The sequence below is a fragment of the uncultured Roseivirga sp. genome (genome assembly GCF_963973945.1).
Classification (GTDB): Bacteria; Bacteroidota; Bacteroidia; order Cytophagales; family Cyclobacteriaceae; genus Roseivirga.
Window position 1 is genome coordinate 57,672 of record NZ_CAXBBV010000007.1, and the last position, 57,671, is coordinate 115,342.

At 39.7% G+C, this 57,671-nt stretch carries 56 protein-coding genes (2 of these 56 cut by a window edge); 30 read left to right on the forward strand and 26 right to left on the reverse strand.

The window, feature by feature from the left end:
• Together AAC026_RS12555 and AAC026_RS12560 are read left to right on the forward strand one after the other, a co-directional pair.
• On the forward strand, positions 1 to 284 hold the end of the coding sequence (locus AAC026_RS12555) for a methylmalonyl-CoA mutase family protein (RefSeq protein WP_339698582.1). Its footprint begins 3,097 nt before the window's first position; 284 of the gene's 3,381 nt are visible here — the last part of the coding sequence; the start codon falls outside the window, past its left edge; it ends in the stop codon at positions 282 to 284.
• A 61-nt stretch (positions 285 to 345) separates the two neighbouring features.
• Entirely contained in the window at positions 346 to 2,754 is a 2,409-nt protein-coding gene (locus tag AAC026_RS12560) for a hypothetical protein (RefSeq protein WP_339698585.1), read from the forward strand.
• 150 nt (positions 2,755 to 2,904) lie between these two features.
• Here the strand turns inward: AAC026_RS12560 and AAC026_RS12565 are convergent, their stop codons facing one another.
• Positions 2,905 to 3,525 carry a hypothetical protein gene (locus AAC026_RS12565; protein WP_339698588.1) on the reverse strand — a complete coding sequence of 207 codons (621 nt, stop codon included), beginning with the start codon at positions 3,523 to 3,525 and terminating at the stop codon, positions 2,905 to 2,907.
• 208 nt (positions 3,526 to 3,733) lie between these two features.
• Here AAC026_RS12565 and AAC026_RS12570 point away from each other — a divergent pair, with 208 nt between their 5' ends.
• On the forward strand, positions 3,734 to 4,282 hold the full coding sequence (locus AAC026_RS12570; RefSeq protein WP_339698591.1) for a transposase: 549 nt from the start codon (positions 3,734 to 3,736) through the stop codon (positions 4,280 to 4,282).
• 60 nt (positions 4,283 to 4,342) lie between these two features.
• On the opposite strand, the gene AAC026_RS12575 is transcribed toward AAC026_RS12570, so the two are convergent.
• From AAC026_RS12575 to AAC026_RS12600, 6 genes are all read right to left on the reverse strand, one after another.
• Positions 4,343 to 5,209, reverse strand: a complete 867-nt coding sequence (locus AAC026_RS12575) for a hypothetical protein (RefSeq protein WP_339698594.1) — start codon at positions 5,207 to 5,209, stop codon at positions 4,343 to 4,345.
• A 311-nt stretch (positions 5,210 to 5,520) separates the two neighbouring features.
• Positions 5,521 to 6,513 (reverse strand): Fic family protein, encoded by a 993-nt coding sequence (locus AAC026_RS12580; protein WP_339698597.1) that lies wholly within the window; start codon positions 6,511 to 6,513, stop codon positions 5,521 to 5,523.
• A gap of 377 nt (positions 6,514 to 6,890) precedes the next feature.
• Complete coding sequence (locus tag AAC026_RS12585) at positions 6,891 to 7,571, reverse strand: LytTR family DNA-binding domain-containing protein (RefSeq protein WP_339698600.1); 681 nt, start codon at positions 7,569 to 7,571, stop codon at positions 6,891 to 6,893.
• Positions 7,568 to 8,587: a sensor histidine kinase gene (locus AAC026_RS12590; RefSeq protein ID WP_339698603.1), complete on the reverse strand. Its 1,020-nt coding sequence runs from the start codon at positions 8,585 to 8,587 to the stop codon at positions 7,568 to 7,570. The genes AAC026_RS12585 and AAC026_RS12590 overlap by 4 nt, the downstream gene beginning before the upstream one ends.
• Entirely contained in the window at positions 8,584 to 9,456 is an 873-nt protein-coding gene (locus tag AAC026_RS12595) for a hypothetical protein (RefSeq protein WP_339698605.1), read from the reverse strand. Before AAC026_RS12595 ends, AAC026_RS12590 begins: the two co-directional genes overlap by 4 nt.
• Before the next feature lie 107 nt (positions 9,457 to 9,563).
• Positions 9,564 to 10,061, reverse strand: coding sequence for an HAD-IIIA family hydrolase (locus AAC026_RS12600; RefSeq protein ID WP_339698608.1), 498 nt, complete (start codon positions 10,059 to 10,061; stop codon positions 9,564 to 9,566).
• Between the two features lie 167 nt (positions 10,062 to 10,228).
• On the opposite strand from AAC026_RS12600, the gene AAC026_RS12605 reads away from it, so the two are divergent.
• Positions 10,229 to 11,011: a polyprenol monophosphomannose synthase gene (locus AAC026_RS12605; RefSeq protein WP_339698610.1), complete on the forward strand. Its 783-nt coding sequence runs from the start codon at positions 10,229 to 10,231 to the stop codon at positions 11,009 to 11,011.
• Positions 11,012 to 11,028: 17 nt separating this feature from the next.
• Here the strand turns inward: AAC026_RS12605 and AAC026_RS12610 are convergent, their stop codons facing one another.
• A complete protein-coding gene (locus tag AAC026_RS12610; RefSeq protein WP_339698612.1) occupies positions 11,029 to 12,249 on the reverse strand; it encodes an ABC transporter permease in 1,221 nt (406 codons plus the stop codon).
• Between the two features lie 51 nt (positions 12,250 to 12,300).
• Between AAC026_RS12610 and AAC026_RS12615 the strand changes: the two genes are divergently transcribed.
• From AAC026_RS12615 to AAC026_RS12635, 5 genes are all read left to right on the forward strand, one after another.
• Complete coding sequence (locus AAC026_RS12615) at positions 12,301 to 13,467, forward strand: DUF1343 domain-containing protein (protein WP_339698615.1); 1,167 nt, start codon at positions 12,301 to 12,303, stop codon at positions 13,465 to 13,467.
• Positions 13,464 to 14,279, forward strand: a complete 816-nt coding sequence (locus AAC026_RS12620; RefSeq protein WP_339698617.1) for a hypothetical protein — start codon at positions 13,464 to 13,466, stop codon at positions 14,277 to 14,279. Before AAC026_RS12615 ends, AAC026_RS12620 begins: the two co-directional genes overlap by 4 nt.
• Positions 14,276 to 15,193, forward strand: coding sequence for a methionyl-tRNA formyltransferase (gene fmt / locus AAC026_RS12625; protein WP_339698620.1), 918 nt, complete (start codon positions 14,276 to 14,278; stop codon positions 15,191 to 15,193). Before AAC026_RS12620 ends, fmt begins: the two co-directional genes overlap by 4 nt.
• Positions 15,190 to 15,693, forward strand: a complete 504-nt coding sequence (locus AAC026_RS12630; RefSeq protein ID WP_339698623.1) for a dihydrofolate reductase — start codon at positions 15,190 to 15,192, stop codon at positions 15,691 to 15,693. The genes fmt and AAC026_RS12630 overlap by 4 nt, the downstream gene beginning before the upstream one ends.
• A 120-nt stretch (positions 15,694 to 15,813) precedes the next feature.
• Positions 15,814 to 16,602 carry an SDR family oxidoreductase gene (locus tag AAC026_RS12635; protein WP_339698625.1) on the forward strand — a complete coding sequence of 263 codons (789 nt, stop codon included), beginning with the start codon at positions 15,814 to 15,816 and terminating at the stop codon, positions 16,600 to 16,602.
• Between the two features lie 56 nt (positions 16,603 to 16,658).
• Here AAC026_RS12635 and AAC026_RS12640 read toward each other — a convergent pair whose 3' ends face one another.
• Entirely contained in the window at positions 16,659 to 17,003 is a 345-nt protein-coding gene (locus AAC026_RS12640) for a YciI family protein (protein WP_339698627.1), read from the reverse strand.
• A gap of 93 nt (positions 17,004 to 17,096) precedes the next feature.
• Entirely contained in the window at positions 17,097 to 18,569 is a 1,473-nt protein-coding gene (locus AAC026_RS12645; RefSeq protein WP_339698629.1) for a PLP-dependent aminotransferase family protein, read from the reverse strand.
• Positions 18,570 to 18,651: 82 nt separating this feature from the next.
• Here AAC026_RS12645 and AAC026_RS12650 point away from each other — a divergent pair, with 82 nt between their 5' ends.
• From AAC026_RS12650 to AAC026_RS12665, 4 genes are all read left to right on the forward strand, one after another.
• Entirely contained in the window at positions 18,652 to 19,323 is a 672-nt protein-coding gene (locus tag AAC026_RS12650) for a pyridoxamine 5'-phosphate oxidase family protein (RefSeq protein ID WP_339698632.1), read from the forward strand.
• A gap of 25 nt (positions 19,324 to 19,348) precedes the next feature.
• Complete coding sequence (locus AAC026_RS12655; RefSeq protein ID WP_339698635.1) at positions 19,349 to 19,825, forward strand: GNAT family N-acetyltransferase; 477 nt, start codon at positions 19,349 to 19,351, stop codon at positions 19,823 to 19,825.
• Positions 19,826 to 20,156: 331 nt separating this feature from the next.
• Positions 20,157 to 20,879: a hypothetical protein gene (locus AAC026_RS12660; protein WP_339698638.1), complete on the forward strand. Its 723-nt coding sequence runs from the start codon at positions 20,157 to 20,159 to the stop codon at positions 20,877 to 20,879.
• 123 nt (positions 20,880 to 21,002) lie between these two features.
• Positions 21,003 to 22,412, forward strand: a complete 1,410-nt coding sequence (locus tag AAC026_RS12665; RefSeq protein WP_339698641.1) for an amidohydrolase family protein — start codon at positions 21,003 to 21,005, stop codon at positions 22,410 to 22,412.
• A 5-nt stretch (positions 22,413 to 22,417) separates the two neighbouring features.
• Here the strand turns inward: AAC026_RS12665 and AAC026_RS12670 are convergent, their stop codons facing one another.
• The 3 genes from AAC026_RS12670 to AAC026_RS12680 all read right to left on the reverse strand — a co-directional run bounded on the left by AAC026_RS12670 (position 22,418) and on the right by AAC026_RS12680 (position 24,385).
• The gene (locus AAC026_RS12670) at positions 22,418 to 23,221 is read right to left on the reverse strand and encodes an SUMF1/EgtB/PvdO family nonheme iron enzyme (protein ID WP_339698644.1); all 804 of its coding nucleotides are present in this window, start codon (positions 23,219 to 23,221) and stop codon (positions 22,418 to 22,420) included.
• A gap of 82 nt (positions 23,222 to 23,303) precedes the next feature.
• The gene (locus AAC026_RS12675) at positions 23,304 to 23,693 is read right to left on the reverse strand and encodes a VOC family protein (protein ID WP_339698647.1); all 390 of its coding nucleotides are present in this window, start codon (positions 23,691 to 23,693) and stop codon (positions 23,304 to 23,306) included.
• A gap of 158 nt (positions 23,694 to 23,851) precedes the next feature.
• Positions 23,852 to 24,385, reverse strand: a complete 534-nt coding sequence (locus AAC026_RS12680) for a YfiT family bacillithiol transferase (RefSeq protein WP_339698650.1) — start codon at positions 24,383 to 24,385, stop codon at positions 23,852 to 23,854.
• A gap of 91 nt (positions 24,386 to 24,476) precedes the next feature.
• Between AAC026_RS12680 and arsC the strand changes: the two genes are divergently transcribed.
• The gene (gene arsC / locus AAC026_RS12685) at positions 24,477 to 24,818 is read left to right on the forward strand and encodes an arsenate reductase (glutaredoxin) (protein WP_339698653.1); all 342 of its coding nucleotides are present in this window, start codon (positions 24,477 to 24,479) and stop codon (positions 24,816 to 24,818) included.
• 58 nt (positions 24,819 to 24,876) lie between these two features.
• Here the strand turns inward: arsC and AAC026_RS12690 are convergent, their stop codons facing one another.
• From AAC026_RS12690 to AAC026_RS12715, 6 genes are all read right to left on the reverse strand, one after another.
• Positions 24,877 to 25,641: a LytTR family DNA-binding domain-containing protein gene (locus AAC026_RS12690; protein ID WP_339698656.1), complete on the reverse strand. Its 765-nt coding sequence runs from the start codon at positions 25,639 to 25,641 to the stop codon at positions 24,877 to 24,879.
• Positions 25,638 to 26,684 carry a histidine kinase gene (locus AAC026_RS12695; protein ID WP_339698659.1) on the reverse strand — a complete coding sequence of 349 codons (1,047 nt, stop codon included), beginning with the start codon at positions 26,682 to 26,684 and terminating at the stop codon, positions 25,638 to 25,640. The genes AAC026_RS12690 and AAC026_RS12695 overlap by 4 nt, the downstream gene beginning before the upstream one ends.
• Positions 26,685 to 29,312 (reverse strand): outer membrane beta-barrel protein, encoded by a 2,628-nt coding sequence (locus tag AAC026_RS12700; protein WP_339698662.1) that lies wholly within the window; start codon positions 29,310 to 29,312, stop codon positions 26,685 to 26,687.
• A gap of 5 nt (positions 29,313 to 29,317) precedes the next feature.
• A complete protein-coding gene (locus tag AAC026_RS12705) occupies positions 29,318 to 30,079 on the reverse strand; it encodes a GLPGLI family protein (protein ID WP_339698665.1) in 762 nt (253 codons plus the stop codon).
• A gap of 27 nt (positions 30,080 to 30,106) precedes the next feature.
• Positions 30,107 to 30,865: a GLPGLI family protein gene (locus tag AAC026_RS12710; protein ID WP_339698668.1), complete on the reverse strand. Its 759-nt coding sequence runs from the start codon at positions 30,863 to 30,865 to the stop codon at positions 30,107 to 30,109.
• A gap of 268 nt (positions 30,866 to 31,133) precedes the next feature.
• A complete protein-coding gene (locus tag AAC026_RS12715) occupies positions 31,134 to 32,519 on the reverse strand; it encodes an arginine decarboxylase (RefSeq protein ID WP_339698671.1) in 1,386 nt (461 codons plus the stop codon).
• Positions 32,520 to 32,872: 353 nt separating this feature from the next.
• Here AAC026_RS12715 and AAC026_RS12720 point away from each other — a divergent pair, with 353 nt between their 5' ends.
• The 10 genes from AAC026_RS12720 (at position 32,873) to hemN (ending at position 43,629) form a co-directional block, all read left to right on the forward strand.
• Positions 32,873 to 33,847 (forward strand): deoxyhypusine synthase family protein, encoded by a 975-nt coding sequence (locus AAC026_RS12720; RefSeq protein ID WP_339698674.1) that lies wholly within the window; start codon positions 32,873 to 32,875, stop codon positions 33,845 to 33,847.
• Positions 33,848 to 33,863: 16 nt separating this feature from the next.
• Positions 33,864 to 34,814: an arginase gene (locus AAC026_RS12725; RefSeq protein ID WP_339698677.1), complete on the forward strand. Its 951-nt coding sequence runs from the start codon at positions 33,864 to 33,866 to the stop codon at positions 34,812 to 34,814.
• A 2-nt stretch (positions 34,815 to 34,816) separates the two neighbouring features.
• On the forward strand, positions 34,817 to 36,622 hold the full coding sequence (gene argS / locus AAC026_RS12730) for an arginine--tRNA ligase (protein ID WP_339698680.1): 1,806 nt from the start codon (positions 34,817 to 34,819) through the stop codon (positions 36,620 to 36,622).
• 1 nt (position 36,623) lies between these two features.
• Positions 36,624 to 37,136 (forward strand): glutathione peroxidase, encoded by a 513-nt coding sequence (locus tag AAC026_RS12735; protein ID WP_339698683.1) that lies wholly within the window; start codon positions 36,624 to 36,626, stop codon positions 37,134 to 37,136.
• Between the two features lie 6 nt (positions 37,137 to 37,142).
• The gene (locus AAC026_RS12740; RefSeq protein ID WP_339698686.1) at positions 37,143 to 38,036 is read left to right on the forward strand and encodes a 1,4-dihydroxy-2-naphthoate polyprenyltransferase; all 894 of its coding nucleotides are present in this window, start codon (positions 37,143 to 37,145) and stop codon (positions 38,034 to 38,036) included.
• Positions 38,037 to 38,102: 66 nt separating this feature from the next.
• The gene (locus tag AAC026_RS12745; RefSeq protein WP_339609448.1) at positions 38,103 to 38,822 is read left to right on the forward strand and encodes a Crp/Fnr family transcriptional regulator; all 720 of its coding nucleotides are present in this window, start codon (positions 38,103 to 38,105) and stop codon (positions 38,820 to 38,822) included.
• Positions 38,823 to 38,920: 98 nt separating this feature from the next.
• A complete protein-coding gene (locus AAC026_RS12750) occupies positions 38,921 to 39,712 on the forward strand; it encodes a hypothetical protein (protein WP_339698689.1) in 792 nt (263 codons plus the stop codon).
• Positions 39,709 to 42,120 carry a heavy metal translocating P-type ATPase metal-binding domain-containing protein gene (locus tag AAC026_RS12755; RefSeq protein WP_339698691.1) on the forward strand — a complete coding sequence of 804 codons (2,412 nt, stop codon included), beginning with the start codon at positions 39,709 to 39,711 and terminating at the stop codon, positions 42,118 to 42,120. Before AAC026_RS12750 ends, AAC026_RS12755 begins: the two co-directional genes overlap by 4 nt.
• A gap of 2 nt (positions 42,121 to 42,122) precedes the next feature.
• Complete coding sequence (ccoS, locus tag AAC026_RS12760) at positions 42,123 to 42,293, forward strand: cbb3-type cytochrome oxidase assembly protein CcoS (RefSeq protein ID WP_053223764.1); 171 nt, start codon at positions 42,123 to 42,125, stop codon at positions 42,291 to 42,293.
• Positions 42,286 to 43,629, forward strand: coding sequence for an oxygen-independent coproporphyrinogen III oxidase (gene hemN, locus AAC026_RS12765; protein ID WP_339698694.1), 1,344 nt, complete (start codon positions 42,286 to 42,288; stop codon positions 43,627 to 43,629). The genes ccoS and hemN overlap by 8 nt, the downstream gene beginning before the upstream one ends.
• Positions 43,630 to 43,652: 23 nt before the next feature.
• Here hemN and AAC026_RS12770 read toward each other — a convergent pair whose 3' ends face one another.
• Both AAC026_RS12770 and AAC026_RS12775 read right to left on the reverse strand, forming a co-directional pair.
• Positions 43,653 to 45,011, reverse strand: a complete 1,359-nt coding sequence (locus tag AAC026_RS12770) for a Fic family protein (RefSeq protein WP_339698697.1) — start codon at positions 45,009 to 45,011, stop codon at positions 43,653 to 43,655.
• Between the two features lie 95 nt (positions 45,012 to 45,106).
• Positions 45,107 to 45,484: a DUF4260 domain-containing protein gene (locus AAC026_RS12775; protein WP_339698700.1), complete on the reverse strand. Its 378-nt coding sequence runs from the start codon at positions 45,482 to 45,484 to the stop codon at positions 45,107 to 45,109.
• 239 nt (positions 45,485 to 45,723) lie between these two features.
• Between AAC026_RS12775 and ccoN the strand changes: the two genes are divergently transcribed.
• Genes ccoN through AAC026_RS12805 form a run of 6 tightly spaced genes read left to right on the forward strand, consistent with a single transcriptional unit; the run spans position 45,724 to position 51,536 of the window.
• Complete coding sequence (gene ccoN, locus AAC026_RS12780) at positions 45,724 to 47,850, forward strand: cytochrome-c oxidase, cbb3-type subunit I (protein WP_339698703.1); 2,127 nt, start codon at positions 45,724 to 45,726, stop codon at positions 47,848 to 47,850.
• A 3-nt stretch (positions 47,851 to 47,853) separates the two neighbouring features.
• Positions 47,854 to 48,054 (forward strand): cytochrome C oxidase Cbb3, encoded by a 201-nt coding sequence (locus tag AAC026_RS12785; protein WP_339698706.1) that lies wholly within the window; start codon positions 47,854 to 47,856, stop codon positions 48,052 to 48,054.
• 4 nt (positions 48,055 to 48,058) lie between these two features.
• Complete coding sequence (locus AAC026_RS12790) at positions 48,059 to 48,946, forward strand: cbb3-type cytochrome c oxidase N-terminal domain-containing protein (RefSeq protein WP_339698709.1); 888 nt, start codon at positions 48,059 to 48,061, stop codon at positions 48,944 to 48,946.
• A 36-nt stretch (positions 48,947 to 48,982) separates the two neighbouring features.
• Complete coding sequence (gene ccoG, locus AAC026_RS12795; protein ID WP_339698712.1) at positions 48,983 to 50,395, forward strand: cytochrome c oxidase accessory protein CcoG; 1,413 nt, start codon at positions 48,983 to 48,985, stop codon at positions 50,393 to 50,395.
• The gene (locus AAC026_RS12800; RefSeq protein WP_339698715.1) at positions 50,395 to 50,835 is read left to right on the forward strand and encodes a FixH family protein; all 441 of its coding nucleotides are present in this window, start codon (positions 50,395 to 50,397) and stop codon (positions 50,833 to 50,835) included. The genes ccoG and AAC026_RS12800 overlap by 1 nt, the downstream gene beginning before the upstream one ends.
• On the forward strand, positions 50,835 to 51,536 hold the full coding sequence (locus tag AAC026_RS12805; RefSeq protein WP_339698717.1) for a sulfite exporter TauE/SafE family protein: 702 nt from the start codon (positions 50,835 to 50,837) through the stop codon (positions 51,534 to 51,536). The genes AAC026_RS12800 and AAC026_RS12805 overlap by 1 nt, the downstream gene beginning before the upstream one ends.
• Before the next feature lie 106 nt (positions 51,537 to 51,642).
• Here the strand turns inward: AAC026_RS12805 and AAC026_RS12810 are convergent, their stop codons facing one another.
• The 5 genes from AAC026_RS12810 to AAC026_RS12830 form a co-directional block, all read right to left on the reverse strand.
• Positions 51,643 to 52,062, reverse strand: coding sequence for a hypothetical protein (locus AAC026_RS12810; protein ID WP_339698720.1), 420 nt, complete (start codon positions 52,060 to 52,062; stop codon positions 51,643 to 51,645).
• Positions 52,063 to 52,177: 115 nt separating this feature from the next.
• Positions 52,178 to 54,799: an FtsX-like permease family protein gene (locus tag AAC026_RS12815; RefSeq protein ID WP_339698723.1), complete on the reverse strand. Its 2,622-nt coding sequence runs from the start codon at positions 54,797 to 54,799 to the stop codon at positions 52,178 to 52,180.
• Between the two features lie 12 nt (positions 54,800 to 54,811).
• On the reverse strand, positions 54,812 to 55,138 hold the full coding sequence (locus AAC026_RS12820; RefSeq protein ID WP_339698726.1) for a helix-turn-helix transcriptional regulator: 327 nt from the start codon (positions 55,136 to 55,138) through the stop codon (positions 54,812 to 54,814).
• Between the two features lie 63 nt (positions 55,139 to 55,201).
• Positions 55,202 to 56,233: a TlpA disulfide reductase family protein gene (locus tag AAC026_RS12825; RefSeq protein ID WP_339698729.1), complete on the reverse strand. Its 1,032-nt coding sequence runs from the start codon at positions 56,231 to 56,233 to the stop codon at positions 55,202 to 55,204.
• Positions 56,234 to 56,280: 47 nt separating this feature from the next.
• Positions 56,281 to 57,671, reverse strand: partial view of an FtsX-like permease family protein gene (locus AAC026_RS12830; protein ID WP_339698732.1) — the 3' portion only. Its footprint extends 1,219 nt past the window's final position; only the last 1,391 of its 2,610 coding nucleotides appear in the window; its start codon lies off the right edge, out of view; it ends in the stop codon at positions 56,281 to 56,283.

The window sequence follows — 57,671 nt, forward strand, 5'->3', positions numbered from 1 at the left end:
TTGGGGTGAACACCTTCTTAAGTTCTAAAGGCTCACCAACCGTGTTGCCGAAAGAGGTTATCCGTGCTACGCCAGAAGAGAAGGAATACCAAATCAAGATGTTGGGAGAACTTCAAAAAGGAAATGCGAATAAGGCTGAAGAACTGATTAAGAAAATTCAGGCAGCAGCGGTTCAGAATGAGAACATCTTTGAAGAATTGATGGAAGCCAGTAAGTATTGTTCACTAGGGCAAATTACTTCGGCATTGTTTGAAGTAGGAGGGCAGTACAGAAGGAATATGTAATTTCATACCTGTCAGGTTTCCAAAACCTGACAGGTATTTGCTTCTACTTAAAACGTCAATATTGAAAAAGCTCATCAGCCTTTTATTTTTTATTGTTGGGCTTCAAGTATCCCTCAAGGGCGATTTGGCTGCTCAAAACCTTTCAAACGAACAGTCCATTTATCTTCAACTCAATAAATCAGTTTTTGAATTGGGCGAAGATTTGTGGTTTAGCGCTACCGTTTTAAACGCTCAAAGCCTACTTCCTTCCAGTCTTGATTCTTCCTTATTTGTAGAGTTAAGGAGTAAGGCTGAAAATCAAGTTGTTTTTAAAGAGATTTTCGAAATCAGTAATGGCTTTTCAGAAGGCCATCTTTTTCTAGCTGACACGCTGAAACAAGGCGAGTATAGCCTTTTTGCCTTTACTAGAAACTCCTTTTCCGATGAGGTGAAAAAGACCAAAAGCATTTTACTTAAATCAAGAATCACCCCTTCGATATTGGTGGATGTCAATTTCGATAATGCATTAACGTCTGGCTTAAACGCATTATCACCAAAAATTAAAGTGGTGAGAAGATCTGGTGAATTGGTGAAGACAGCGAAGGTTAATGCTGAAATATGGAGTGAAAACAAACGCGTAGCGCGAGTCAAAACCACTACTGATAGTTTAGGGATTGCTGTTCCCATTTTTGGCAAATTAAAAACATTCGAGAATCTAATATTGAAGATTGATGTGGATTCCAATTTGGGCGAGGAACAATTTGAACTTCCTGTTGCACTGCCTTCAAACGCTCAACGGATCCAATTCAACCTAATGCCAGAAGGAGGAAACCTTGTTCAAGGAATTTCTTCGCAAATAGCCTTTAAGGCGGTGCATAAAAACGGAGCACCCGTAGAAATTGATTCGGCCATCGTTATGGATGAAAAGGGTAATGTGGTTACTTCTTTTAAATCGCGTCATAATGGAATGGGCAGCTTTTACTTCTTACCCCTGCCCTCAAAGCAATATTCAGTTTCCATCATCGCCCCTAAAATCGACTCGGTTTTTAGCTTCCCTAAAGTATATGATGCCGGGTTCGTATTGAATGTGTCCAAACAAACGGAAGATGATCTTCTTTTTGCTGTTAAGAAAAGTGAAGGCTTTGAAGGAGACTCTCTGACATTCTCCATAGAGCAGCGAGGGCAGTCGTTCTATGAGTCAAAGATTATCATGTCTGGTGACGGAGTGCCTTTGAAGGTGCCAACAGTGTCACTGCCTAAGGGTATTATTAAAGTCAGTTTATCAAATAGCAAGGGGCAAAAACTGGCGGAGCGGTTGATTTTTGTGAACAATCAAAAAAGGCTGAACATTACCTACGAACTGAATAAGGCCAATTACACCACAAAAGAAAGGATTGACCTTAAACTAAAAGTAATGGATGATCAAGGCGAGCCTGTTCAAACGGTAATTGGGATGTCTGTGGTGGATGAGGTTTTTAAATCCGTTTTTGATGAAGATAATATCGTTTCTTATTTCTTCTTGTCGAATGAAATTAGGGGGCAGGTCCATAACCCTAAAAGCTATTTTTCTGGCGAATCAAAAACCGATAGGGATAATTTGGATTTGCTTATGCTCACCCAAGGCTGGCGTTCATATCGTTGGCCGCGAGTCCTGTCGGAAAATTTAACAGATTCGGACTTAAAAGTGTCGGTGAAAATTAATCCTAATTCGGTATCGAAAAAAGTACTGAAGGCCCTCGATCAACAAAATATACACGTGGTGTCTATGTTTGGCGCTTCAATTTTAGGTACGGACAAAAATGGAGAGTTGATGTTGACGGATAGCATGCTGTATTGGTCAAAAGGAGGGAAGATGTTTTTTAAAACGGATGAGGTTGAAGGCGCGCTTTTAAACTTTCATACACCATTTGATGCCACCGTTAAATGGAGCTGGGATAAACTTGACCAACAAAAGAGAATCTTTGCCTCAACAAAAAACTGGAATATTCTTCCTCAAGTAGAGAATGATGTAAGAAGGCTAGACGATTTTGTAGTCGAATCCAAACAAGACGAATACGGTGTTGCCCATGGTAATGCTCGAAATATAATTGAAGGTAGGAATACCGACTATGTCTGTATGTACAATATCCTCAACTGCACAAACCATGCTACTGGAAGAAAGCCAAGGGATGGCGAACGCATCATGATCAATGGTGTACTCAAAACCTATAGAGCACCTAAAGAAGCAAACTCTACCCGTTACTTTAACGGGTATTATGAGGTGCCAGAAGTCTACGAACCTGACTATGATAAAGTACCTGAAGACAGGGTTTTTACGGATTTCCGAAACTCATTGATTTGGAGGCCAAGTATCCTCACCAATGAAAATGGCGAGGCTGAGATTTCCTTCTTCACTTCAGATATCCGATCTATTTTTAATGTTCATATAGATGCCTATGGTGACAATGGCCAAATGGGCGCCCTAAAGTTTGACATTAAAGTGTTGAAGTAAATATTGAAGCGAAACACCTGTCAGGTTTCCAAAACCTGACAGGTGTTTATAGAACCCACTGTCGCAGGATCTCCGATTTATCTGCCTTTGGCAGGACCTGTGACTCACGATGGTCTTTAGGACTCTGTTCGCATAAAATCAAACCAGAATCTAAACATACTGAGCTTCCATAGGTGTGTCTTCCACCATTTCATTGATTTTCGGCTGAATGATCCAAACACCAATAAAGTAAAACCAGATCATGAAAAACTCTCCTGCAAAATCACTAAAGCTAACTTCTCTCTGTAATTCAACAGTTTTATAGGTCTTAGCTACAAAGTATAGCGAATAGAAAATGCCAAAAATGGAAAGAAAATGAAGTGGAAGCATAATTGTAAGTAAGCCAAAAGGAAAGGCGGAGTTAAGGTCGGGTTCTGCCTCAAAATCACTTAATCCAAATAAAGCCATAAAAACCAATAGTGAAAGGATATAGATAAAAGGAATGAAGAAAAACACCTTGAACTTTTTAACCTTCATTTTTACTGTATTAGGGACTTTTGTTTGCAAACCGATGGCGATTGACCAAAACCAACCGAAAAGTACATACATCACTATTAATGCAACGCAAGGAATTATGATTGCAAAACTTTTCAACGTAGTAGCATCCAAATCATTGGTTGTAGTGGCGTAGTCAAAAAAGAGGGCAAACATAATGATGTACCCTAATATAGGAAGCCCAATAAGCATTGAGAATAATTGCCAGTGCTTCGCTTTGAGAAAAATGTCTGTCATTTTTTAGAAGTTTAGTGCTTTTAGGTGTTTTTAATAAAACAATATAGTCAAGTTTATAATAAAAATAAACACATCAAAGAAAGTGTAATTTTGAAGCAACTGTCGCAGGTTCTCCGAACCTGTGACTCATTATGGTCTTTAGGACTCTGTCCGCATAACCCAAACAGGAAACCATAAGCATGATAAACCTTAATTAGTATATTTAATTATGAGTACGGCCTATCGGTTTTCTGAAAATGACATTCCTCACTTCGTTACTATGACTGTTGTGGAATGGGTAGACTTGTTCAATCGCCAGCGCTACAAGGATATTATAGTCGAAAACCTGAATTTTTGCATCAAGAATAAAGGTTTGATCGTCCATTCCTATGTCATTATGTCGAACCATATTCACTTGATTGTTCGAACGAGAAACGGAGAGAACCTTTCTTCATTAATAAGAGACTTTAAGAGATATTCTGCCAAAGTGATTTATGAGACTTTGAAGCAAGATCAGCGGGAAAGCAGAAAGAACTGGCTGCTGTGGATTATCGAAAGTCAGGGAGAAATGAGTAGTTCGAACACCCATTCCAAGATTTGGATACATGAAAATCACCCAATCCCATTGGATAGAAATAACATGTTTGAAGAAAGGCTAAATTATATTCACCTCAACCCAGTGAGAGCGGGAATCTGCTTCACACCAGAAGACTATGTTTACTCTAGTGCGGGAGCTTATGCTGGAGAAATAGGTTTGGTGAATGTGGAGTTAGTTTGAACGGGACAGAGTCCCTTTTTAATAAGTCGTCACAGGTTCGGAGAACCTGCGACAGATAAGTCAATTAAGGGAATTGATCCAGTTTAATATCTCATACTCACTAACATCACTTGCTAAATACTTTATCTTAGATAATCGCCCCTTCTTGTACTTAAGCGTTGCGATATGTTCATTCAACTCATTGTAGTACGGCCAACTTCCTATTAAGGTATAATGATGGAAAGTGTCTTCGAAGTTATCATTTGAAGAAATAACATATTTACCTTTTGTTAGCACTCGGTTTTTGTCTTGATAAAAGGTTATGAAACCTTCGTTTTCATTGTTGACTGGATGTTTGTCAGTGAAGACTTTGAATCCTTTCTCATTATAAGTTGTGGTGTAATCCATAACCCTATTTGATAGGGAGTCTTTTATTATTTTAGTTTCTGAAGACAAATAATTGTCTTGGTATAATCTGGATAGATTCCACTGACTTGAATCTTTTGTATTAGGAGGGTAAGTTAATTCCCAAAGTGGTAGGTCACTCTGAATTTGATATAGAACGGATTTTAAAATGAAACCTTCATTGTAAAGTATTTCCCTGCCTTTATAGACTTCAACTTTTGTAAATGTATGAGTTGAAATTGATGAATCATCTATCGCTAGACATAGGCTTTTGTACCATTCAATCCAAAGGCCATCCTTTACTCCATTTTTTGAGAATTCAGCTTGCCTGAGAGTGTCAGTTCCACAATCATGTTTGCGTATTTGATAATATTTCCCAGATAGGAGGTCATCTTTGAATACCCAAATGTCTGAGGAGAAGTTGTCGAATTTCATTTCCTGTTTCATGTACAAAGTATCATTTCCTTCAAAGGTAATTACCTGAGAATTTGCGATTGTACTTATAAAAAAGCACAGTAGAATGATAGACAAGAATTTGTACATGATTTTAATCTAAAGTAGCGAAAGTAATTATGGAATCGAAAAAGAGACTTCTACGTGCTCAACAGACAACCATCCAACTGTCGCAGGTTCTCCGAACCTGTGACTTACTATGGACTTTAGGACTCTGTCCGTATAATACCGTAACCCTTTGCTCAGAAACCGTTACTCTGCCGTACAGAACAGACGGATTACCGCGTCATAAACCTTTGCTCTTGCAAGGTTTATTTCTGTGCCAACGCTGAAGCTAAGAGGTAAGCGTTCGTAATGACGGTTGAGGGACTGTGTGCTTTTAACCTAGACCTGACAGGTGTTTATAGAATAGAGTAATTAGTCCCAGCACCAGCGCTATGCTTCTCTACCAAATTGGCTTTTACCATTTGGGCTAAGAGTCTTTTAACTGTTGGGTTAGGGATATCCAGTCTTTCGGCAATTTCGCCTGACTTACAACCGGGATGCTCTCCAATAAAGGTAAGTATGGCCTTTTCTTTTGGAGCAAGCTCCGCCATTACCCCTTGCCTTTCCAGTTTATTGAGCAACTGAGTTTGTATTTTGATTAAAGCTTGAAAGAAAAAGTGTAACCAAGCTGTTGCGTCTTCCCCTGGCCTTTGTGCCTGACAAGAGCGTAGCGTTTGATAGTACTTGTTCTTTTGGTGTTCTATTTCATGCTCTAGACTTATATACTGCACCCATTGGTAGCCACTTTTCATTAAGGCCAATGTAGAAAGCAATCTGCTCAATCGGCCATTACCATCCTGAAAGGGGTGGATACTGACAAAATCATAAGCCAGCAAAGCACATTTTACCAGTGGATGAGTTTCTTTATCCTTTTTGAACCATGTGATTAGCTCGGTCATAGCCTCCTCGGTAGGAATACCAGGCTCCGTTGTTCTGAAAATCACCTGCTTGGTGCCATCAGGTAAATTGGCTTCTACCGCATTGCTGAGTTGTTTGTAATCACCTCGGTGCCAAACATCTTTTTCACTGTACTTCAGAAGGGTCTTGTGGAGGTTTTTGATGCTGTTTTCAGTAATGGGTATATCACTATAAGCCTCGCTAATGAGGTCTAATACTTCAAAATAACCAGCTACTTCTTGTGAGTCTCGATCTGAAAGTTTAGAGATGTCGATGTTTTTTAATAGTACATCTACTTCTTCGTCCGTCATTCTAGACCCTTCAATCCTTGTAGATGCACCAACACTACGAATAGTAGCAATGGACTTTAGTTCTTTTAGGCTTTGGCCTTCCTTCTTTTCAATGGATGACCAAGAGGCATCGAATCGGTCTATCTGACTAACTAATGCCATTAACTGCCAATCTAGACTGATTTGAAAGGTGTATACCTGAGTTTTCACCTTTCAAAGGTAAGCTATTTATTTTAAAAATGATACGATTTGATACGATTTGATACGATAATGATACGATCCAGTATTCAAGGATGTGATACGATTTGATACGAAAATAGACGGTTATGATACGATTTTCTGCTCAAGCTTATAGATCAACTGTCGCAGGTTCTCCGAACCTGTGACTTACTATGACTTCTAGGACTCTGTCCGCATAATACCGTAAACTTTTGCTCAGAAACCGTTATTCTGCCGTACAAAACAGACGGATTACCGCGTCATAAACCTTTGCTGTCGCAAGGTTTATTTCTCGTAATGACGGTTACGGGGGCTGTAATTCAACTTTCCAGCTTCTTTAATACTTCTTCGCGGTAAGATTGGCCAATGGGAATTTTGTGTTGCGGAAGCTGAATCTGATTTCCTTCTAAGTATTCAATTTTACTTTTGGCAATGATATAGGACTTATGGGTGCGCATAAATGCAGAAGAAGGTAATTCTTCCATAAGCTTTTTTAAGGTAGTAGTGACAATGAGCACCTTGTCCTGCAAATGGGCTTTTACATAATCACCGAGGGCTTCAAAAAAGAGAATTTCTGAGAAGTCAACCTTGTAGACTTTTCGGTCGGCTTTGAGTAAGATGTACTTTTCGTCCGTGTCAGTTTGGTAGATGCTTTTCTCCTTTACCTTATTCACCGCTTTTACAAAGCGCTCGAAAGAGAAGGGTTTTAGTAAATAATCGGTGGCGTCAAGTTCAAAGCCTTCTACGGCAAACTCAGGATAGGCCGTGGTAAATACCACCATCGGTTTTTGGTTCAGCGACTTGTAAAAGTTGATGCCTGATAACTTGGGCATGTTAACATCCAGGAAAATTAGATCAACGCTTGATTTGCCGAGGGAATTCATGGCCTCAAAAGCATCTTTGCAGATGGCCGTAATTTCCAAATCAGGATGATCTGTGCAATAGGTTTTCAGTACATCGCGTGAAAGCGGCTCATCGTCTACTATCAGGCATTTAATCATAGCTTAATTGTTAAATGGACAGAGAAATTGTCTTGCTCGTCTTCTACTTTAAACTCGTGTTTTTTCGGGTAAATCAAGGCCAAGCGAGAAGATACGTTTTGCAAACCAATTCCGCCATATTGTCCCGCTTCCATGTCATCAATTTCACCTTTGTTGTTCACAATGCTAAAATCAATTTGATCATTGCTGCACTTTAAATGCATGTGTACAAAAGCCGATTCTGAAACACCTTTAACGCCATGTTTAAAACTGTTTTCAATCAGCGGAAAAAATAAAAGTGGAGCAATCATGATCCCTGCAAGGTCACCTTCTATTTGAAAGTTCACTTCGGTGCTGGCATCGGAGCGTAGACGCTGCAAATCAAGGTAGCCCTGAATAATTTCTACTTCTTTTTCTAGGCTCACGCGTTTGTCGCCCACCTCGTAAATCATGTAGCGCAATAGGTTAGAGAGTTCTAAAACCGAAGCCGCAGTTTTATCGCTTTTCACCAAAGCCATGGCGTAAATGCTATTCAGGCTATTGAAGAGAAAATGAGGATTGATCTGCATTTTCAATGACTTCAATTCCAGCTCTACCTTTTCTTTTTCTACCTGCTGCAAAGTATACCATGATTTGGATAATTTGAGCAAAGTGGTGAGCACAAGGTAAATGATAAAAATATTGACCAAAACCTGCCATTCGGTAAAGGAAACCATATAGAATTCCGTTGGCAGAACAGGCAAAAGAATTTCAAAGGTGAATTCGTGAACTAGGTAAGCCAAAGCAATGTCTACCGCTACGAAAAGCATATAAAGTAGATATTTGCCCTTTTGAAGAAACCTTGGAATTAGCAGGCGCAAATTCACATAGACCAAGAAGACCAATGGAATGTGAAATAGGATAGCGTAGAAATAATCGATGAAAGCAAAAAGCGCAATGGCAATGGAGAAATAACTCCCAATCGCGTAAATGGACAGCATCCAAAACACTGAATGCTGTAACCATTTTAAGCGTATGAGTTTGTTGAGGAACTTCATTGCGCTACACGTGTGTAAGTTTCGGGATCATCGAAAACGCTTTCGTCCTCTGAGTATTTGTCCAAAAATTTCTGAAGCTCTTTAGGCTGGGCCGTGATTAAAATGGTGCCGTCTACATTTTCGTGTCGTAAACGAATTAAGTTGCTTTTAAAGAGCTTATTGAGCTTGTCTAAATCGAATTGAGTAAGCTTGAGCTGATCTCCGTTCAGGTCCATTTTCATAAAGGTATGCACTGGGAACCATACTCTCGACTCAAAAGCAGCATCACTATAATCGCTATCCGTGGCGGCCAAGTCCATAAAAATATCGTCTCCAATTTTTACCAAATGCAGCTCATATTTAATGGGTTCGCCATCATCAACCACTGTCATTAAATAAGATTTCTCACCAATGGTATAGCTTTTTGGTTTGTTTGGTTTACCCAAATCGTTAAGCCTATTTCCAAATTCACTTAGGTTTTCACCGAACTTCCTGAAGTTATTTTTCATTTCCTTACTTGAGATGAGAGAGTCGAATTGCTTTTCGTAATAGGCTTGAATTTTTGCTTGATCTCTGACTGTATCACCTTCGATAATGGCATAATCACCTTCATCAATGGTTACCGAAAAAGTGGGTTTGCTGATTTTAACTCCACTTTCTTTAGGAGTTTTGGTGTCAGACTCTGTAACAGTAACGGTTCCTTCCACCGAAACCCCATCAGAAATTAGAATGTAATCTTCTTCATCGCTGCCGCTTTGCCATTTGCCTACGATTTCAGGCAAATACACCAGTGTGTCATCCGTGTAAATTGGGAATAATGAATAAACGCAGGAGCTTAAAAAGAAGCACAGCAGTAGGAGCGTGGCGAATACTTTGGTTTTCTTTCTCATGTGTTAGATATTTTGAGTTTTTGATTGATTCAAAAGTGATATTTGAACCTAACCCGGCCAAAAAATATCGGTGAACGCCTTATTTCTCTGGATGAAACCTGAAAAATTTAGCCCTCACCAAGAATGGCATCCACTACTTCGGTAAAAGTATGGGCCACCACTTCGGCCAACTCACTTTTTTCCACCATGGCCATCAACTGAATTCTTCTGATGCCCAATTTCTTTGCGGGGATCAAGTCACGCTCTTTGTCACCCACCATCCAGGATTGAGCAGGATCGACATTGAATTTGGCCATTCCTTTTTCCAGCATAAGCGAGTCTGGCTTGCGCATTAAAGATTTACTCACACTATCTACCAAAGGCGCATAATAAAATTGATCAATTAAATTTCCACAAGCTTCTTGAAGTAAATCATGGCAGTCGTCCACCAATTTATCGTCATAGTATTTTCTGGCAATTCCACTTTGGTTGGTGACTACAACTAATTTATAACCAGCTTCTTTCAGTCTTTTCAAACCATTTGGAACGTCTTCAGGAATTATAAATTCTTCAATTTTTAGAATGTGTCGGCCTAACTCTTTATTTAACACACCATCCCTATCCATGAAAACACATTTGTTCATTTTATTCACTTCTTTTCTTTTGTGATTAACATTTAATTAACTTCCCCGTTCTAAACTTTACGGGGCTCAACTCCCAGACCGATAAAACTAATGAATTTAACTGCTTTGAAGGAATTATTCTTTCAGAGTAGATTTTTTTGAACCATGTAATGAAAGATAGCCTAGTCATTATTCCAACTTATAATGAAAAAGAGAATGTCGCGGAAATTGTTCGTGCTGTTCTTTCTCAACCTTCTGGATTTGAATTGCTTATTGTGGATGATAATTCGCCAGATGGCACGGCAGAAATCGTAAAAAGCTTAATGTTGGAATATCCTGATCGCTTACATTTAGAAGAGCGGGCAGGGAAATTAGGTTTGGGTACCGCATATATTCATGGTTTTCGTTGGGCTTTGGCTCGTCATTATGAATTCATTTTTGAAATGGATGCCGATTTTTCACATCCTCCAGAAGATTTAAACAACTTATATCACGCTTGTAAAACCGATGGAAACGATGTGGCCATTGGATCGCGCTACGTAACAGGAGTAAATGTTGTGAACTGGCCCATGAGCCGTGTAATGCTTTCGTTTTTCGCCAGCTACTACGTGCGCATGGTGACGGGAATGCCTTTTAGAGATACCACTGCTGGTTTTAAATGCTACAGACGTACGGTACTCGAAACCATAGATTTAGACAAAGTACGCTTTATGGGCTATGCCTTCCAAATCGAAATGAAATTCTTGGCTTGGAAATTCGGCTTCAATATTACCGAAGTGCCAATTATTTTCACCGACCGCACCAAAGGTAAATCTAAAATGAGTGGCGGAATTGTGAAAGAAGCGGTGTTAGGCGTAATGCAAATCAAAGTAGGAAGTCTTTTCAAAACTTATAGAAGAGAAACCGAAGCGGATTTGGAACAGTCGTTCAATTACGCAGAAAAGGAAGCCTAAACTCTTAAGAATTCAGCTTAATCAAACCTAATGGCCGTTACTGGTTTTATTCTGGCGATAATGGCCGTAGGAATAATCAGCACAAATGATACTAAGATCAATGTCAGTAAATTGAGGCCGATGGTCACCGACCAATCCCAATCAATGGGCACATATTCCATATAATAATTGGCGGCATCTAGGGGAATGATGTGAAAGAAATCTTGAAGGAAAGCAAAACCAATGGCTATAGCATTTCCCACCAACAAACCTTTAAGCACTAATCTAAAACCATTGTAGGAAAATATTCTTCTGATCAAGCTATTCGAAGCGCCCAATGCCTTGAAAGTGCCAATCATTTGGGTACGCTCCATAATGAGGATAAACAATACCGAAACCATGTTAAATGAGGCGACCAATAGAATTAGCCAGATGAAGATGCTCACGTTTTTGCTGAGCAGATTGAGCCAGTCAAAAATCTGAACGAACTTATCGTCAACTCTTTCTGTGTAATGCTCTACACTTAATTTGCCAATAATGGAATCATCTGCAGCCGCAATATCATCTATGTTTTTGAGGTAAACTTCATAGCCTCCCACCTCATCACTCTTCCAGCCATTTAAGCTCCGTATCACATTAATATTACCAATCATCATTTGGTCGTCAAAAGTATCGAGTCCAGTGCTATAAATCCCTTTTACGGTTACCCTACGGGTTTTGGGAGGATCCATAATAAAGTAATTGATCACCTTGTCGCCAATTTTCAATCCCAAGTTTTTGGCCATTTTAGAACTGATCATCACATCTGAATCTGTAGAAATACTGTCATTAAAACTAATGAATTCGCCTTCTACCATGTACTTGTCAAATAGGGCTTTATTGAAGTTTGACGTCACTCCTTTAAAGATAAGGCCATGCACTTCACCATCTTTCGAAATTAAACCCGGTTTGTGCGCGTATTCTTGGATGTGCTCCACATAAGGATCTTCCAGCAATGTCGCCATGCGCTCTGCATCAATCACAATCGGTTCTTCCTCATACGAATTGTTAAGGGAGAACTTTTTGATTTGAATGTGGCCAGAAAAGCTAAAAATCTTGTCTTTGATATTCTCTTGAAAACCACCAAGCACAAAAAAAGCAATCATCATAATGGCCAAACCCAGCGCAACACTGGCAATTGCAATTTTGTGAATAACAGCCGAGAAGCTGTTATCGCCCGGATCGCTGATTCTTTTTGCTATGAAATAAGGGAGGTTCAAGAATATGGTTAATTTTGATGCTACCGTTAAATTTCAAAGATAACGAACCGAATGAATAGACTGCTATCTGCCCTTTTTATTTTAATGACATGTTTTGGCTGTCAATCGCAAACCGAGCAAAAGGAAGCCCTTCAAGTAGGAGCCGAAAGAATGCAGGAATATCTCCCATTGCTAGAAGGAAAACGAGTGGCTTTGGTGGTCAATCAAACTTCTATGGTAGGGCAAACGCATTTGGTAGATACGCTGCACAGCTTGGGCGTTGACATTAAAAAAGTGATGGCACCGGAGCACGGTTTTAGGGGCGAAGCGCCAGATGGTGAAAAAGTCAACGATTCGAAAGACGAAAAAACAGGCATTCCAATCGTTTCGATTTATGGCAGCAATAAAAAGCCCACCCCAGAAATGTTGGAAGATGTGGACGTGCTCATTTTTGATATTCAAGATGTAGGGGTGCGCTTTTATACCTTCATCAGTACCATGCACTACATTATGGAGGCTGCTGCTGAAAACAACAAGCAGGTTTTTGTGTTCGATAGACCAAATCCGAACGGCATGTACATTGACGGCCCTGTAAAAGAGGATAGCGTCAATGGTTTTATTGCCATGCATCCAATTCCGGTTGTTCATGGCCTTACCGTGGGCGAACTGGCGCAAATGATTAATGGAGAAAGATGGTTAGAAAATGGGGTAAAAGCTGATTTGACCGTCATTAAAATGAAAGGCTGGGATCACAATGCTACTTATTTATTGCCTGTAAAACCTTCACCCAATTTACCAACCGATAATGCTATTGCGCTTTATCCTTCTCTCGGTTTTTTTGAAGGCACGGTAGTAAGCGTAGGCCGAGGAACCGATTTTCCTTTCGAAGTGATTGGCCACCCTGATTTTAGTTTGGGTTCTTATACTTTCACTCCGCAACCCAATGAAGGCTCTAAATATCCGCCACTAGAAGGCAAAGAATGCTTTGGTCAAAGCTTTTCTGGAGTAGATCAACCGCATGAGTTGACGCTGCGCTACTTGATTACTTATTACAAAGCCTTAAAGGACAAAACCGAATTCTTCAAAGATTACCTTACCCTTTTGGCCGGAACAGCCGAACTGCGAAAGCAGATCGAGGCCGGCCTGACCGAGGAAGAGATTAAGGCGACTTGGCAAGAAGATTTGAAGGCTTACAAAGCGAAGAGGAAACAATATTTGTTGTATAGGGATTTTGAATGAACGAGCAGAGGCTTATTGATAGAGCTATTAAGCGAGGACAATTAGTGATTAACTTACCTGGTATAATCATTCTAATCTTAACCTTCTGTGTCTTCTTGTATTTCCAAAGAAGATTTGTGTATCCAGATTATTTCTCTCTGTTAGGCCTGCTTTCTGGTTTTATATTAAGTTGGCTTTACTGGAGTTTATCTGTAGCAAGATGGAAGGTTTGGGCGTATTCCAATGTAAATGACCTTGAGCTACTTAAAAATGAAGCTGTAAAGGCTAACATAATATGGCCTGAAGGTAATTTCTTTAACCGTACTATTATTTATAGTAGAAGTCAAAGGAATCAGCTGATTGAACTAGAAAACAAGAACTACAGAATACCGTTTCTCAAAATTGATCAAACAGACTTACCAAAGACAACAGTTCTTAAATATCCTATTGTAAATACTGTTTTCAACCTTATTTTGCCTGTTTTCATGGTTTCGGTAGGGGTGTATCTGATTCTGTCAGACAGAAATATAATTGGGGGAATAATTGTTTTATTTAGTTTACTGAGGCTAGTAAAGGCTCTAAAAAATCTGGTTAATAAAAATGAAATAATTATTACTCTGCATGAAAAGGGGATTACCATCGGTAAGGATAGGTTTGGTTGGAACGAAATTATTGAAATTGAAGCTACATTTGGAGTAGCGGGCAGGGAAGATCAAGTGTTGAAAATAAAGACCTTAAACAATGTTTTTAACCTTAGTATAGGAGATTATAACCTCCCAGCTGATGAAATAAATGAGCGAATTTACATTTATAGAAATATGGGTCGAATATGACAGACTTAAAAATTATATATATGGGCACGCCCGAGTTTGCGGTGCCTAGCTTACAGATTTTGGTAGAGAATGGCGTCAATGTGGTGGCCGTGGTGACAGCGCCTGACCGTCCGAAAGGCAGGGGGCAAAAATTAACCACTACGCCTGTGAAGGACTATGCTGTTTCGCAGGAGATTCCTGTGTTACAACCTACCAATTTAAAGTCGCCAGAGTTTTTAGAAGAGCTGAAAAGCTACAATGCCAACCTGCAAATTGTGGTGGCTTTTAGGATGCTGCCAGTAGCCGTTTGGGACATGCCCGAAATTGGTACTTTCAACCTACATGGTTCTTTGTTGCCACAATACCGGGGTGCTGCGCCTATCAACTGGGCAATTATCAATGGTGAAAAGGAAACAGGCGTAACCACCTTCTTCCTGAAACATGAGATTGATACGGGGAATGTTATTTTCCAAGAAAAAGAACCCATTGGCGAAGAAGATAATGTAGGCGATGTATATGAAAGATTAATGCAGCGTGGTGCCAAATTGGTGCTCAAAACGGTTCGTGCCATTGAAGCAGGTGATTATCCGCAACTGCCACAAGACGAGTCGGTGGAGATTAAGCATGCGCCTAAAATCTTTAAAGAAACCTGCGAGATCGACTGGAAGAAACCGACCGAAGAAGTCTATAATTTCATTCGAGGTTTATCGCCTTATCCTGCGGCTTGGACATGCATTAACGATAAAAATTTCAAAATCTTCGCCACAAAAAAAATGGACTCAGGCAAAAAAACTGAGCCAGGAGAGTACAAAACAGACAACAAAACTTTCCTTCATATCCAAACTGGAACGGGCGCTTTGGCCATTACCGAATTGCAAATGGAAGGAAAGAAACGAATGGATATTGAATCGTTTTTAAGAGGAACACAATTATGATCAGGACCATTGTAGTAGCGATTTCAGAAAACTATGCCATTGGCAAAGACAACGATTTGCTTTGGCGACTGCCAGATGATTTCAAATTCTTCAAGACGGTGACCTCAGGGAATCATATTTTGATGGGACGTAAGACTTACGAATCCCTTGGCAAGCCGCTGCCCAACCGTACTTCGGTGGTGATCACCCGCAATAAAGATTTTGAAATGCCTGAAGGCCATGTGGTAACGCATAGTTTAGAAGAGGCTTTGGCCTATTGCGAAAAACAAGGATTGAGTGAAACCATGATTATTGGTGGCGGGAAAATTTATACCGAAGCCATCGAGAAGGGGTTGGTCGATAGAATGCTGATTACTGAGGTAGAAGCGGTAATCGAAGGGGCAGATACTTTCTTCCCTAAATTCAATAAAAGTGAATGGAAGGAAGAACGAAGAGAGCATCATGAAGCCGATGAAAAGCACAAATATGCTTTCGACTTTGTAACTTATGTTCGGAAGTAATACGTTTCGGTTGGCTAACCCTCCAAGAGTTAATAGTCAACTGCTTCGTTAAAGTACAATTTACAGCCAATATCGGATTGGAACTCTTGGAGGGTTGTGTGCTGATAGAAGAACTAAAATATGTCTTTAACCAATAAAACTATTTGGATCACAGGCGCTTCTTCAGGAATTGGAGAAGCTTTGGCTATGCAGCTTTCTGCGGAAGGGGCTCAACTGATTCTTTCTGCCCGTAGACAGACCGAATTGGAAAGGGTGAAGTCCAATTGCTCTAATCAAGACAACATCAAAATCCTCACCCTTGATTTAGCCGAAGCCGATAGCTTAGTCACGAAGACCAACGAAGCCATTGCTCTTTTTGGAGAGGTAGATATTTTGATCAATAATGGCGGTATCAGTCAGCGGTCTTTGGTGAAGGATACTAAACTTGAGGTAGATCGGAATTTGATGGAAGTCAACTACTTCGGGAATATTGCTTTGGCTAAAAATCTGCTTCCGCATATGCTCAAAAAGGGGAGTGGCCATTTCGTGGTAGTGACAAGTCTGACTGGTATTTTCGGAACACCTTATCGCTCTGGTTATGCCGCCACAAAACATGCGCTTCACGGCTTTTACGATAGCCTTCGTGCCGAACTGGAAGATGACGGAATCAAAGTAACGATAGCCGCACCGGGTTTCGTAAAAACCAATGTGTCGGTAAATGCGCTGGTTGGTGATGGCTCAAAAGCCAACGTAATGGACGAGGCCCAAGCCAAAGGAATTTCTGCTGAAGATTGTGCTAAAGCCATCATTAAGGCCATCAAAAAAGAAAAGCGTGAAATTTACATTGGCAAAGAATCTTATGGCGCTTATGTCAAGCGGTTCTTCCCTGGCTTATTTGCCAGAATGATTAAAAAGGCGAAAGTGAGGTAGCCTTCAATTAAAAAAGAAGTCGCTCTGATTGTTCAAAAGCGACTTCTCTTAAAATCTTACATATCAGCAATTTCTCTTACTTCGATATTGCCATCTTCAGCATTTAAGATGGGGCAACCTTTCGACAGTTCAATTGCTTGGTTCATATCAGTAGCATTTACCATCAAATAACCACCAACAATTTCAGCACCCTCGGCAAAAGGGCCGTCAGTAATCAACTGTCCTCCTTTTGATACTTGCATGCCTTCTGCTTTCAATGGTAACCCATCAATCAATTGACCTTTTTCGGCCAAGCCTTGCATCCATTCGCCCCATTTGGCCATTTCAGCTTGCACTTCTTCTGGAGACATTTCGGCCATTCTTGCATCTCCACCTCTAAACAGGTATAAAAACTTTTTCATCGTGTTAAAAAATTATGGTTTAAAATCGAGTTCTCTTTTTGAGATTCACCCTATTGACGAAAGCCATGTTGAGCAAGGGACAATTTCGTAAAATTAATTTTCACTTTCTTTTTTCATGGCGGATTCCAGTATGAGAATCGCCTTGGTTTGTTCTTGAAAATTTAAAGAAGCAAAGCCCAAACGGATTCCGTTATGGCCTGAATTACTGCTGTCGTAGTTTTTCCAGTCTGGAATTACCAATTCATTTTCCAGACAAGTTTTAGCAATCGTTCCCCAGTTCAAATCTTTCCGAAGCTTAACCCAAAAGGCCATTCCGCCTTCGGGAACCTGAAAACTGATGAACTCTGAAAGATGGTCGTTTAAAAGTTGATGGAAATGATCTCTACGTTCGTGATAGAGTTTGAGTGCTTTTCTACTGTGTCGCTGAAGATCGCCTTGCTCAATCATTTGCCCAATTGCTTTTTCTAATATGGTGTCACCTTGGCGATCAATCGTTCGTCTTAAATGTGCGGCTGCCGCTATAAAATCACTTGGACCTACCATATAACCCACGCGAATGGCAGGTGCAATAATTTTGCAAATCGCGCCCATGTAAATCACATGATTTCCACCATCGGCACTGGCCAAAGGCAAAAGCGGAGCGCGTTGGTAATGGAAGTCGTAATCATAGTCATCTTCCAAAATGGCAAAGCCATATTGATGTGCTAGCTCGTTTAAGTGCAACCTCCTTTCGGGGCTAAGTGTAACCGTAGTGGGGTGGTGATGGTGGGAAGTAACATACACCGATTTGATTTTATGTTTTTTACACAAAGCCTGAATGTCATTGGTGTTCAATCCGTTTTCATCCACACGCACGCGAAGCAGCGAAGCGCCAGCATCTGTTAAAGTAAGGCTGGCAGCAATGTAATTTGTTTCCCCCACAATGCTAAAGCCTCCTTTTTGATGGATCAGTTGAGCAGCCAAATACATTCCCATTTGGCTTCCTCTTGTGATCAAGATATTCTCTTTTGAGCAGGCAATCCCTCGGGTTTCTTGCAGATAGTTGGCTAAAATTTCCCGAAGAGAATCATCTCCGAAAAATGAGCCATAACTCAAATACTTGGCGTTATAACTGCGCGAAATAATACTGCGGTAATGGCGCAAAATCTCAACGATGGGCGCAATCCGAACATCTGGAATTCCTTCATCAATGGTAAGCATTGAAGGCAATTGTGCATAAGGTCTGTGAAGGTGTTTTCTGACTTCGAAAGAAAAACCAGCCGCTGATTCTGGTCCCTTCTCAACTCCTTTTCCTCTTGGATTTACTTCTGGTAGTTTGTCGCTCACAAAAGTGCCTTTGGCGGGAATGGTGGTAATCCAGCCTTGCCCCATCAATTCGTCATAGGCCGCAATCACTGTTTTTCGGTGCAGGCCAATCTGCAAGGAAAGACTTCGAGTACCGGGTAGTTTGGCGCCACTTTGGATGACTCCCGATTTGATCATTTTAATAATGGCGTTGTGCAGCTGAAGATAGATGGGAGTTTCAGCGCTTCGATCTATGTGGATTAAATTCTTAAACGAAACCATAGTGGACTACTCAGTTGTGTTAAAGTGGGTTGCTTTAATAGTCCGATCAATTTAGATATTCGTAGCATATAACAACAATATTATGTCTGAATTTTCTAAATCTACTTACAACAAAGTGATCCGAGGAAGCAAGAGAGCACATTATGATAAGGCTTTGGTGTATGAAATTCTCGATTCCCATTTTCTTTGTCATGTGCCCTATGTGCATGAAAACGCTGCCATTGTAATTCCAACAGCCTATGGTCGAAAAGGAGACCGACTGTTTATTCATGGTTCCATGAAGAACAGAATGATGCTTTCGCTTTTGGAACAAGAGAAAGTGAGCCTGTCAGTCACTCATTTGGATGGGCTCGTGCTGGCCCGTTCGGTATTTCATCATTCGGTAAATTATAGATCGGTGGTGGTTTTTGGTTCGCCTATATTGATTGAAGATGCTGCCGAGAAAATGGAGGCATTAGAAATCATCACTGAAAATATTATCGCTGGCCGCTGGGCAGAAGCTCGCGAGCCCAATGAAAAGGAATTGAACAGTACCCTGGTCATAGGCATTGACATCACAGAAGCTTCTGCTAAAGTGCGTGATGAAGGAGCCGTTGATGAAGCTTTTGATCATGATTTAGAGGTTTGGGCAGGGGTGTTGGAAATTGAAACCCATCCTGGCAGAGTAGTAAAGAATGAAGACTGCAAAGCAGGTTTAGCTACCCCAGCTTCGGTACTAAATTTCAAGTTTCAGAATAGAGGGGTGAAGCGTTAAATTTCCTCTCTCATCAGAAAGTCATATGATCGAAATTGTTCCATACGAACTAAAGTATCAGGCTGGTATTGACCTCATGATGCAAGAAATTGCAAAAGAGTTTTCAGAGCCTATTATGAGTGGGCAAAAAAGCAATTCGGTTACTTTTCCGCATAAGTATTGGGTGGCCGTCTACGAAGGTCAAGTTATTGGGACTATCGCCTTTATAATCATTAAACACGAGTATGGGATTTTAAAGAAGATGATGCTAAAAAAAGAATTTAGAGGCGCAATTCACAACGTTGCAAAACAGCTGCTTCAAACCGCTATTGATGAATCGAGGAAGTGTCAACTTAAGTATGTCTATTTAGGCACTATGAGTCAGTTTAAAGCTGCGCAAAGTTTCTATTGCAAACACGGGTTTGAACAAATTGCTGAAAAAGAACTGCCATCTAGTTTTTTGAAAAACCCAATCGATACGCTGTTTTATAGATTGAGTTTGAAGCTTATTTCGAAGATATAAGGAAAGGCAAGCTGTTAAATCACCGACACTACTATTCTCTAAATACTAGACACTAACGACTCCCACGCTGCCATTCAAAAAATAGCCATTTCAGTGCTTATTAATAATGAATAGGAAACCTGACTTATGAAAAATCTATCTATATTATTTCTTTATCGAATATGACAGTTGATTTCAGTAATTGAATGATTATGCATAATGACTAAATCTATGGATAATTGAAATATTGGTTATATTCGATTTTTACTAAATTTATTGTTAGTGTATGTTTTTCTCTCAACCACTAAGTAAGTGGAAGGATGAATAAGGTAGACTCTAAATTAATGGTATTATGATTTGGGTAATAGTTATAATTGTGATTGTAATTGTGTTGTATAGATTCTTCACATCTCTGAATAGAGACAATCATGATTTACAGAATCAAACACTTTCAAGTAAATTCCAAGTTGTAGTAGATATCCTCAACGATCATGCTTTTAGTGGAAATGGGATGGTGACAATTCTTGATAAAAGGAGTTTTAATCTTTATGAGAACGGTCAGAATCAAATTATTAACTTTCATTATAGTACAGGACACCTAACTATAACATGGAAATACAAATACTTTCAAAAGGAGCTAGTTCTTGAGAGACAGTTTTCAGAAGTAAGAAACCTCAGCATATTTGAGCAACAAAAAATGGGAGAGTCTCTCGTTCGAGAAATGATGTCTAAAATTGATAATCATAAAGGACTTGTTTTGAGGGATGCTCCAATCCCCGAATCATCAACATCGCAGTCTCAAATCATAGCTATTCAATTGAGAATAGAATCTGATTTGAGGGATTTATTAATGGAGACACTTACTGATGCTCAAAAGCTTCCAGAAATGATGCATGGAATACTTGTAATGCAAGCGGCAGGTAACTTCTCAAAAGAATTAAAGGATAATTATTCTGAGATGAGAAATGAAATTGTTGGCTTCGATGATATTTTTTTAGACGAGACAGAATTTGATAGTATGATTGATAATGCTACTAGTAAGGTTTTAGAAGAATTTATTGACTCCCCAACTTAGTTTTGATAGGGATATGTTAGGTCAATTCTCAAAAAGAGAAAACTCCATCAAGCCATTCAAAAAATAGCCATTTCAGAGCTTATTAATAATGAATAAGTTAGGGTATTAATCGGAAGCCTGACCATGAAAAAACTCTCTCTATTACTCCTTACTGTCTTTCTCTTTTCTTGTTCCACTTCAGAAAAAACGAAGCTTGATTTGCTGATTGACCACGCCAATGTGGTAGATGTAAAAACGGGGCAATTGATGCCTGATCAGCAAATTGGGATTCGAAATGACACCGTTATTTTTGTTCGCGAAGCTGGAAATGATACTGACTATACCGCTGAGAAAACCATTGATGCTACGGGCAAATTCGTTATTCCTGGGCTTTGGGACATGCATGTACACTTTAGAGGTGGGGAAGAATTGATTGAAGAGAATAAAAACCTGCTTCCTTTGTTTATTGCCAATGGCGTTACGGGGGTTCGTGAAGCAGGTGGTGATATGACTGCTGAAATTTTTAAGTGGAGGGAAGAAATTAAGTCGGGTACACTTACTGGTCCATTGATTTTTACCTCGGGGCCAAAGCTAGATGGCCCACGTGCAACATGGGCGGGCTCAATTCCAGTAACAACGAAGGAAGAAGTAATTCAAGCAGTGGATTCTCTCGAGAATATGGGCGTGGACTTCATCAAAATTTATGACAGTACCATTTCTAAAGAAGCTTACATCTGGATAATAGAAGAAGCAAAGAGAAGGGGAATTACCACTTCGGGCCATATGCCTTTTACGGTAATGTTGGAAGATGCAGTGAATGCTGGGTTGGGTTCTGTTGAGCACCTTTATTATATCCTCAAAGGCGCTTCGACCCAAGAAAAAGAAATAACGCAAGAAGTAATCGATGGAAAGACTGGCTTTTGGGGTTCTATGGATAAGTTAATTGCTACTTATGATGAGACTCAAGCGCAAACTGTTTTTGAGATGCTGAAAACGAACAATACCTATGTGGTGCCTACCAAACATATTGGGAATACGCTTTCCTATTTAGATAGGGACAATCATGAGAATGACGAGTATCTTAACTATGTAGGCGATGGAATTATCAAAACTTATCAAGGGAGAATTAGAAGTGCCATGCGGGCGAATGAAAAAGCCATTGCAGAGCGACATGAGTTGAACAGTACTTTTGAAAAACTGATTCCTAAAATGCAGGCTGCTGGTGTTTCGCTTTTGGCGGGTTCCGATTCGGGGGCGTCTAACTCTTATGTCTATCAAGGTCTTTCGCTTCACCAAGAATTAGCGGCTTTGGTGGCGGCTGGCTTAACGCCTGCCGAAGCACTTCGCACCGCGACTATCAATGGGGCTAAATTCATGAAAATGGAAAATTTCTATGGTTCGGTAGAAGCTGGTAAATCTTCGGATTTACTCATTCTTAATGCCAATCCGTTGGAAGATATTACCAACACTCAAAGCATCAAAACGCTAATTTTAGGCACACAGGTTTTCTCTGCTCAGGATTTAAAGGGAATGTTGGAGCAGTTGAGGAAGTAGTTTGCTTACTCAATAATTTCAAAAATACATCTGAAACCAAGCCAAGCCTGAGGGGCGCTGTATTCTGATTTTTTAGTGAAGTCGGCTTGAGCGCTTTTGTTCATCCAACTTCCTCCCATAGCTATGCCTTGTTCAGAAGTCATTTCAGCTACATTGTCGTGTAAGCCGAATAAGCCTAGCTTTTGATCCATAGCTGAGAAAACATCGTGGACTTTGCTGCTACTGTTGAGTACATCGTTTTTACTGGTTTTGAACTCCTTTTCGTAGGCACTAGCAATTTTGTCTACTTGTTTGAGCATGCCCTTTTCTTGGGTCATAAATCTCATTCTCGACCATTCGGCTGGAGTTGGCAATCTGAACTCAAACTTTTTAGGGAAATCCGCTCTGTCCCTTTCGTCCATACTGTCCAGCTCCTTTTTGAAAGCTTCCGTTCTCCATGCGGCAAATTTCACCGCTTGGTCGTAGCTAACGCCCACCATTGGAGCCAAAGCAAAAGTGGTGGTTTCGAAGAATAATTCAGAGATTTCTGCAGCCGTTTTTTCCGGGTAAAGCTGCTCCCAAAGTTTCCAATCGGGCAGGTTAGCCGAGTATTCAGTCCCAGTAGCTCCGTACTCCTTTTTTAGGTCTAGCAGATAGATTTTATACATCCGCCCAGATACTTCGGCCATGTCCATGCACAACTTGAAATTCATGGCCAAGGTGTTTGAAGCACATATGTACTGTCGGTCTTGATCACATTTTATGCAGTCTGATTCTATTGTAGTGTTCGAACTGAATAGGAAAAATACGAGTGGGAAAAGGGCTTTCATAGGTTTTATTTGGAAAAATAAACTTACGAAGAAATTTCTTTTTCGGATCGAAGGCTTATTTGCTGATTTTATCTTGTGGGTTTTAAGCCTCCTTCGGCTCAAAAAGTGCACAAACTGCGCCCGCAGGGTCTTCAATAAAACAGTAGCGCCCCATACTGCCAGCACTCTTGATGTCCGTAACCAATTTTCCGCCATTGGCCGTGCACTCCGATCTGCTTTTGTCCAAATCTCTTACATTGATGTACATCATCCATTGCGATGGGATGTCACTGTTGCCCCCACGCTTATGACATACCCCTGCTTTGGGTTCTCCATCAACCGTCATGTTGTAGTCATCATAATCACCCATCGAAACAGGCTCAGGTTTCCATTCTGTTACTTTGGCGTAAAAGTCTTTTACTTCTGTGGCGTTAGGTACGGTTAAATCAAACCAACCGATGGTTCCGTAAATTGATTTTTTGCTATCACTCATTTTCTTTTTTTCTTAAAACTGTCGATTTGCTTGACTTTATAGGTCGTACTAAAGTACCAAATTCTAATTTTCCCTATTAAGGAACTCTCCAAGAGTTTATACTTTATGGTGCATCAAGCTGATAAGTCCCTACTAACTCTTGGAGAGTTTTTACTCGTCTATTTCCAGCCCATTCTTTCTCTTAATGAAGTAATATGTGCCGTATGGTGGTCGCCATGCCAAGCATACATGGCAGCTACCTTACTTAGCACATAAACTTTGTCACCTTCAGGGTGAATGTAGCTTCGATTGAAACCTTCTTCCGACATATTCTTAAGCAAATAAACCCAACGCTCATGTAGGTTCGCTATCAGGTTTAAAGAAACCACTAAGGGTAATTGGTTTTGATAAGATAACTCTGCCCAAGCTTTTTCATCATAGGCTTTTATAAGAGGAGTGTCTTCTGTTAAAGCCCAATGAAAACGGATATAAGCATTCATATGGCTGTCTGCTACATGGTGAATTACCTGCCTAACCGTCCAGCCTTCAGGTCGATAAGGGCTATCGAGTTGCTCTTCTGTTAAACCTTCAATCGCTTTTTTGAGTTTTTCAGGCGTGTCTTTTATTCTTTTAATGTATCCGTCAATATCAAAAGGCGCAATATTGGCAGGAGGATCAAATTTTCCGATTGGATAACGTAAGTCAGCGGTCATATTTCTATTTTTGAAGTATTAGATCAAGCTGGTTTAGTGGATAAACAGCACACTTTAAAATTGCGTAATTAGAAATTTAAAACCTGAAAATATGCTAAAAATATATCATAACCCTAGCTGTCAAAAAAGTAGGCAAACCCTTCAAATGATTGAAGAAAGTGGGGAAATGCTTACCATAGTGGAGTATTTGAAAGATACACCTTCCGAAGATCAACTGAGAGAAATTCTGAAAAAACTGGGAATGAAGGCTGAAGAAATCGTGCGTAAATCAGAAGCGATTTATAAAGAACAATTCAAGGGTAAAACCCTAAGCGAAGATGAATGGATTGCAGCAATGGTGGAATATCCTAAGCTTATTGAAAGGCCAATTGTAGTTAAAGACGATAAGGCAGTTTTAGGTCGCCCACCAGAAAATGTAAAGAGTTTGCTTTGAGGTGGAAGATTAAACTTAATAGAACAACTAAAGGACTTGCTTTTTGATAAACAGGTGCTTAGAACTCAAGCCAATTCTTGAATTGCGTCACCTTTGTTTTACTTATCACCACATCCTCTTTTGGGGCAGGGGTGATGTTGATCTTCAGTTTTCGTTGAAAGTAGTGCGCAGCCGTGCTGATGGATTTTCTGGCAATGATAAACTGCCGGTTCGCACGAAAGAAATTTTTGGGGTCTATCTGACTTCCGATTTTCTCTAATGTTTGGTCGATGTTGTAACGTTTGTTATCGTGCGTAATGCAATAGACCAGTTCGTTTTCCAAATGAAAGTAAGCCACGGTTTCGAGCGATACAGGCAAAATCTGATTTCTTACATATACCAATAAGCTCTTTTTGTATTGCTTTTTTTCTGATTGCCTGAGGTCGGCAATAACTTTGATCAGGTTATCGTAGTTCTGGTCTTTGTTGGTATAAATGGCTTTATACTTGTTTAAAGCACTTTGAAGTGCATCTCGATCAATGGGCTTTACGAGGTAATCGACACTGTTTACTTTGAAGGCTTTGAGTGCGTATTCATCGTAAGCCGAAGTGAATATAATCGGGAAGTTAACTTCTGCTTGTTCGAAAATCTCAAACGAATCCCCGTCCGCTAATCTGATGTCGAAGAAACCTAAATCGGGTTTTGGGTTGTCGTTTAGCCAAGTTACAGCCTCTTGAACACTTTCTAGAATGGTTAGTATTTCGATGCTCTCGTCAATCTCTTGCAGAATATCGCAGAGATTTTGTGCTACACTATTTTCATCTTCAATTACCAGTACTCTCACAACAATGGTAGTTTTACCTTAAAGGTGGTTTGGTTTTTCAAGATAACAATATCCTGTTCGGCAATCAGACTGTAGCGGTTGGTCAGATTTTGCAAACCAAGCCCCAAGCCTTCGCTTTCTTCCTTTACTTGTAAATTATTCTCTACGCTAAGCATACTGTCTTCCACCGTGATCTTAATTGTCAAAGGGCTAGTTTTAGTAATGATATTGTGTTGCGTAGCATTTTCAATAAGCAGCTGAACGGACATAGGAGGGACTTTCTTTTTCAAATACAGTTCTGGAATGTCCATTTCACAAATCAGCTTATCGCCAAAACGCTTGTGCATAATGAACAAATAGGCATTTACAAATGTCAGTTCTTCTTTGAGCTCAACCAATTCTTGGCGTTCACTGGCCAAGGTATAACGGTACATTTTAGAGAGTTCCTGAATAAACTCAAGTCCCACTTCCTTCTTTTCATTACGCACTATTGTACTTAATGAACTCAAGGTATTGAAAAAGAAATGCGGGCTAATTTGTTCTTTTAATGCCGCCAATTGAGCATTCGATTTCTCTTCTTGAAGCTGCGCTTTTTCTAATTCCGAAGCTTTCACCTTTTTGAATAAAATGATAAAATAAGCTTCCGCAATGGCAATAGCGGCTACAGGAAGGCTATTCCATAAGAAGTAATCGGCTTGAATTCTTTTACCAACGATGGAGTATTCATTGAAAAAATATCCCTCCAACAAAACAACGCCAGCATAAATTATCAAAGAGATGATGACGATCAGTGAAATGACCAAAGTCTTTGATTGACGCAGATTCAAAAGCCCATTTTTCCATTTGTAATGAAATAGAGCGAGCAGAGTGAACAGGCCAAAATGGAATAAGGACACCAACATACCAAAGTCAAACCTAAGTCTGCTTCGTTCGTCAAAACCTGTCCAACCTTCTGAAGTAACAATGGTAAGTGCCCACTTAAACACACCTAAATTTAATATTATGGATACCAGAACCCCAGATACAATTAGAAACCATAAAGACCAATCAATCGACCTTTTCATTTAACGGAACCTATAGGAGAAAGTGAGCATAAAGTATTGCGAAATGGTATTCCATTCTGTCTGTGACAGGAAGTTGGCGGTACTGATGCGCTGGAAGCCCTGATATTTATTGAGTAAATCAAAAGCGGTTAAAGCAATTGTTGCCTTTTCTGCTTGTAAAAAACTATAACTGGCCGAGGCAGTAATCAATGGAATGGTTACCGATTCACCAAAACTCTGCGCATTATAATTGGTCACGTTAGCATCTGCTGTAAAATTCCATTTTGGTGCAGGTGTATACCTCAGGTTAGCAAAATAGCCAATATTGAAGTAATTGTCGTCTGGTATATCCGAAACAGAAAATGCATACTGTGTATAATTGATAGTTCCGCCAAAGTTCACCCTAACCTTCTCTTTAGTTCTGTTTTCAAAGCTCAACGTAAGATTGTGGCCTAAAGTCTCTGTGCTATTTTCTTGGCCGTTTACAAAAGTTATGCCCTTGCTCCAGGTTTCCAACAAGCTAGCGTTGAGGTTGAGCCCCAAAGATCTTAATGGCGTTGAGAAGTCAATGTTAGCCGAAAGGGCAGTTTGACCGTCAGTATTTACAAGACTGGTGGTCTGAATCAATTTATCATCAATGGTGACAGCATTATTGATTTTATGTTCAGCATGTGTACCCACAAGTCTTACGAAAAAGGAAGTGAAGGAAAACTCATCGAATACAGACCAAAGTAAATTGAGGCTATGATTCACCTCAGGTTTTAAATCAAAATTCCCTTTATAAATCGAAACTTGGTTTAAATTATTTTCAATAGGGAAAAGCTGGTTGGGGTTAGGAAAACTTGGGCTCGTAGCATATGACGCTTCAACTCTCCTGCCACTTCTGTACTGATTTCTATACCTCAATTGGGGTGCAAAATAGAAGTAGCTTGGTGTTTCTTGTAATCCGTTGGTCAACGACTTTTCGAAATTGGTGCTTTGCCCTCTTAGAGCAAAGCTTAATACTTCTTTACTAGTTGCTCGTCTGAAGGTCAAGAATGGGATTACTGTGTTTTCAACCGTCTTAAAGTCAGGAATGGAGCTATTCACTATTTCACCTTGATCATTGAATACACCTTCGGTTCTGCTCAGTTCTCTTTTGCTCGAATTCAATGATGCTCCCAAGTCAAGAGACCAAGTACTATTGATTTTTCGGGTAAAGGTAGGAATGGCATGAATGCCTAATGTATTTGTTTGATTGTTTCTAAACTGATGGACATTTGTAGTGATTTCGGGTGCAAAAACGGTGGTGATATTCGTCCAGTCTAAGACCGACTCGTTTTCGTTGTAATTCACCCCAAACTTAGAACTGAATTGAAAATCGTCTCCTTTAATTTTAATAGAATAACTATTATTTGAAACTATCGATAGTTGATCCGATTCATTCAAAGTGGAATTGTTAAACCTATTCTGATCTATTCCATTGACACTAGTGTTCGATACTGTTTGGCCATTAGAACGAGCAGACCCTAAGGTGATATCGCCATCAAGCACTAGCATTTGTTTTTCGCCAATTTTTTGCCTAACCCCAAAGTCTATGTCATTGGGTTTATCTTTTTCATTTTCAGTTAGTTCTGAGTTCTGATTATATACACCAGATTCTAGAAAATTCTGAGTTATAGTGGTTTGAAACAAGTTCATTTTACGGCTATTACCGAGGTAGCTAGCAAAGTAGCGATCTCCATTTGTTTTGTTTCTAGAGAGATTAAGCCCTCCAGCAAATGATTCGTTAGTGCCTTTTGTGTTTTCGCCAAAGGCTTCATTTCCTTTGTGTGTAAAGCCAAATTGATTTATGTTATTCTGTAAGCCCAAAACAGCTGCTTGAATTTTTTCAGAGAATCGGTATACTTTGGCTTCTCCTATATGAGTAGCTTGACTACCAGCACCTGCTTTTAATTCTCCAAAATAACCGTTTTTATGATCATCTTTTAGAATTAGGTTAATGGTTCGTTCGCGCTGACCATCTTCAATACCTGTAAATACTGCTTGTTCAGATTTTCTATCTACAACCTGTACTTTATTAACTGAATTGGCTGGAAGGTTTTTTGTGGCAACTTTTGGGTCGTTTCCGAAAAACTCTTTGCCATCTACCAATATTTTCAAAACATCTTCCCCCTGGGCCTTCACATTTCCTTCTTTGTCTACTTCAACCCCCGGTAACTGACCTAAAAGCTCTTCAACAGCTGCTCCTTCACGAGTTTTAAAGGCTTTGGTGTCATATTCCAGTGTATCGGTTTTGAATTTGATTGGGATGAGTTCGGCTTCAACAATTACTTCATCCAATAATCTTGGGTTTTCTTCCATTTGTAAGTCACCAAGGTTTTGAGCACTTAATGGTACTTTGATAGACCGATAAACAGTTTTTAGACCTGTAAATGAAAATTGCATCAGGTAGTCGCCATCCTTTACTCGTCTGATCTGGTAAATACCGTCATCATTGGTAACTCCAAAAAACTTCATCACCGAGTCTGCAGGATGCAATAATACCACAGTAGCGAAGGGGATAGGTTGCCGCGCATTATCCAAAATTCGTCCAGTAAGGTCTTGCTGGGCATCTGCATAAAATATAGCGCCTAAAAATAGCAGAGAAGCAATTAGAAATTTATTCATGAGGTTCATTCTCCTTTTTTGATTAAACCTCTGGCTTTACTCTTCGTGGCCGCATTGTACTCTTCCGTTTTCTCAGCAACGGTTTCATCAAAGTTTTTTCGGCTCATTTGTTTGCCGTCTTTAAGCTTCGATTCCAAGTTTATTGGTAATACAGATAAATCAATTTTGGTAGCCAGAATAAAAACTGCCTCACTCTTCTCTACAGCGAGTATTAAGCCGGGCAATCCATAATAAATTGAAGGACCTGCTGAAATTGGGATTTCTGAACTGAACCAAGCGGTATATATTTCTTCTCCTAGGGTCAACTCAGCACCAATACAGACATAGTCTAATACCTTCTTTCGTTTGTTGGTTAATTTCCAAGCTTGGGTGGGTAATTCTGAGTTAACCTGAAAACTTCTGGTCATAAACTCAACCTGCTCTGTCTGCTTTCCATTTTCGAAATCGTAAAAAACTTGGTGAGTTTCAGGCTTTGGCGCTTTTCCATAACTGGCTTTTCCTAAGGCGTTTTGTAGTTTCTCGGGTACAGCAGTTTCGTTGGCCATGTCTTTTTCGTAGAAAGCATGATTTTCATTAAAACTCAATACAAATTTTGACCTGCCTTGCTTTGGTAAATCTGCTAAATATGCTTCCCATGCAGGGTTGCCTTTATAGTCTCCAAAATCATAGTCAAATATTTTTTCATAGATTACTTGACCATTTTGGTTCGATTGTGCTATTAAGCTTGCGCAGAAGCACATTATGAATAAGAATAAACTCGTTTTCATAAAACTGATTTTTATTGACCTTTTATCTTAGTTACCACCACGTCTATCACTACTCGCACCACCGCCATTGGCTTTCCATTCCTTTATCTTCTCTTCCACAGTTTTATCGAAGTCTGCACGTGTAATTTTTTCTCCGTTAGATGGTACGCTAAGGTTTCCAGGTTCCGACAACGCAACTTCCGATGCCAGTACCAACATGTCGCCATCTTTTTCGATACCCATAATAAGACCCGGTAAACCATGATAGGTGTCTGGTCCGAATGCAACTGGGATTTCTGAAGTGAACCATGCGGTAATGGTTACTTCTCCAACCTGCATTTCTGCGCCCAAGCACACATAGTCAAGCACTTTCTTTTTCTTAGTGGTTATTTTCCAAGCAGGCGTAGTTAAATCACTTTTCACTACAAAATTTCGAGTCATAAACTCTACTTGCTCGATCGTTTCGGCCTTATCGAGGTTTTGATATGTCTGTAATACCTTAACCTTTGGAGGATTGAATCTTGCTGCGCCACCCAGAGCGCGTTGCAACAGCGGACTTATTTCTCCCTTTTTTGATGCATCTTCTTGGAATAGAGATTGGCCATCTTTGAAAGTAAGAGTGTAAACGAAAGTCCCTGCTTTAGGCAGGTCTTTGATGAAATTATCCCAACGTTCGGTGCCATTTGGTTCTATGCCGTAGTCAACTATTTTCTGATAGGTAACTATACCACTTTGCTGTGCCACCACAGTAATCGAAGCAAGTAGTGCTAGCGTAAATGTGAGTGTTTTAAAGATTGATCCTTTCATGAGCAGTCACTTTATGTTTAACACTACAAATATGAGTTGCTAGATGTAAGGAAGATAGAAGAAATCCAGTGAAGCGGACAAATAGGGGAGTAATGGTGTATGGGTGAGTAGATTTAAGACAAAAGAGACTGATCAGAGGCTTGTATTTGTTGAAAAGTGAAGTCTAGTTTAAACTAAATCGGGGACTAAGTTGCGATTGCATCCTAGTCCCCGATAATTTTTTTGATGAAGGCTAAATACTTCCGTACTTCAATTCATCAACACCTTTTTAATAACCTAAGGTCTTCAACATACTTTCTTCCACTTGTTCTGCAGCAAACACTCGACTTCTGATTTTTCCATTTTCATCATGGTCAATCAAAACATGTTTAGGGGCAGGAATTAAACAATGCTGAATACCACCATAACCACCTAGCGATTCTTGGTAAGCCCCGGTGTGGAAGAAGCCAACATAGAGGTTTTCATCTTCTTCAATCAGCGGCATAAACACTTCTGAAGTATGCGCTTCTGAATTATAATAATCCATACTGTCACAAGTAAGCCCACCCATATTTACCTTATGGAAAGGATGATCCCATTTATTGATAGCCAGCAGAATATACTTTTGGCTCAAGCCCCAAGCGTCAGGTAAATGAGTAATGAACGAACCATCAATCATGTACCAAAGCTCTTTGTCGTTTTGTAACTTCTGATCAAGGATAGAGTAGATAAACGCACCACTTTCGCCTACGGTAAAGCTTCCAAATTCAGTAATGATATTCGGGACAGGTACATTGCTCTTATTACAAATCCATTTGATGTTTTCCACAATCTGATCTACCATATATTGGTAGTCATATTCGAATGTAAGCGAAGTTTTGATTGGGAAGCCTCCACCAATATCGATAGTGTCGAGTGATGGACAAATCTTTTTAAGCTCACAATACTTGTACATAAAGCGGCTCAACTCGCTCCAATAATAGGCGGTATCCTTAATTCCTGTATTAATAAAGAAGTGAAGCATTTTTAATGATGCTCTACTTCCTTCTATATGCTCTTTATAGTAATCCGTAATGTCGCCATAGCGAATTCCCAAACGAGAGGTATAAAATTCAAAGTTTGGTTCTTCATCGGCTGCCACACGAATAGCCACCTGAAAATCATCATTGATCAAGTCTTTATATACATCCAACTCATTCATGTTATCCAAAACAGGAATGCAATTGGTAAATCCGTCATTGATCAATTCAGAAATATATTGAGTGTAAAGTGGCCTTTTAAAGCCGTTACACACAATTAAAATGTCTTTATCAATTTTGCCTTTAGCATGAAGGCTTCTTACGATTGGAATATCGAAAGCCGAAGAAGTTTCTATTTGACAACCATTCTTAATGGTTTCATCTAACACAAAGCTAAAGTGAGATGACTTTGTGCAATAGCAGTAAGTATAGCTCCCTTGGTATTTGTGTTTCTTAATAGAAGCCTCAAACCATTTTTTAGCTTTCTGTATATTTTCCGAAATCTTGGGGAGGTAAGTTAACCTAAGTGGTGTTCCGTGTTCTTTAATAATGTCCTTTAATGGAACATCATGAAACTCTAAATACTTGCCATTTACCTTAAATTCTTGTGTAGGGAAATCAAAGGTCTGGTCAATAAGGTCAAAATAACTTTTCATCTACCACTTTTACATAATTCGAAAGGTGCAATATTAGAAATTTCTAAACTTTTAAAAGAAAGCTTGCCAATCAAATATTAATTCACAATCTAAAAAAGATGAACTAGTTTGATATTGAATGTAGCCCACGATGGTAAAGTTATTTCTTCTTAGTGGCAATAGTTTGATTTATAAGAGGTTATTGGCAGCCTTTGTTGGCGATATTCTGCATTAGTAGTCAACAAAATTTGTCAGACCAAGCCAATTGGCAGAGAATAGGCTTTCGATATGAAATAGTCACCGAATTTTAGCAAATTGCAGGCTCTTATTGAGTCAGAACTGACTTGATACGAAACAACAAAAATTGAATGAAAATGTCTCAGAAACCGATATCCGATTTTATTGAAAAGCATTATCTACATTTTAACGCTGCCAGCTTGGTAGATGCCGCCAAAGGCTATAACACCCATTTGGCCGAAGGCGGAAAAATGATGGTAACCCTTGCAGGCGCTATGAGTACTGCCGAGTTGGGCAAGTCATTTGCAGAAATGATTCGTCAAGATAAGGTGGCCATTATTTCATGTACAGGAGCCAATTTGGAAGAAGACATTATGAACCTTGTAGCGCACTCGCATTACAAAAGAGTTCCGAATTATAGAGATTTAACCCCTCAAGATGAGTGGGATTTGTTAGAGCAAGGCTTGAATCGTGTAACTGACACCTGTATTCCAGAAGAAGAAGCCTTTAGACGTTTGCAGTCTAAAATTTTTAAGCAATGGAAAGGTGCCGAAGAAGCAGGTGAGAGATTTTTGCCACATGAGTACATGTATAAAATGTTGCTTTCTGGCGACTTAGAACAGTATTATGAAATTGACCCAGCGAATAGCTGGATGCTAGCTGCAGCCCAAAAGAACATTCCAATCATTGTTCCTGGCTGGGAAGATTCTACCATGGGAAACATTTTCGCTTCATACTGTATCAAAGGTGAATTAAAGCCTTCAACCATGAAATCGGGCATTGAATACATGACATTCTTGGCCGACTGGTACGTAAAAAATTCAGAAGGAAAAGGAGTGGGCTTCTTCCAAATTGGTGGAGGTATTGCTGGCGACTTCCCTATCTGCGTGGTGCCAATGCTTTATCAAGATATGGAAATGGATAAAATTCCTTTCTGGAGTTACTTCTGCCAAATTTCAGATTCTACCACAAGTTATGGCTCATATTCTGGTGCTGTACCGAACGAAAAAATTACTTGGGGAAAACTAGACATGGATACTCCTAAGTACATCATTGAATCAGATGCTACAATTGTAGCACCATTGGTTTTTGCTTACGTATTAGGTTGGTAATTAAAGCAATAAAAGCATGAGAAAGATTCGCTTGGTTGAAGTAAGATCGGAGTTGGCGGCTGGTACGCGAGGTGCTAGCTTAGGAATTGATGCCATGAAAGTAGCCAGCTTGGGTAAGCATTCCGACTTCTTTTTGCGTTTTCAGCCTATTAGGGTGAAAAACGAGAATGATCTTTTGTTTCAAGAGCCAAAGTTTAAAAATGCCAAATACGGAGAGGGCGTATATACGGTACTCAAAAGAGTTTGTGATGCTGTAAGCGATCTTCGTTCCGAAGGTTTATTTCCTATTGTTTTGGCAGGAGATCACTCTACTGCAGCAGGTACAATTGCTGGTATAAAAAAGGCCGATCCTGATAAACGATTAGGCGCCATTTGGATTGACGCCCATGCCGATTTCCATTCGCCATACACAACACCTTCGGGCAATATGCACGGTATGCCTTTGGCCATGGCTACTGCCATCGATAATATTGAATGCGAGCAAAACGATGTTGAGGAAGAAACGGAAGCCCTTTGGGAGCGTATCAAATCTATTGGTATGCGTGGCCCTAAAATGAAACCTGAAGATGTGGTTTTCATTGGCGTTCGTGATACAGAATCTCCTGAGGATTTCTTGATGGAGAAATATGGTATTAAGAATTTCACTACTGCTGAAGTAACCAAAAAAGGTATTCAGCAAGTATCCAAAGAAGCCCTAGAAATATTGAAAGACTGTGATCAAATCTATATTTCATTTGACGTAGACAGTTTAGATACTTCTATTTCAGTTGGTACGGGCACTCCCGTTCCAGAAGGTCTTACCAAGGAACAAGCATTAGAGTTAAATATAGAGTTAATTAAAGATAAGCGTGTTTGCTGTTGGGAAATCGTAGAGGTTAATCCAACTTTGGACACCGAAAACAGAATGGCCAATAATGCCTTCGAAATACTCGAAGCTACAACTGCGTCATTGATCCAGAATTTCTAGGAATGGAATTACAAATTAAAGAAGGAATCTCGGCTGCGTTTGCAGCATTATACAATCATGCAATTTCTGTTGAAGAGATAGCTCTACAAGCCACACGAAAAGACTTTGCCGGAACTTATACCTTGGTCACATTTCCCTATGGAAGGATTTCTAAGCTAAATCCTGAACAAACAGGCCAAGCCATTGGAGAATATTTAAAAGCAAATCTTTCTAATGTAGTGGCTGATTATAATGTAGTAAAGGGTTTTTTAAACCTAGAGCTTTCAGAAGGGTCGCAAGTAGATTTGTTTGCCAAGATTTTTGACGGAGCAAATGTTGCCGATTCTCCAGTTTTTAAAATTGAAGATAAAGACAAAACTGTGGTGGTGGAATATTCATCACCGAACACTAATAAACCACTTCATTTAGGTCATCTCAGAAATAACTTCTTGGGTAATTCAGTAGCGCGAATTTTAAAAGCCAATGGCAACAAAGTAGTGAAAGTGCAGATCATCAATGATCGCGGAATTCACATTTGCAAGTCGATGGTGGCTTGGCTCAAGTTTGGCGAAGGCGAAACACCAGAAGTAGCAGGCATTAAAGGCGACCATTTAGTAGGCAAATACTATGTGGCTTTTGATAAAGCCTACAAAGAGGAAATTGCTGCGCTTGTTGCCGATGGAATGGAAAAAGAAGCCGCTGAAAAGCAGGCGCCTATTTTTGTGGAGGCCCAAGAAATGCTATTAAAATGGGAAGCCCAAGACCCTGAAGTTTATGCCCTTTGGGGAAAAATGAACGGTTGGGTATACGCTGGTTTCGAAGATACTTATCAGCGCATGGGCGTTGATTTCGATAAGCTTTATTACGAAAGCGAAACTTACCTTATTGGCCGCGACCGCGTAATGGAAGGCCTTGAAAAAGGAGTTTTCTATAAGAAAGAAGATGGCTCTATTTGGGTAGACTTAACAGATGAAGGCTTAGATCAAAAACTATTGCTCAGAAGTGACGGTACTTCGGTATACATGACCCAAGATATTGGCACCGCCATTATACGTTATGAAGATTACCCTGACCTTTCTCAGCTAATTTATACGGTAGGAAATGAGCAAGAATACCACTTCAAGGTGCTTTTCTTGATCCTGAAAAAATTAGGTTACAAATGGGCAGAAGCCTGTTATCACCTGTCTTATGGCATGGTAGACCTTCCTTCAGGAAAAATGAAATCGAGAGAAGGAACTGTTGTAGATGCTGATGACTTGATTCAGCAAATGGCCGATACAGCCAAAAGCCGAACCGAAGAATTGGGTAAGATTGAAGGGTTTACGGAAGAACAAGCAAATGCTTTATACGAGACTTTAGGTTTGGGGGCGATCAAATACTTCTTGCTAAAGGTAGACCCTAAGAAAAGAATGCTTTTCAACCCTGAAGAGTCCATTGAATTTCAAGGCAATACTGGCCCTTTTATTCAGTATACATATGCTAGAATTAGTGCTATTGTCCGTAAGGCTGTGCAGCTCGATATTGATATTGCGGCCATTGATTACAGCCAGATTACCGATTTGCACGAAACTGAAAAGGATTTAATTTATGCCATTAGCCAATACCCAGAAAAGTTGGCTTTGGCAGCAAATGAATACTCTCCAGCCGTGGTTGCTCAGTACGTTTACGATATTGCTAAAGAGTATAATCGCTTTTATGCCGAAGTATCTATCTTCAGTGAAGATGATGTGGAAAAACGTAAATTCCGTGTCGGACTTTCTGCTTTGGCGGCTGAAACAATTAAAGTAAACATGGATTTATTGGGCATCAACGTACCAAACCGCATGTAGTATGAATTGGTGTCTTAGCCTAATTTTGTTCATCAACATCTTCAACCCAAAACCAAAAGAAATGAGTTTCTACGATTTCAAAATGAAAACCATTGAGGGAAAAGAAATTTCCTTGAGCGAGTTTAAAGGAAGAAAGGTATTGGTAGTGAATGTAGCTTCTGAATGCGGCTTTACCCCTCAATATGAAGACCTTCAGAATTTACACGAAGCATACGGAGATAAAATTGTGGTTCTGGGTTTCCCTGCCAATAACTTTGGCGGTCAAGAGCCGGGTTCAAACCTAGCCATTCAGCAATTTTGCACGGCCAAATTCGGGGTTACTTTCCAAATGTTCGAGAAAATCTCTGTACTTGGTAAAGACAGAGCACCGCTTTATGAGTGGTTAGAAAAAGAATCGGGCAAAGCACCCAGCTGGAATTTCAACAAATATTTAATTGATGAAAACGGAAAAGTAGTTGCTTTCTTTCCTTCATCAGTAAACCCAATGGATGAGGCCATTACTGGAACATTATAATTAAAAATGAAGCATTGGGTTAAAGCTTTTAGGCTACGTACGCTCCCTTTGGCCTTGGCCAGCATAGGAATGGGCGCTTTTTTAGCAGCTTCGGCAGGTAAGTTTAACAGTGAGGTTTTTGCGCTTTGTGCATTAACCACCATTCTACTACAAGTGCTTTCAAATTTAGCCAACGATTATGGCGATTCAGTGCATGGAGCCGATGGAGCTAGAAGAACTGGGCCATCAAGAGCGGTTCAGTCGGGTGTTATTTCTTTGAAAGCCATGCGAAATGCTATCATCCTATTTTCTGCCTTATCGCTTCTTTCGGGCATTGGCCTAATTTATTTGGCCTTTGGCTGGTCGTCTCAAGTGTTTGGTTTCTTTCTGAGCTTGGGTGTTTTGGCCATTCTAGCCGCCATTACCTATACTGCAGGCTATAAGCCTTATGGCTATATGGGCTTGGGCGATATCAGCGTGTTAATCTTCTTTGGTTTGGTAGGAGTGATGGGGTCGGCCTATTTGTATGAACAAGCATTGAAATGGGAATATTTGCTTCCCGCCATTTCTACAGGATTATTCTCAGTAGGTGTACTGAATGTCAATAATATCCGAGACATTGATTCTGATAAGGAGGCTGGTAAAATCTCTATACCTGTTCGAATAGGAAGAACAAAAGCTGTGGTTTACCATTGGGTTTTACTGGGTACAGGTTTCGCTTTAGGGCTTACTTATGTATTAATGAACTATACCAGTTATTGGCAATTGATTATTGTTTTGGCTTTGCCGGGCTTAATTAAAAATGCTAAAGCCGTGAAACAACATACTGAATCTTCGAAACTAGATCCTTTCCTAAAGCAAATGGCTTTGACAACTTTACTCTACGTGGTACTGTTTGGCGTTGGCCAATTGATTGCGTAGGATATTGAACTAGTTTTTGCTAATACTCCTTTCCTTCTATATCTTTAAGTGTAATCGAAAATTCCTATGTCAACAAAAAATGCTAAGGTTAATCTACAGTGTATTTCTTGTCAGTCGAGAGGAAATTCTCATTTCTCGAACCTCAAAGAGGAGGAATTAGAGATTCTAAGTGAGCACAAGTCTTGCGTTACCTATAAAAAGAATCAGACCTTATTTTATGAAGGAACCCGCCCTATGGGTATTTTCTGTATCAATAGCGGAAAGGTTAAGGTATTTAAAATGGGTTCAAATGGGAAAGAACAAATCTTGTTTATAGCGCAATCAGGCGACTTTTTAGGCTACCGTTCTTTGTTAAGTGAAGAGTTTTATGGAGCCTCTGGTACGGTGTTAGAGCCCGCAGCCATCTGTTTTATTCCTAAAAGTGATTTTTTAAAAGTACTTCATTCCAATCCAGATTTTTTCGCAAAGCTGATGAAAGCCGTTTGCCATGAATTGGGAATAATGGAAAGTAAGCTCGCTCAATTGTCGCAAAAATCAGTGAGAGAAAGATTGGCAGCAACAATTCTGATGCTGAAGGAAACTTATGGCATGGAAGGAGAAGGCAGCGATGTAATTGATATTGTGCTGAGTCGTGAAGACTTGGCCAATATTGTGGGCACTGCTACCGAAACAGTGATTCGATTACTTTCTGAATTCAAATCAGATAAAATGATTGCTTTGGAAGGAAAGAAAATCAAGGTGCTTGATGCTGATAAACTACTCCACGAGGCCGATTTCTATGGCTAGAAAACATGACTTTTGTCATGGTTTTCGCTGATGCGCATCAATCCAATCCGATTAACATACCTCTACCTTTGTTTCAGTGGTAATCTGAAATAAGCGTTTTGAAACAGAAGATTTTAATTGGAACAGCGGCTAACAGCAGCTTAGATACTTTTTATCAAAGGATCGAGTGTTTTTTAAACCCTTTGAATGAGTATTTTTTCACATTCTTGTGTATTGACGACCAATTTGAAAACGAGCTTATTGAAGCTTCCAGTTCGGCAAGAACTGCTTCGGTACCGATCAATGCCTTAAAAAAATTAGAGTTCGAAATAAAGGTAGAAGAGTGGAGTGCCCCTTCTAATGTTAATGTTGAGGTGTTTCAACCTCAGGTCACTAAATCTAGTCTTAGCGGACTTTCCAGTGTAGCAGATTTGTTCGTTTTGGACTCCACAATTTTTAATGGAAACTTAGCTTGGGCAGAACTTGCCTCGTTTGTCGGTAAAGTGAGTTGTCCAGTGCTTATTCTTCCTGAAAATACCACCGTTAATCGGTTGATTATGGTTCACGAACCGGGGCATCATTCAACCCAAATTGTAAAGGACTTTCTGAAAATATTCAACCCTGCTTTGGCAGAACTTCCGCTTTCCGTGTTATTCAATTTTCCTGAAGATGAAAAACAAACAGAGAACGAGAAGTTTTTTGTGGATTACCTCAAAATGGCTTTCCCCAATATTGGAATGCAGCTTATGGTGGAGGAACCCATCAACGAATTCTTCAACGAACTTAACTCAGATGTTGAGAGGGCATTGATTTTAACAGGAACAACTTTAGGAGAGGAAATTCTGGCTTGTCCTAAAACGATTACCGATTGCCGTGCTAAAAGTTCTCCCTTGTTTATCTATAAGCAATGAACCCCCTTAAAACCATAGCGAAAACAGAAACCAAGTGCTATCACTGTGGGGAAGATTGCTTGGAAGGAAAACTCACTTTTGATGAACACAACTTCTGTTGTAATGGCTGTAAAACTGTTTATGAAATCCTAAGCAGTAATGATCTGTGTGATTATTACAGTATGGAGAACACGCCAGGGTTTACGATAAAAGATAAAGCAGAGCATTCAATCTTTGATTATTTAGATAATGAATCAATCAAGAGAGAAGTGCTCGATTTTGAAGGTGAAGGCTTTCAAAAAGTTACTTTGTACATCCCAAATGTACATTGCAGTTCATGCATCTGGTTGTTAGAAAATTTGGATCGGCTGAATCCTGCTGTTTTAGATTCTGTTATTAATTTCTCTTCAAAAAAACTAACAGTCAATTATAAGTCAGATGAATTGAGCTTGCGCCAATTGGCCGAAATGCTCGATTCAATTGGCTATGGCCCGCAGATTAATCTCAAAGATGCCGATGATTCTAAAAAGCCACAGAAGGCTTTCGATAAGCAGTTGCTTATTAAAATGGGAATTGCGGGTTTCTGTTTTGGTAATGTAATGCTACTTAGCTTTCCCGATTACTTGGGTATTGCTGGGGTAGAAGAAGAGTATAGCAGTTTTTTCAGGTATTTAAGCTTGGCGCTTTCTATACCAGTCGTTTTTTATGCCGGAAGTGAATATTTTACTTCTGCGCTAAAGAGTGCGAAGCAAAAATTTGCAAACATTGATGTGCCTATAGCAATAGGTCTGTTGGCGCTTTTTGCTCGAAGTACCTATGAGGTAATTGCCGATGTAGGCCCAGGCTATTTCGATTCGCTCGTAGGTTTGGTGTTTTTCCTTTTGATAGGGAAATGGTTCCAAAGTAAAACTTATGCAGCCCTTTCCTTCGATCGCGATTATCAATCCTATTTTCCTTTGGCAGTTCAAAAAAGAATTGATGATGCTTTTGCGCCAGTACCTGTAAAAGAACTGAAAAAGGGCGATGAAGTATTGCTTCGAAATGGTGAAGTGCTTCCTGCTGATGCTATTTTAATTGATGATCACGCCTCCATAGATTACAGCTTTGTAACCGGTGAATCCGTACCTGTGGCGCGTAAAAAAGGTGACTATGTTTATGCTGGCGGAAGGCAAGTAGGTAAGCAGGTTCGCTTTGTTATTCAGAAAGAAGTTTCGCAGAGTTACCTTACTCAACTGTGGAATAATGATGCTTTTGGTGAGAAGGAAACTCATACCAAGCTCATTGATAAAGTAAGTAGATACTTCACAATAGTCGTGCTTTTAATCGCGGTTATTTCAGCCATCTACTGGCAGCAGACCGACCCAAGCCAAACTTGGTTGGTATTTACTGCGGTACTCATTATTGCCTGCCCTTGTGCACTGGCACTTTCTACTCCTTTTACTGTGGGCAGCGTTATGCGTGTTTTTGGAAGAAATCATTTCTACTTAAAAAATGCAGACGTAATTGAAAAGCTGAATGCCACCAACACAATCGTATTCGATAAAACGGGAACGATTACCGAAACGCAAGGAGAAGCTTTGAAATTCTGTGGGCCAGCACTTTCCGAAGCTGAAAAGGCGTTAATCAATACTGCGGTGGCTAGTAGTACACATCCATTGAGTAGATGGATAAAGCAGTTTACTGAAGTTAAAGGCTTTGATTATACCATTGAGTCTTTTGAAGAAATAGAAGGCAAAGGCTTTATCGCTGTCGTAAGTGGCTTAACCATAAAAGTGGGCTCGGCAAAGTTTTTAGGTGTAGAAAAAACTAATATAAATAATGCTACCCAAGTGCATGTAAGTATTGGAGACGATTATAAGGGCTACTTCAGTTTTGAGGCTACTTATAGGAAAGGCCTAACCAACTTGCTTGATGCTTTGAAGAGTAAGTTTAATTTTCAGGTACTCTCTGGCGACAATGATAAAGAAGCCGAACGCCTTGAGTCGATGTTCCCAGAAGGTTCCGTCTTACGTTTCAATCAAAGCCCAGAAGATAAGCTAAAGGCCATTAAAGAAATTCAAACCAAAGGCAATGCAGTAATTATGTTGGGTGATGGTCTTAACGATGCGGGTGCTCTGCAGCAAAGCAAGGTAGGCATAGCCATTACCGAAGATGTATCGCTCTTTTCACCTGCCAGTGATGCCATTTTAAAGGCATCAAACTTAATGGACTTGAATAAATTCATTAAGCTGGCGCACGAAGGCCGAAAAGTAGTAGTGGCCAGTTTTATCTTGTCTTTACTTTATAACTGTGTTGGAATTAGTTTAGCAGTAGCCGGAGAGTTAACCCCTCTTTTTGCTGCCATTCTTATGCCTTTAAGTAGTATTTCGGTAGTGGTTTTCACCACTGTTTCCGTAAATCTGATTTCTAAAAAAATAAAACTTAAATAAATATGTCGGTCATTCTCGTGCTCATATTGGTCAGTTTGGTTGTCGCTATTGCGTTTTTAACCGCCTTTTTCTGGGCAGTTAAATCTGGGCAGTTCGATGACACTTATTCGCCTTCTGTGAGAATGTTATTTGAAGACCGCGTGAAAAAAGAAAAGGAGGCCAAAAATGATTGATTTAGTGAAGAAATACGATGTGCCAGTTCCAAGATACACCAGTTACCCAACAGTGCCGGCTTGGGATGTAAACGCTTTTCAACTTGAGGAATATAAAGGGCGGTTGAAAGCTTCTTTTCAGCAAACCAAAGAAGAAGGAATAAGCCTATATCTTCACTTACCTTATTGCGAATCACTCTGTACTTATTGTGGCTGCAATACGCGTATTACTATCAATCATAAAGTGGAATTACCTTATATCGAATCCTTACTTAAAGAGTGGAAGTTATACTTAGACCTTTTTGGTGAAAAACCACTGGTAAGAGAAATACATTTAGGCGGAGGAACTCCAACGTTTTTCTCTCCTGAAAACTTACGGTACTTAATGGAGTCCATCCTCGATACGGTAGATGTTCACCCCGATTATCAATTCAGTTTTGAAGGCCACCCAAACAATACCACTTACGAACATTTGGTAGCGCTTTACGAAGTCGGATTTACCCGTGTAAGTTATGGTGTGCAGGATGTAGATTTTAAAGTGCAAAAGGCAATCAATCGACTACAGCCTTTAGAGAATATTGAAAAAGTAACCAAAGCAGCCAGAGAAATTGGATATACTTCTGTGAATTTCGACCTGATTTACGGCCTCCCTTTTCAAACCATTTATGGTATCAAGCAAACCATGGATGTAGTAAAAACCTTTATGCCCGACCGTATTGCTTTTTATAGTTATGCGCATGTGCCTTGGGTAAAACCAGGCCAAAGGGCTTATTCTGAAGAAAATATTCCTCAGGGAGAAGAAAAGCACAAATTGAATATGCTTGGTCAGGCCTTGTTGCTAGATATGGGGTATCAAGCCATAGGGATGGATCATTTTGCTTTGCCTGAAGATCCGCTTTGCCAAGCCAGAAGTAAAGGAAGACTGCATCGGAATTTTATGGGCTATACCGAATCTAGAACTAATTTCATGATTGGTTTGGGAGTATCTTCAATATCTGATATTGGCGTGGCATATGCGCAAAATGTGAAGTCTGTGGAAGGCTACAGAGCAAAAGTTGAGGCTGGAGAATTTCCAATGTTCAAAGGTCATTTGATGACCGTTCCTGAAATGGAAGCTAAACAATTGATTCTGGATATTGCCTGCAGTGCTCGTATTCAAATGCGCGATGTGCTCGAACTTAATTCTGAAAAATATACTGCATTCAATCAAATGGTAGATGAAGGTTTAATTGAGCGCTTCTGCCTCAACTACCAAGTAACCAAAAAAGGCATGATGTTCCTGAGAAACATCTGTGCCCTTTTCGATGAATATTACGAATCAGAAAATAGAGGTAAGCTGTTTAGTAGGGCGGTATGATAATTCTTGATCTACGAAATGACTTAAATATTAGGTTTCTTTAAGTTTTTATTGCTTTGTGTATCCATGTAGTTTTCAATTGCTTCTTTATGATTTTTCAGTTCTGAACCAATTATCTCGGATATCTCGGTATCAGATAATTGTTCGCCATAAAGAATTCTACAAATTTGTCTAGACTTAGAGTCTTGAAAAAACACGTATGTTTGGTGAAAATATATTTCGATAACCATAGAATATTTAAACTCATACATATCCAAATCAATAGCTTGGCTAAAATATACTATGATTCTAATCTTGTTCACTTGTGGAGAATAATCGCTAATAACTTTTCTTAGCCGTTCAAACTTATCGCCACCACTAATTTTTTGACTATCATTATGATATAGGTTCACAACCTTTTCGTAAAAGAATCTATCGAAAGTTGAAGATCTGTGTAAAAAAGTTGAGTAGAGTTTTGAGATTGAAGTGTCAAATATATTGAGTACTGAGTCGCGACTTTTTGATACCTCTATTTTTCTAGGTTTGGATTTTATTTTTTGAGAGAGTAACAAAATCTCTTTATCAATATCTTCTAATTCCTCGATACCCTCACCCTTAGCTCCTCGAATCATTAATTCTAAAGAATGAATTAGATTATTGGCGATGTAATCTACAAAAGGAGTGAACTGACCAGCGTCTGCCAGTTGCAATACATTGAAGTAATTTTCTTTATCCTCTGTTTTAATTACTACAGGAGGATAGCGGTTTGACATCAGAATGAAGTTCATAAGGATTCTGGCCAAGCGTCCATTCCCGTCATCAAAAGGATGAATTCGAATAAACTTGTAATGAAATTCAGCGGCTAAAATAATGGCGTTTTTATCCTTTGTTTCTTTTTCCTTTTCATACCAAGTTAAAAGGTCGTTCATCATTGCTGGCGTTTCTTCAGAAGTAGCAAACCTGAATATTTCGCCAGTTTTGGTTTTTACATGATTAGGAGCTGACTTGTATTGTCCTACCTGAATCATGCGGGTGGTTTCCTTTCCTTCAGGAGTAATTGCTTTTACTTCATAAGGTTCTTTAAGCAGTAGCTTGTGAATTTGCCTAATGAAACTCTCGGTTAAAGGTCTTTCTTCTTTTAAGACTTCAATAATCCAGTTGATGGCCTCGTTGTGGCCAGTCATTTCAAGATGATCTTTTAAAGGCTTTCCCTGTGCCGTAATATTAAAGAGTAACAAAGCTTTTGTTTCTCCATAGGTCAATTGATTGCCCTCTAGGTGATTAGAATGGTAGTTCCAGTCCAGCCTGAACTTCTGCATAATTCGTTGCTCGTCATCCTTAGAAAAGGGTCTGAGTGAATCAAGTTCATCGTAGAGTAAAGCGGCTTGTTGTAATGGATCCATACCTCAATAATAAAATTAAAGATAGTTATTTTCCCTTCTTTTTATGAATTGAACTCATTGGAATTAACTCATCCCTAATAACTAATAACCAATAGCTAAACTTCCAGATTCTTATGCCTGCTCTTTCCCACCCAACCCAAATGGGTATGATCAAAGCTGTCGAAGTACTTTAATCCGTAGCCTAGCATTCTATCAAAACAAGAGTGCGCCATAAATATCAACCCAATAAGAATGAGCAATTCATTGGAGAGCAGGTAGCCAATAATCATTAGTAGTGAAATTAAGCCTTTATGATGGGCAGCGTTGTAAGCTATAGTAGCTACCTTTTTATTTACAATAATGGCCAAGAATGCTAAATCTGGTGCGAAAAATAAGCTAGCAAATAGCACCCATCCACCCTCATAAAATTCAAAATAAATCAGACAAACGATCAATAAAAGTCCGATTTCTTCAAGCTTCAGAGCAGTTTTCATAAGAGAGGGTTTTCATTTAAAAGTTAAGGTACAAAGAGTTTTGAAACTCGAGTAGGCACTCGCTGAGCAAACCTTTATCACGATAATAAACCCATGACTTGATTGGTAACTAAAGTCATAACTCAATGGACCAGTCAAAACCTGATTTATATCATCTTTTTGGCTAACACGAGTCACCTTCAAACTATGCTGTTGAATCTACCTTGCAAAGGTTTAGGAATCACTACGCCCTTTAAATTATGGAACTACAGCAATTCAAGTACGACAACAAAATTGTTAAATACTTCGTCATCGCCACAGTCGCTTTCGGACTGATAGGTATGTTGGTGGGTATTTTAATGGCCATTCAGCTTTTTTTACCTGATGCCAATCTCGGTCTTCAATTCACCACTTTCGGTCGTATTCGTCCGCTACATACCAATGCAGTGATTTTTGCATTTGTGGGTAACGCTATGTTTGCGGGAGTGTATTACTCTATGCAGCGTTTGCTAAAAGCTCGCATGTATAGCGATATGCTCAGCTGGATTCACTTCTGGGGCTGGCAGCTCATTATTTTAGCTGCTGTCATTACGCTGCCGTTGGGAATGACTACCTCAAAAGAATATGCCGAGCTAGAATGGCCAATTGATATTGCCATTACAATTATCTGGGTGGTGTTTGGTATCAACATGATTGGTACAATTCTGAAAAGAAGAGAGCGCCACATGTATGTAGCCATTTGGTTCTACATTGCCACATTTGTTACAGTTGCTGTTTTGCATGTGGTGAACTCATTTGAGATTCCAGTAACAATGTTCAAGAGTTACTCTTGGTACGCAGGTGTTCAGGATGCATTAGTACAGTGGTGGTATGGCCACAATGCCGTGGCATTCTTCCTTACCACGCCTTTCTTAGGGATAATGTATTACTTCCTGCCAAAGGCAGCCAACAGGCCAGTTTATTCTTATAAACTTTCGATCATTCACTTTTGGTCGCTTATTTTTATCTACATCTGGGCGGGTCCTCACCACCTTTTGTACACTTCTTTGCCTAACTGGGCGCAATCTTTAGGTACCGTATTTTCAATTATGCTGCTTGCTCCTTCTTGGGGTGGTATGCTCAACGGACTTTTAACATTAAGAGGCGCTTGGGACAGAGTACGCGAAGATCCTGTTCTAAAATTTATGGTAGTGGCCGTTACTGCTTATGGTATGGCTACACTTGAAGGGCCATTGCTTTCGATTAAAAACGTAAATGCGATTGCTCACTTTACCGACTGGATTATTGCACACGTTCACGTGGGTGGTTTAGGTTGGAACGGTTTCTTGATCTTCGGTATGCTCTACTGGATGATCCCGAGAATGTGGGGCACAAAACTTTACTCAACAAAATTGGCCAATACGCATTTCTGGATTGGTACACTGGGGATTATCGTATATGCATTGCCACTTTATACTGCTGGTGTGGTACAAAGTTTAATGTGGAAAAGCTTCAATGCCGAAGGCTTTTTAGAATACCCTAACTTCTTAGAAACGGTGACTCAAATTGTGCCAATGTACATGATGAGGGCCATAGGTGGTGTACTCTATTTAGCTGGTGCTATTATGATGGCTTACAACTTGGTGAAAACAGCCAAGCAAGGAAGCTTTAAAGCAGAAGAAGCGGCTGAAGCTCCGACCCTAGAAAAGAAGAAGAAAATTGTGGGTGGACACTGGCACAGTGTTTTGGAAAGAAAACCGGTCATTTTTACTGTGCTGACTTTGGTAGCCATATTAATTGGAGGAATCATTGAAATGGTGCCTACTTTCTTGATCAAGTCTAATATTCCAACCATTGAAAGTGTAAAGCCTTACACTCCTTTGGAGCTTCACGGAAGAGACTTATATATAAAAGAAGGTTGTAGCAATTGTCATACACAAATGATACGGCCATTTAGATCAGAAACTGAACGCTATGGCGAATACTCTAAAGCAGGCGAGTTTGTATATGATCACCCATTCCTTTGGGGGTCGAAGCGTACGGGGCCAGATTTACATAGGGTAGGCGCTAAATACAATAATGTTTGGCATTTCAACCACATGCTCGATCCTAAGTCTACTTCACCAGGTTCCATTATGCCGCCATATCCTTGGATGTTCACGCAGGCTATCAACTTAGACGAAACAGCTGGTAAAATTAAAGCGCTCAGAAGGGTTGGAGTTCCTTATGCCAAAGGCTATGAAGAAACGGCAAATGATGATTTGATGAAACAGGCCAAGGAAATAACCGCTGATTTAGCGACAAGCGATATCGAAATTTCTGAGCAAGCTGAAATTGTTGCCCTCATTGCTTACCTGCAAAGGTTGGGTACAGATATCAAAGTGAAATCAAACGATCAAAACCCTTAAGCCATGTTCAAGCACTATTTTGAAAAAATTCATAATGTAGAGGTTTGGCCGATCATTTCGCTTACCATCTTCTTCGTATTCTTTGTTGGTCTAATGGTTTATGTATGGCGAATGAAGAAGGACTATGTGGAGGAAATGAGTGACATTCCTCTTGCTGATGATGCAATAATTACCCCATCTGATTTTAAAAATGAAAACCACTAAGCTCATGGAAAAGATAAAATCAATACTGAAAAACCTGAGTTCAAAATACCTTTTGCTTCCAATGATGTTATTGACGACACCTTTGGCAGCTCAAACGGAGAATTCTTCTGGAATTTCTCCTACTACAGCCTTTTATGTAGTGGTTGTTTTACTGATTGTCGTTGCAATTTTGGTAATGCTTTTAGCGGTGAATTTACTTTCGCTGCTCAAAGCTGTTGTTTACAAAGATATGTCGCCAGAAAAAAAGGCGAACATGGAGAAAGAACCGAACTGGTTATCTAAAACTTGGGCCAAGTGGAATGCACTTAGGCCAATGGAAGAAGAGCAAGACCTTGTTCTCGAACATGATTATGACGGGATTAAAGAACTTGATAATCACTTGCCTCCTTGGTGGAAAGCCCTTTTCTACTTATCAGTAGTCTATGCCGTGATTTACCTTTTGGTTTTCCATGTGTTTAAAACTTCACCTTTGCAAGAAGAGGAATATGAGATTGAAATGGCCATGGCCATGGCCGCTAAAACTGAAAAGGAAGAAACTATTGTGATCGATTTTGATGAAAATAACGTGCCATTTAACGATAACGCTGAAGCATTAGCCGATGGTAAGAAGTTCTTCGAAGCGCAGTGCGGTATGTGCCATAAAGCTGATGGTGGAGGTTTAGCTGGCCCCAACCTCACCGATGACTACTGGAGACATGGAGGAAGCATGACCGATATTTATAAGACCATTAAAAATGGTGTGCCGAGTACTGCCATGATAGCGTGGGAAAGTAAACTCAATCCAATCCGTCTTCAAAATGTGGCTTCTTATGTAAAGAGTCTAAGAGGAACGAACCCTCCTGGTGCATTGCCTCCTGATGGTGAATTGTATGTTGAAGAATCGAAGCAATAGAAGCAATAGAAAGTGCGCTAATTAAAGAGGGTTGACATGAAAGAGCTGTACGAATATGACGAAGAATACCGCGACAGTATAGCCACGGTAGATGCACAAGGAAAGCGTGTTTGGATATATCCGAAAAAACCAAAAGGCAAGTTTTTCAATGCGCGTAAAATTGTTTCGGTAATCTTACTTACCATTCTTTTTGCTGGTCCGTTCATTAAAATCAACGGTCAGCCCTTTTTAATGATGAATATTTTCGAACGGAAGTTCGTGATCTTAGGAACAGTTTTTTGGCCTCAAGACTTTTTCATTTTTGCTCTAGGACTGATTACTTTCTTTGTTTTCATCATTCTGTTTACCGTAGTTTTCGGCCGAGTATGGTGTGGCTGGGCTTGTCCTCAAACCCTGTTTATGGAAATGGTTTTCCGTAGAATCGAATATTGGATTGAAGGCGATGCTAACCAGCAAAGGAAACTAGCTAAAATGCCGTGGAATGGCGAGAAGATCAGAAAACGACTATTGAAGCATAGTATTTTTGTAGTCATCGCTGTATTGATTGGGCATACCGCCATGGCCTATTTAATTGGTATTGAAAAGGTGCAAGAAATTGTGAGTCAGCCACCCAGCGAAAACTTGGCTGGTTTCTTTGGTTTGATAGCCTTTAGCGCAGTTTTTTATGGAGTGTTTGCTTACTTAAGAGAACAAGCTTGCATCGCCATTTGTCCTTACGGAAGACTTCAAGGGGTGCTTTTGGTACGCGATTCAATGGCTGTCATGTACGACTGGATCAGAGGTGAACCGAGAGGTAAAATGAAGAAATCGGAAGTTCAAGCCGATAAAGGAGACTGTATTGACTGTAAACTCTGTGTGCACGTTTGTCCAACAGGAATCGATATCAGAAACGGCACACAACTGGAATGTGTAAACTGCACTGCTTGTATCGATGTTTGCGATGATGTGATGACTAAAATTGATAAGCCAACAGGCTTGATTCGTATTGCATCGCACAGTGCCATAGCCGATGGAAAGAAAAGGATTTTCACGCCAAGAGTAGCAGGCTATACTGGCGTTTTGGTAGCACTAATTGTACTACTAACCATTTTCGTTTCTAGCAGATCAGATATTCAAGCTACCATTTTAAGGACACCGGGAATGCTTTATCAGAAGGTGGAGAATGACCAAATTCAGAATGTTTATAGCATCCAGCTGATCAATAAAACGATAGACGATATGAATGTACATCTTCGCTTGATTGATCATGAAAGCGGTGTGATAGAAGTAGTAGGAGGAAATGAGATAAAACTTTTGAGTTCTGGAAAAGCAGATGCTGTGTTTACGGTGCGATTGCCTGAGTCAGAAATGGAAGGCAATAAGAATAGTATTACCGTGGGTATTTTTCAAGGTGATGATTTAATTGATAAGGTGAAGACCAACTTTTTAGGGCCAATAAAATTTAAATAATGAACTGGGGAATAAAGATTGTAATCAGCTTTGTGTGTTTTGTAGGGCTACTGGTGACCTTGGTTTATGTAAGCGTTAGCACCGATTTCTATTTGGTAGCTGATAATTATTATGAGCAAGAACTGGCATATGAAAGTCAGATTCAGCGTATCAAAAATGTAAATGGTTTAGCTGAAAAACCAGACTTTAAACTGGTAAGAAGTGAAAGAAAGGCTGAGCTAAGGTTTCCACTTTCAGTAATGAAGGCCATGGAAGAAGGCAAGATTTCTTTTTTCCGTTCGGCTAACGCTCGTCTTGACAAAGAGTTTGATTTGGTTTTTGATGAGACTGGTTTACAGACTTTCGATATGAAAAGCCTTGCCTCTGGTGCTTGGAAGGTGAAAATTGAATGGAAGTCTAAGGGCACAGAATATTATCAAGAGCTTAATATTGTACTCTAATGCTACTTCTAGGAACAGCGCTGGCATTTGGATTTTTCGGTAGCCTGCACTGCTTGGGCATGTGCGCACCCATCGCTTGGGCAGTTCCCCAGAACGAAAAAAAGAAAAAGGTTTGGGTAGCTAACCGCTTGGCCTATAACAGCGGTCGTATGATTACCTATAGTTTTTTAGGCGCGATTGCAGGCTTTTTTGGCGAAATGCTTTCCATGGCTGGCGTGCAACAAGGCTTATCTGTTTTGGCTGGCGCAACAATTATCATTGGAGCCTTACTCCTAAACGGAAAACTATCTGGCAATATTAAAATCAAACCCCTTCAGAAGCTTTTCTTGAATATTAAGGTGCGAATAGGTGCTTTACTCAAAACCAATAATTTCAAGTCGAACCTTAGTTTGGGATTATTGAATGGCCTTTTACCCTGCGGTTTGGTTTATATGGCTTTAGTGGCGGCCATTTCAATGGGTACTTTTTATGGAGGAGCAGCCTATATGGCGCTGTTCGGTTTGGGTACTTTTCCCATGATGCTCGGTGCGGCTTATTTGGGCTTTTCGTTCAAAAGTAATTTCACTTCCGTATGGCTCAAGTTTGTGCCGAAGTTATTGGTGTTGGTCGGCTTAATTCTAATTCTTCGCGGACTGAACTTGGGTATCCCATATGTCAGTCCAAAACTCAATAGCGATATGCCGGGGATGATTTGCGACTGATTGAGCTGTTTCGAGAACTTTCCAAAAGTTGAAACATTGACTAATGCAGAAAATGATGAGCTTAACTTTTGGAAAGTTGACTCAGGATATTTTTTACTTCGCCTATTCAGTTCATGTACTTTCTGATAATATTAAGCATACTGTCTTTAGGTACATTTCGGCCAATGTGCTGTTTCATTACTTCAATCATTTCTTGGGTCATTGTAGGACGAAACCCCATTCGGAAAGCAAGTCGGTGAACTAAATCAATTTCACTTTGATCTACATCTTGATCGAACTTCATTAAGAATAGTAAGTCGTAAAGAATTTCCATTCGAGCATGTTCCGTTTTAGGAATAACCAGCGTGAGGTTTTCAGGGTTTTTGTCTATTTCTTGAACATCTTCAGGAGTCATTCCTAATCGCTCAGCTACTTTATTGATGAACAAAACTTCAAGCGGATTATCTTCATTATCTGCTTCTGCTAGCATTAAAAGCATAAACAGGTGGCTCTTTCTTTTATGTAGTTCGCGGTCTTCAGTGTTCATCCTTTATTTTTTCTGGAAGATAAAGAATGGAGTCCTGAACCGAAACTGATTATTATGGTAAAAGAGGGTCACACTGATATTTTCAAATCACCAAACCCACCCATCTTCAAATTGCCTATTCACTTCTGAGAGACTCTGAAGGGTTGGCCTGTGCTACTCGCCAAGTTTGGACAATGACAATGAACACTACTAAACTGCCTAACAGTAAAATGCCTTGTGCCAAGACTAGTCCATGGAAGCTAGTTTTGACCACCGCCATGCTCCAAAAAGTTTCGTTTAAAAATAAATAGGACAAAGGGGCTCCAATTAAAGCTGAAATGACCAAAGTTATAAGTGTACCTCTGAGCAACATTAGAATAATGCTTTTAACGCGTGCTCCTAGTACTTTTCTGATCCCAATTTCCTTAGTTTTTGTCTCTGCATTGTAGAGTGCTATACCTAATTGGCCCAAGAGCGAAATGGCAATGATAATGATGGATAGGAACTTGAATCCATTAATCAGTTGATTTAATCCTTCATAGCTTTCTTTAATAGAGTCATTCAGGAAGATTGGGGTGAAGGCCTCTTCACTATCTACCTCCTTGGTCGCTTTTTCAAGCTGATTTAAAGTAGCTGCCATATTTTGACTTTCTATTTTGATAGCGAGAGACCTTCGGTAGGAATCTATTTTCTCGTGTGCAACCATTGTTGGTTTGATTTGAGGAGCATCGAGACGATCGAAGAGGTAGTCTTCCATAATGCCAATGATTTGGTACCGGGAGATATTGTTTTGAATAGAAAGTGTGTGACCAAGTGCGCTGTCCAGTGGAATGTTAAGGTTAGATAATAGTTTCTTGTTAACCCAAACCTCAGTGAGTGTTGAGTCAGACGATAATCTTTCAAAGTTTTTCCCTGCAAATAGCCATGGTTCAAAAACTCTGTTAAAATCAGAGTCTACAACTGAAAAATTAACAAATGCGCTGTCGGTACTGTTCGGTCGTTTTAATATGGTCATTCCCATTGTGCCGACACCGGGTAAAGAAGAAACAGCAGAAACACCAACTACTCCAGAAATTTGCTCAAATCGAGATTTTAATAACTGTCTATTTTTAATAGCGACCTCTAGATTTACAACCCCTTCTTGCTCAAAATTCCAGTTATTGTTTAGGATTGAACTATATAAATCTGAGCCTGCTGTAACTACCATGATACAGAACATAGAAGTAGTCAGTTGTACTACCACTAGTCCTTTTCTTATATTTATCAGCGACATGGTTTTACTCTTGATGTTACTCCGGAACGCGCTGAGTGGAGAAATTCTGGCAAAATAAAGGGCGGGAAAAAGTCCAGCGATTAACCCTACAACAATAGAAAAACCTAAGAAGACCAAGAGGAGAGATGTTGTTGTATTTGGATTGAATAAGAGGTTGCCCGTTTGCACTACGGCTAAAAAATCAGGCATGAAAAACATATAGAGGAGGTAGCCTACTAATGTGGCAGCTACGGAAAAAACAATAGTCTCTACTAGGATTTGACCTATGATTTGAGACTTTGTGCTCCCTGCTACTTTTCTAATGCCTATTTCTTTGGTACGCTGAATCGCCCTGGCTATAGATAGATTGCTGTAATTGAAACTCGCCAGTAAAAGTAGAATTGTAATCAGCGAGATAAGAATATATAAGAATTCTTTGGGGGCATTGAATCCAATTGAATTATAGACTTCATCTGTAAACATGATCTCGTTTATCTGTTGACTTTGATAATTGAGTGTATATTCTTTTTCTTTCATTAAGAGGTTGACTTCTTTAGCAACCATCCCCAGTTTATCGTCTAGCTGTTCCTGACCGACAGTAGCGAATGTTCTTAAATACACGTAGTCTTGACTAGAAAAATCCCAGCTTTCAAATTGATCATAATCTTTAGGGTTGGCATAAATAGGTTTTTGGATTCTGAGCTTAACGATATCAAAATCTAGATGTGAGATTCCTTTCGGGCTTTCTATCACCGCGCTAATTACAGCACCAGATCCAAAAGATTTGCCTATTGGGTTTTCATTTGGGAAATAGCGCTTCGCCAGTTCATCTGTAATGATATAACCAGACCTGTCTTTCAGCGCAGCTTTTGGGTCTCCGGCAATAGTTTTAAAATGAAAAACCTCAAAAAAATTCTCATCTACTGATAGCAGCTTGAGGGATAAAGAGTTTCCGTTTATTATATCATTATAAGAATAGTATGGCCTGATTTGAGTTAATACTTCTATTTCGGGCAAGTCTTCTCGTAACTTATCCCCTAAGAGTGGGGAGGTTGAAGCTTCGAGAGATTGCACACCATTTATTCGATCGATCTTACTAATGACTCTGTATAATCTTTCGGTATGCGGATGTTGCGTATCAACAGACAGGCCTGCGTAAATAATATTCAAAGCAAACATACTTACCGTGATGGCCGCAGCAAGCCCGAAAATATTAATGGCACTAAATACCTTATTGCGCCACAAGTTACGGAAGGCCAGCTTTAAATGAATTTGAAATAATGAGGTTCTGAACATGTTGACAATGATTTTAGGTTTTCTAATCACAGAAGGGCGAAGCATTTTAAGCACTTCTTTACGGTAGATGGCTTTGGCCTTTTTCTCTCCTAATTCTTTTAGGTTGAAGTTGAATTCTTCTTCTAAATCACCTTGAAGCTCTTGATGAAGAGTAGGCTTGCAGAAGGCTTCAAAAAGCCGGGTGTATAGTTTTGGAGGAACGATGCGCATGTTTTAAAGGGTTTATTGTAGACGGAAAGCCGGTACTTGACTCCACAATTGGTCGCGAACTTCTTTGGCTTCCTGCAAAGCAACCAAGCCCTTATTGGTTACCTCGTAATAGCGCTTAGGCCTTCCACCTCTGTCTTCGTTACCTTCGCCTTGTTTCGAAGTCAATAGCCCTTTTTCTTCCAAGCGAGAGAGGGCAGTGTGTAAAGCGCCTCTGCTTATATTTCTTTTCCCTTGCTCATTAATTTCGCGCTTAATGCTTACTCCGTAGGCATCATCTTTTAAAACCAAAATGGTGAGTAAAGCTATTTCTTCAAATTCACCCAGATTTGCCCCTTTCATAGTCCGTTATATTTTAAGTATGAAATTGCTTGTTATAGTTTTCTAAAGCTATTTTTAACTAAACTACTCCTCTTCACCCATTAATTCTTTGAGCTTAATTCTCAAGATTTTTGGACTTATGTTAATGGCTACAATCTTCCCATTACGATCAAGGAGGTAGTTTGATGGCAAGTATTGAATTTTTAGATTTTCAATGGTTTCGTTCTTAAAGCCACCCTCTGCAATGGTGTTTTCCCAAGTTAGACCGTCTTTTTCGATAGCCGTTAGCCAAGCAGTACGGTTTTCATCTAGTGATATACCCATAATATCAAAGCCCTTAGATATAAACTCCCTGCGAATATCAACCAGTTCTGGATTAGCAACTCTACAGCCACCACACCAAGACGCCCAAAATTCCACTAGTAGAAATGAGCCTTTATAGTCGTCAATACCGACCATATTTCCATTCATATCGGGTAATGTAATTGGAGAGAACTGTTTACCAATTTTGCTGTTCTTCAATTTGTCTAACGACACCTTCATTGCGGACAGATCAAACTCATCTTGAACAGTAGTGTCTAGCTTTGAGTACAATGACATGGCTTCTTCAAAGCTGAAAATAGGATCCATGATTATCTCGCCCAAAAGAGATCCGCTGAATTGACTACTTGGGTTTTCACTAATGATTTTATCTAACCTTTTGTACATCTGGTTCTGGAAGTCAGGCTCGTCTTCGTTGTCTTCAAAGAAGGCTTTCAAACCCATTAGAGTTTCATGGGTTTTGTTTCCTTCGATAGATTCGATGCTGGTGACTTTGTCTTTGATAGAGACTGAAACGGTTGTGGTGCCATCGTCTAAGTAAAAAGAATCTGTAACGTATCCGCCTTTAGTGTGAACTTTTGCTTCTAATCGATTTGGTACTTGTCCTTCAAACTCAAACCTATTGTCTTTAACTAGAAAGCTGTCCACTTTAGCAGCATAACTGAGATAAATGTATTCGTCAAAGTTATGAGTTACTTTTCCTTTTACTGTAAAGTTTAATAACTCTTGGCTGTAAAGTGTACTACTAAAAAGACTTAATAATAGTACTGTTAGTGTTGTTTTTGATGTTCTCATATCTTCTTATTTTTTGTTTATGTCTACCTCTTTTGAGTTTTTTGTGATTATTCACTCTTTAGGGATTCACTTGGGTTAAGGCGGGCAGTGCGCCAAGTTTGGGTAAGAATAACACCAACCACCATGATTGATAGTATAAGGAATCCCTGAAATACGGCCATTAGACTAATATGTGCTTTGATTGCAATTTGCGGCATAATGAAATTTCCTGCCAATAAATAGGCTAGGGGAGCAGCTATGACGAATGAAATAATTAATGTTGATACGGTGCCTCTTAACAGGAGTCTTAAAATTTGATTTATAGCCGCTCCAAGCACCTTTCTAATTCCAATTTCTTTTACTCTACTTTCGGCATTGTAGAGAGCAATTCCCAATTGACCTAGGACCGAAATTAAAATGATACTTATTCCTAGAAACCAAATAACCTTCATTATACCTAGAAATTCCACATAGCTATTCTTGATTTGATCATCAACAAACTTCGGTTCGAACGCACTATTATGGCTGAATTTCTGGTACATATTCTCAATTTCGGCCAATGTGCTACTAAGGTTTTCAGAAGCTATGGATAGTGTAATGATATTCATTTTAGGGTGTTGTTCGAGCAATTCGATGATGAAGGGTATCCTATATTGTTCTAAAGCGTTTCTTACAAAGCCGTTCAATACCCCTCCGATATACTTAGTTTGAGCAGGTATGTCATTTTTACTCTGAAAATAGACAGCTCGACCTAAGGCGCTGTCTATAGGTATATTCATTCTTTGTAAAAAGAGAGGGTTTACCAAAATTTGGTCAGAGGTTCGAGGCAAGCTCTGCGGGCTACCATCACTTATCATTCTTGGGTTATAGACCTGGCCAAAGTCGTAATGAGCAAAGGCCTTGTAGGTTAATATGGTGTCAAGGCTTTGTGCTATGGATACCTGCTGAATCTCATTGTGGTCGACACCTGGAACGAAGCCCGTCAATGTATAAGCCTTGATAGAAGGAAGTTTTGATAATTCGTTTTTAAATAACTCTGGGTCAATTTCATTTGTCTTAAATGTAATCAGGCCTTCATAGTCAAAGCCCATATCGGTTGATAAGACTTGTTTATATAAATCGTTTCCAAGGGCAATTGTCAATACACAAAGCATTGAGATAGTGAGCTGAAAGCCTGTTAGAAGCTTTCGGAGCCTTAAAACGGATGGCGCTTGCGACTTAATACGTGAATTGATTCCTTTTAATGGTGAGATTCTTGAAAAATATAGTGCTGGCAGAAAACCGGCAAAAAGTCCAATGCCAATGCTTAGAATCAAGAACCAGAAGATCAGTGAAGGATTCATAGACTGGGTAAAAATACCAGACAACTCTTCGAGCACATTATTAAAAGCAGAGGCAAAGAAAAAGTACCCCGTTAGTGCAATTCCCATGGCCAATAGAGAAAATATCACCGTTTCTA

Bases quoted from the DNA above. Each gene is read 5' to 3' on its own strand.
- AAC026_RS12565 (WP_339698588.1), bottom strand. From the start codon at position 3,525: ATGACAGACATTTTTCTCAAAGCGAAGCACTGGCAATTATTCTCAATG.
- AAC026_RS12570 (WP_339698591.1), top strand. From the start codon at position 3,734: ATGAGTACGGCCTATCGGTTTTCTGAAAATGACATTCCTCACTTCGTT.
- AAC026_RS12575 (WP_339698594.1), bottom strand. From the start codon at position 5,209: ATGTACAAATTCTTGTCTATCATTCTACTGTGCTTTTTTATAAGTACA.
- AAC026_RS12580 (WP_339698597.1), bottom strand. From the start codon at position 6,513: ATGGCATTAGTTAGTCAGATAGACCGATTCGATGCCTCTTGGTCATCC.
- AAC026_RS12585 (WP_339698600.1), bottom strand. From the start codon at position 7,571: ATGATTAAATGCCTGATAGTAGACGATGAGCCGCTTTCACGCGATGTA.
- AAC026_RS12590 (WP_339698603.1), bottom strand. From the start codon at position 8,587: ATGAAGTTCCTCAACAAACTCATACGCTTAAAATGGTTACAGCATTCA.
- AAC026_RS12595 (WP_339698605.1), bottom strand. From the start codon at position 9,456: ATGAGAAAGAAAACCAAAGTATTCGCCACGCTCCTACTGCTGTGCTTC.
- AAC026_RS12600 (WP_339698608.1), bottom strand. From the start codon at position 10,061: ATGGATAGGGATGGTGTGTTAAATAAAGAGTTAGGCCGACACATTCTA.
- AAC026_RS12605 (WP_339698610.1), top strand. From the start codon at position 10,229: ATGAAAGATAGCCTAGTCATTATTCCAACTTATAATGAAAAAGAGAAT.
- AAC026_RS12615 (WP_339698615.1), top strand. From the start codon at position 12,301: ATGAATAGACTGCTATCTGCCCTTTTTATTTTAATGACATGTTTTGGC.
- AAC026_RS12620 (WP_339698617.1), top strand. From the start codon at position 13,464: ATGAACGAGCAGAGGCTTATTGATAGAGCTATTAAGCGAGGACAATTA.
- fmt (WP_339698620.1), top strand. From the start codon at position 14,276: ATGACAGACTTAAAAATTATATATATGGGCACGCCCGAGTTTGCGGTG.
- AAC026_RS12630 (WP_339698623.1), top strand. From the start codon at position 15,190: ATGATCAGGACCATTGTAGTAGCGATTTCAGAAAACTATGCCATTGGC.
- AAC026_RS12635 (WP_339698625.1), top strand. From the start codon at position 15,814: ATGTCTTTAACCAATAAAACTATTTGGATCACAGGCGCTTCTTCAGGA.
- AAC026_RS12640 (WP_339698627.1), bottom strand. From the start codon at position 17,003: ATGAAAAAGTTTTTATACCTGTTTAGAGGTGGAGATGCAAGAATGGCC.
- AAC026_RS12645 (WP_339698629.1), bottom strand. From the start codon at position 18,569: ATGGTTTCGTTTAAGAATTTAATCCACATAGATCGAAGCGCTGAAACT.
- AAC026_RS12650 (WP_339698632.1), top strand. From the start codon at position 18,652: ATGTCTGAATTTTCTAAATCTACTTACAACAAAGTGATCCGAGGAAGC.
- AAC026_RS12655 (WP_339698635.1), top strand. From the start codon at position 19,349: ATGATCGAAATTGTTCCATACGAACTAAAGTATCAGGCTGGTATTGAC.
- AAC026_RS12660 (WP_339698638.1), top strand. From the start codon at position 20,157: ATGATTTGGGTAATAGTTATAATTGTGATTGTAATTGTGTTGTATAGA.
- AAC026_RS12665 (WP_339698641.1), top strand. From the start codon at position 21,003: ATGAAAAAACTCTCTCTATTACTCCTTACTGTCTTTCTCTTTTCTTGT.
- AAC026_RS12670 (WP_339698644.1), bottom strand. From the start codon at position 23,221: ATGAAAGCCCTTTTCCCACTCGTATTTTTCCTATTCAGTTCGAACACT.
- AAC026_RS12675 (WP_339698647.1), bottom strand. From the start codon at position 23,693: ATGAGTGATAGCAAAAAATCAATTTACGGAACCATCGGTTGGTTTGAT.
- AAC026_RS12680 (WP_339698650.1), bottom strand. From the start codon at position 24,385: ATGACCGCTGACTTACGTTATCCAATCGGAAAATTTGATCCTCCTGCC.
- arsC (WP_339698653.1), top strand. From the start codon at position 24,477: ATGCTAAAAATATATCATAACCCTAGCTGTCAAAAAAGTAGGCAAACC.
- AAC026_RS12695 (WP_339698659.1), bottom strand. From the start codon at position 26,684: ATGAAAAGGTCGATTGATTGGTCTTTATGGTTTCTAATTGTATCTGGG.
- AAC026_RS12700 (WP_339698662.1), bottom strand. From the start codon at position 29,312: ATGAATAAATTTCTAATTGCTTCTCTGCTATTTTTAGGCGCTATATTT.
- AAC026_RS12705 (WP_339698665.1), bottom strand. From the start codon at position 30,079: ATGAAAACGAGTTTATTCTTATTCATAATGTGCTTCTGCGCAAGCTTA.
- AAC026_RS12710 (WP_339698668.1), bottom strand. From the start codon at position 30,865: ATGAAAGGATCAATCTTTAAAACACTCACATTTACGCTAGCACTACTT.
- AAC026_RS12715 (WP_339698671.1), bottom strand. From the start codon at position 32,519: ATGAAAAGTTATTTTGACCTTATTGACCAGACCTTTGATTTCCCTACA.
- AAC026_RS12720 (WP_339698674.1), top strand. From the start codon at position 32,873: ATGTCTCAGAAACCGATATCCGATTTTATTGAAAAGCATTATCTACAT.
- AAC026_RS12725 (WP_339698677.1), top strand. From the start codon at position 33,864: ATGAGAAAGATTCGCTTGGTTGAAGTAAGATCGGAGTTGGCGGCTGGT.
- argS (WP_339698680.1), top strand. From the start codon at position 34,817: ATGGAATTACAAATTAAAGAAGGAATCTCGGCTGCGTTTGCAGCATTA.
- AAC026_RS12735 (WP_339698683.1), top strand. From the start codon at position 36,624: ATGAATTGGTGTCTTAGCCTAATTTTGTTCATCAACATCTTCAACCCA.
- AAC026_RS12740 (WP_339698686.1), top strand. From the start codon at position 37,143: ATGAAGCATTGGGTTAAAGCTTTTAGGCTACGTACGCTCCCTTTGGCC.
- AAC026_RS12745 (WP_339609448.1), top strand. From the start codon at position 38,103: ATGTCAACAAAAAATGCTAAGGTTAATCTACAGTGTATTTCTTGTCAG.
- AAC026_RS12755 (WP_339698691.1), top strand. From the start codon at position 39,709: ATGAACCCCCTTAAAACCATAGCGAAAACAGAAACCAAGTGCTATCAC.
- ccoS (WP_053223764.1), top strand. From the start codon at position 42,123: ATGTCGGTCATTCTCGTGCTCATATTGGTCAGTTTGGTTGTCGCTATT.
- hemN (WP_339698694.1), top strand. From the start codon at position 42,286: ATGATTGATTTAGTGAAGAAATACGATGTGCCAGTTCCAAGATACACC.
- AAC026_RS12770 (WP_339698697.1), bottom strand. From the start codon at position 45,011: ATGGATCCATTACAACAAGCCGCTTTACTCTACGATGAACTTGATTCA.
- AAC026_RS12775 (WP_339698700.1), bottom strand. From the start codon at position 45,484: ATGAAAACTGCTCTGAAGCTTGAAGAAATCGGACTTTTATTGATCGTT.
- ccoN (WP_339698703.1), top strand. From the start codon at position 45,724: ATGGAACTACAGCAATTCAAGTACGACAACAAAATTGTTAAATACTTC.
- AAC026_RS12785 (WP_339698706.1), top strand. From the start codon at position 47,854: ATGTTCAAGCACTATTTTGAAAAAATTCATAATGTAGAGGTTTGGCCG.
- AAC026_RS12790 (WP_339698709.1), top strand. From the start codon at position 48,059: ATGGAAAAGATAAAATCAATACTGAAAAACCTGAGTTCAAAATACCTT.
- ccoG (WP_339698712.1), top strand. From the start codon at position 48,983: ATGAAAGAGCTGTACGAATATGACGAAGAATACCGCGACAGTATAGCC.
- AAC026_RS12800 (WP_339698715.1), top strand. From the start codon at position 50,395: ATGAACTGGGGAATAAAGATTGTAATCAGCTTTGTGTGTTTTGTAGGG.
- AAC026_RS12805 (WP_339698717.1), top strand. From the start codon at position 50,835: ATGCTACTTCTAGGAACAGCGCTGGCATTTGGATTTTTCGGTAGCCTG.
- AAC026_RS12810 (WP_339698720.1), bottom strand. From the start codon at position 52,062: ATGAACACTGAAGACCGCGAACTACATAAAAGAAAGAGCCACCTGTTT.
- AAC026_RS12815 (WP_339698723.1), bottom strand. From the start codon at position 54,799: ATGCGCATCGTTCCTCCAAAACTATACACCCGGCTTTTTGAAGCCTTC.
- AAC026_RS12820 (WP_339698726.1), bottom strand. From the start codon at position 55,138: ATGAAAGGGGCAAATCTGGGTGAATTTGAAGAAATAGCTTTACTCACC.
- AAC026_RS12825 (WP_339698729.1), bottom strand. From the start codon at position 56,233: ATGAGAACATCAAAAACAACACTAACAGTACTATTATTAAGTCTTTTT.